The 57,671-nt window shown below is 45.0% G+C and carries 49 protein-coding genes and 2 tRNA genes (1 of these 51 running past the window's edge); 34 read left to right on the top strand and 17 right to left on the bottom strand.

Translation table 11 applies throughout. The features are described from left to right. The 5 genes from KDM92_RS16355 to KDM92_RS16335 all read left to right on the top strand — a co-directional run. A protein-coding gene (locus KDM92_RS16355; protein WP_212685493.1) for a bifunctional diguanylate cyclase/phosphodiesterase crosses the window boundary here: on the top strand, positions 1-696 show its 3' portion. It extends 600 nt beyond the left edge of the window; only the last 696 of its 1,296 coding nucleotides appear in the window; its start codon lies beyond the left edge, outside the window; the stop codon is at positions 694-696. 93 nt (positions 697-789) lie between these two features. After that, positions 790-1,698, top strand: a complete 909-nt coding sequence (locus KDM92_RS16350; RefSeq protein WP_212685492.1) for a methylglyoxal synthase — start codon at positions 790-792, stop codon at positions 1,696-1,698. 118 nt (positions 1,699-1,816) lie between these two features. Next, complete coding sequence (locus tag KDM92_RS16345) at positions 1,817-2,302, top strand: phage regulatory CII family protein (RefSeq protein WP_189347566.1); 486 nt, start codon at positions 1,817-1,819, stop codon at positions 2,300-2,302. Between the two features lie 79 nt (positions 2,303-2,381). Continuing rightward, the gene (locus KDM92_RS16340; protein WP_212685491.1) at positions 2,382-2,981 is read left to right on the top strand and encodes a chromate transporter; all 600 of its coding nucleotides are present in this window, start codon (positions 2,382-2,384) and stop codon (positions 2,979-2,981) included. Next, positions 2,978-3,547 carry a chromate transporter gene (locus KDM92_RS16335; RefSeq protein WP_212685490.1) on the top strand — a complete coding sequence of 190 codons (570 nt, stop codon included), beginning with the start codon at positions 2,978-2,980 and terminating at the stop codon, positions 3,545-3,547. Before KDM92_RS16340 ends, KDM92_RS16335 begins: the two co-directional genes overlap by 4 nt. A gap of 22 nt (positions 3,548-3,569) precedes the next feature. Here the strand turns inward: KDM92_RS16335 and KDM92_RS16330 are convergent, their stop codons facing one another. Beyond that, positions 3,570-4,919, bottom strand: a complete 1,350-nt coding sequence (locus tag KDM92_RS16330; protein ID WP_212685489.1) for an ATP-binding protein — start codon at positions 4,917-4,919, stop codon at positions 3,570-3,572. 8 nt (positions 4,920-4,927) lie between these two features. After that, positions 4,928-5,650 carry a response regulator gene (locus KDM92_RS16325; RefSeq protein WP_212685488.1) on the bottom strand — a complete coding sequence of 241 codons (723 nt, stop codon included), beginning with the start codon at positions 5,648-5,650 and terminating at the stop codon, positions 4,928-4,930. 301 nt (positions 5,651-5,951) lie between these two features. Between KDM92_RS16325 and KDM92_RS16320 the strand changes: the two genes are divergently transcribed. Together KDM92_RS16320 and KDM92_RS16315 are read left to right on the top strand one after the other, a co-directional pair. Beyond that, positions 5,952-6,563 (top strand): Spy/CpxP family protein refolding chaperone, encoded by a 612-nt coding sequence (locus KDM92_RS16320; RefSeq protein ID WP_212685487.1) that lies wholly within the window; start codon positions 5,952-5,954, stop codon positions 6,561-6,563. A gap of 132 nt (positions 6,564-6,695) precedes the next feature. Continuing rightward, complete coding sequence (locus KDM92_RS16315) at positions 6,696-7,757, top strand: M29 family metallopeptidase (RefSeq protein WP_212685486.1); 1,062 nt, start codon at positions 6,696-6,698, stop codon at positions 7,755-7,757. Positions 7,758-7,782: 25 nt separating this feature from the next. Here KDM92_RS16315 and KDM92_RS16310 read toward each other — a convergent pair whose 3' ends face one another. Then, entirely contained in the window at positions 7,783-7,995 is a 213-nt protein-coding gene (locus KDM92_RS16310; protein ID WP_189347579.1) for a SlyX family protein, read from the bottom strand. Between the two features lie 152 nt (positions 7,996-8,147). Here KDM92_RS16310 and KDM92_RS16305 point away from each other — a divergent pair, with 152 nt between their 5' ends. From KDM92_RS16305 to KDM92_RS16285, 5 genes are all read left to right on the top strand, one after another. Next, positions 8,148-8,561, top strand: coding sequence for a GtrA family protein (locus tag KDM92_RS16305; protein WP_212685485.1), 414 nt, complete (start codon positions 8,148-8,150; stop codon positions 8,559-8,561). 137 nt (positions 8,562-8,698) lie between these two features. Beyond that, positions 8,699-9,499, top strand: a complete 801-nt coding sequence (locus KDM92_RS16300; protein ID WP_212685484.1) for a hypothetical protein — start codon at positions 8,699-8,701, stop codon at positions 9,497-9,499. 144 nt (positions 9,500-9,643) lie between these two features. Beyond that, positions 9,644-11,701, top strand: coding sequence for a tetratricopeptide repeat-containing diguanylate cyclase (locus tag KDM92_RS16295; protein WP_212685483.1), 2,058 nt, complete (start codon positions 9,644-9,646; stop codon positions 11,699-11,701). 113 nt (positions 11,702-11,814) lie between these two features. Further along, positions 11,815-11,890, top strand: a tRNA-Val gene (locus KDM92_RS16290). A gap of 34 nt (positions 11,891-11,924) precedes the next feature. Next, positions 11,925-12,001 (top strand) — tRNA-Asp (locus KDM92_RS16285). Positions 12,002-12,187: 186 nt separating this feature from the next. Here KDM92_RS16285 and KDM92_RS16280 read toward each other — a convergent pair. Further along, on the bottom strand, positions 12,188-13,096 hold the full coding sequence (locus tag KDM92_RS16280) for a recombination-associated protein RdgC (RefSeq protein WP_189347587.1): 909 nt from the start codon (positions 13,094-13,096) through the stop codon (positions 12,188-12,190). 279 nt (positions 13,097-13,375) lie between these two features. On the opposite strand from KDM92_RS16280, the gene argS reads away from it, so the two are divergent. The 5 genes from argS to KDM92_RS16255 all read left to right on the top strand — a co-directional run bounded on the left by argS (position 13,376) and on the right by KDM92_RS16255 (position 18,319). Further along, positions 13,376-15,088, top strand: a complete 1,713-nt coding sequence (argS, locus tag KDM92_RS16275; protein ID WP_212685482.1) for an arginine--tRNA ligase — start codon at positions 13,376-13,378, stop codon at positions 15,086-15,088. A 74-nt stretch (positions 15,089-15,162) separates the two neighbouring features. Then, positions 15,163-15,786, top strand: coding sequence for an SPOR domain-containing protein (locus KDM92_RS16270; protein ID WP_212685481.1), 624 nt, complete (start codon positions 15,163-15,165; stop codon positions 15,784-15,786). A 40-nt stretch (positions 15,787-15,826) separates the two neighbouring features. Further along, complete coding sequence (locus tag KDM92_RS16265) at positions 15,827-16,516, top strand: thiol:disulfide interchange protein DsbA/DsbL (RefSeq protein WP_212685480.1); 690 nt, start codon at positions 15,827-15,829, stop codon at positions 16,514-16,516. A gap of 175 nt (positions 16,517-16,691) precedes the next feature. Then, positions 16,692-17,480 carry an SDR family oxidoreductase gene (locus KDM92_RS16260; protein WP_212685479.1) on the top strand — a complete coding sequence of 263 codons (789 nt, stop codon included), beginning with the start codon at positions 16,692-16,694 and terminating at the stop codon, positions 17,478-17,480. After that, entirely contained in the window at positions 17,477-18,319 is an 843-nt protein-coding gene (locus tag KDM92_RS16255) for a helical backbone metal receptor (RefSeq protein WP_212685478.1), read from the top strand. The genes KDM92_RS16260 and KDM92_RS16255 overlap by 4 nt, the downstream gene beginning before the upstream one ends. Before the next feature lie 151 nt (positions 18,320-18,470). Here KDM92_RS16255 and KDM92_RS16250 read toward each other — a convergent pair whose 3' ends face one another. Further along, positions 18,471-21,110, bottom strand: a complete 2,640-nt coding sequence (locus tag KDM92_RS16250; RefSeq protein ID WP_230408389.1) for a TonB-dependent receptor plug domain-containing protein — start codon at positions 21,108-21,110, stop codon at positions 18,471-18,473. A gap of 353 nt (positions 21,111-21,463) precedes the next feature. On the opposite strand from KDM92_RS16250, the gene KDM92_RS16245 reads away from it, so the two are divergent. Beyond that, positions 21,464-26,581: an alpha-2-macroglobulin family protein gene (locus KDM92_RS16245; RefSeq protein ID WP_212685477.1), complete on the top strand. Its 5,118-nt coding sequence runs from the start codon at positions 21,464-21,466 to the stop codon at positions 26,579-26,581. A gap of 108 nt (positions 26,582-26,689) precedes the next feature. Here KDM92_RS16245 and KDM92_RS16240 read toward each other — a convergent pair whose 3' ends face one another. Further along, a complete protein-coding gene (locus tag KDM92_RS16240; RefSeq protein ID WP_212685476.1) occupies positions 26,690-27,799 on the bottom strand; it encodes a DJ-1/PfpI family protein in 1,110 nt (369 codons plus the stop codon). A gap of 353 nt (positions 27,800-28,152) precedes the next feature. Between KDM92_RS16240 and KDM92_RS16235 the strand changes: the two genes are divergently transcribed. Then, on the top strand, positions 28,153-28,785 hold the full coding sequence (locus KDM92_RS16235) for a DUF4124 domain-containing protein (RefSeq protein ID WP_212685475.1): 633 nt from the start codon (positions 28,153-28,155) through the stop codon (positions 28,783-28,785). Between the two features lie 73 nt (positions 28,786-28,858). On the opposite strand, the gene KDM92_RS16230 is transcribed toward KDM92_RS16235, so the two are convergent. Next, positions 28,859-29,941, bottom strand: coding sequence for a TFIIB-type zinc ribbon-containing protein (locus KDM92_RS16230; RefSeq protein ID WP_212685474.1), 1,083 nt, complete (start codon positions 29,939-29,941; stop codon positions 28,859-28,861). 104 nt (positions 29,942-30,045) lie between these two features. Continuing rightward, a complete protein-coding gene (locus tag KDM92_RS16225) occupies positions 30,046-31,167 on the bottom strand; it encodes an SPFH domain-containing protein (RefSeq protein WP_212685473.1) in 1,122 nt (373 codons plus the stop codon). 477 nt (positions 31,168-31,644) lie between these two features. Between KDM92_RS16225 and KDM92_RS16220 the strand changes: the two genes are divergently transcribed. Then, positions 31,645-32,874, top strand: a complete 1,230-nt coding sequence (locus KDM92_RS16220) for a nuclear transport factor 2 family protein (RefSeq protein ID WP_212685472.1) — start codon at positions 31,645-31,647, stop codon at positions 32,872-32,874. An 85-nt stretch (positions 32,875-32,959) separates the two neighbouring features. Further along, positions 32,960-34,018, top strand: a complete 1,059-nt coding sequence (locus KDM92_RS16215) for a serine hydrolase domain-containing protein (RefSeq protein WP_212685471.1) — start codon at positions 32,960-32,962, stop codon at positions 34,016-34,018. Positions 34,019-34,113: 95 nt separating this feature from the next. On the opposite strand, the gene KDM92_RS16210 is transcribed toward KDM92_RS16215, so the two are convergent. After that, positions 34,114-34,548 carry a nuclear transport factor 2 family protein gene (locus KDM92_RS16210; RefSeq protein WP_212685470.1) on the bottom strand — a complete coding sequence of 145 codons (435 nt, stop codon included), beginning with the start codon at positions 34,546-34,548 and terminating at the stop codon, positions 34,114-34,116. Positions 34,549-34,839: 291 nt separating this feature from the next. On the opposite strand from KDM92_RS16210, the gene KDM92_RS16205 reads away from it, so the two are divergent. The 8 genes from KDM92_RS16205 (at position 34,840) to KDM92_RS16170 (ending at position 39,342) form a co-directional block, all read left to right on the top strand. After that, entirely contained in the window at positions 34,840-35,247 is a 408-nt protein-coding gene (locus tag KDM92_RS16205; protein WP_212685469.1) for a hypothetical protein, read from the top strand. A gap of 76 nt (positions 35,248-35,323) precedes the next feature. After that, entirely contained in the window at positions 35,324-35,842 is a 519-nt protein-coding gene (locus KDM92_RS16200; RefSeq protein WP_212685468.1) for a GNAT family N-acetyltransferase, read from the top strand. A gap of 80 nt (positions 35,843-35,922) precedes the next feature. After that, positions 35,923-36,255, top strand: coding sequence for a quaternary ammonium compound efflux SMR transporter SugE (gene sugE / locus KDM92_RS16195; protein ID WP_230408388.1), 333 nt, complete (start codon positions 35,923-35,925; stop codon positions 36,253-36,255). A gap of 55 nt (positions 36,256-36,310) precedes the next feature. Continuing rightward, positions 36,311-37,003, top strand: a complete 693-nt coding sequence (locus KDM92_RS16190; RefSeq protein WP_212685467.1) for a hypothetical protein — start codon at positions 36,311-36,313, stop codon at positions 37,001-37,003. A gap of 54 nt (positions 37,004-37,057) precedes the next feature. Beyond that, positions 37,058-37,273: a DUF6500 family protein gene (locus KDM92_RS16185; RefSeq protein ID WP_212685466.1), complete on the top strand. Its 216-nt coding sequence runs from the start codon at positions 37,058-37,060 to the stop codon at positions 37,271-37,273. A 39-nt stretch (positions 37,274-37,312) separates the two neighbouring features. Then, the gene (locus KDM92_RS16180; protein WP_212685465.1) at positions 37,313-37,759 is read left to right on the top strand and encodes a nucleoside triphosphate pyrophosphohydrolase family protein; all 447 of its coding nucleotides are present in this window, start codon (positions 37,313-37,315) and stop codon (positions 37,757-37,759) included. Positions 37,760-37,762: 3 nt separating this feature from the next. Then, on the top strand, positions 37,763-38,368 hold the full coding sequence (locus KDM92_RS16175; protein ID WP_212685464.1) for a DUF2306 domain-containing protein: 606 nt from the start codon (positions 37,763-37,765) through the stop codon (positions 38,366-38,368). A gap of 152 nt (positions 38,369-38,520) precedes the next feature. Further along, complete coding sequence (locus KDM92_RS16170; protein ID WP_212685463.1) at positions 38,521-39,342, top strand: SDR family oxidoreductase; 822 nt, start codon at positions 38,521-38,523, stop codon at positions 39,340-39,342. A gap of 72 nt (positions 39,343-39,414) precedes the next feature. Here the strand turns inward: KDM92_RS16170 and KDM92_RS16165 are convergent, their stop codons facing one another. Together KDM92_RS16165 and KDM92_RS16160 are read right to left on the bottom strand one after the other, a co-directional pair. Further along, positions 39,415-39,750 carry a zinc ribbon domain-containing protein YjdM gene (locus KDM92_RS16165; RefSeq protein WP_189347626.1) on the bottom strand — a complete coding sequence of 112 codons (336 nt, stop codon included), beginning with the start codon at positions 39,748-39,750 and terminating at the stop codon, positions 39,415-39,417. Between the two features lie 285 nt (positions 39,751-40,035). Then, on the bottom strand, positions 40,036-41,901 hold the full coding sequence (locus KDM92_RS16160) for a pre-peptidase C-terminal domain-containing protein (RefSeq protein ID WP_230408387.1): 1,866 nt from the start codon (positions 41,899-41,901) through the stop codon (positions 40,036-40,038). Between the two features lie 443 nt (positions 41,902-42,344). Between KDM92_RS16160 and KDM92_RS16155 the strand changes: the two genes are divergently transcribed. Both KDM92_RS16155 and KDM92_RS16150 read left to right on the top strand, forming a co-directional pair. Beyond that, the gene (locus KDM92_RS16155) at positions 42,345-42,644 is read left to right on the top strand and encodes a hypothetical protein (protein ID WP_212685462.1); all 300 of its coding nucleotides are present in this window, start codon (positions 42,345-42,347) and stop codon (positions 42,642-42,644) included. Positions 42,645-42,795: 151 nt separating this feature from the next. Continuing rightward, positions 42,796-45,786: a tetratricopeptide repeat protein gene (locus tag KDM92_RS16150; protein WP_212685461.1), complete on the top strand. Its 2,991-nt coding sequence runs from the start codon at positions 42,796-42,798 to the stop codon at positions 45,784-45,786. Between the two features lie 344 nt (positions 45,787-46,130). Here the strand turns inward: KDM92_RS16150 and KDM92_RS18665 are convergent, their stop codons facing one another. From KDM92_RS18665 to hmgA, 3 genes are all read right to left on the bottom strand, one after another. Beyond that, a complete protein-coding gene (locus KDM92_RS18665; protein WP_329603172.1) occupies positions 46,131-46,913 on the bottom strand; it encodes a DUF2846 domain-containing protein in 783 nt (260 codons plus the stop codon). 239 nt (positions 46,914-47,152) lie between these two features. After that, on the bottom strand, positions 47,153-48,481 hold the full coding sequence (fahA, locus tag KDM92_RS16140) for a fumarylacetoacetase (RefSeq protein WP_212685460.1): 1,329 nt from the start codon (positions 48,479-48,481) through the stop codon (positions 47,153-47,155). 75 nt (positions 48,482-48,556) lie between these two features. Further along, positions 48,557-49,852 (bottom strand): homogentisate 1,2-dioxygenase, encoded by a 1,296-nt coding sequence (gene hmgA, locus KDM92_RS16135; RefSeq protein ID WP_212685459.1) that lies wholly within the window; start codon positions 49,850-49,852, stop codon positions 48,557-48,559. Positions 49,853-50,033: 181 nt separating this feature from the next. Here hmgA and KDM92_RS16130 point away from each other — a divergent pair, with 181 nt between their 5' ends. Further along, positions 50,034-50,945, top strand: a complete 912-nt coding sequence (locus KDM92_RS16130; RefSeq protein WP_212685458.1) for a LysR family transcriptional regulator — start codon at positions 50,034-50,036, stop codon at positions 50,943-50,945. Between the two features lie 94 nt (positions 50,946-51,039). Here KDM92_RS16130 and KDM92_RS16125 read toward each other — a convergent pair whose 3' ends face one another. From KDM92_RS16125 to KDM92_RS16115, 3 genes are all read right to left on the bottom strand, one after another. Continuing rightward, positions 51,040-53,049 (bottom strand): S41 family peptidase, encoded by a 2,010-nt coding sequence (locus KDM92_RS16125; protein ID WP_212685457.1) that lies wholly within the window; start codon positions 53,047-53,049, stop codon positions 51,040-51,042. A gap of 473 nt (positions 53,050-53,522) precedes the next feature. Further along, positions 53,523-54,923 (bottom strand): M64 family metallopeptidase, encoded by a 1,401-nt coding sequence (locus tag KDM92_RS16120; RefSeq protein WP_212685456.1) that lies wholly within the window; start codon positions 54,921-54,923, stop codon positions 53,523-53,525. 162 nt (positions 54,924-55,085) lie between these two features. Next, positions 55,086-55,559 carry an Hsp20 family protein gene (locus tag KDM92_RS16115; RefSeq protein WP_212685455.1) on the bottom strand — a complete coding sequence of 158 codons (474 nt, stop codon included), beginning with the start codon at positions 55,557-55,559 and terminating at the stop codon, positions 55,086-55,088. A 463-nt stretch (positions 55,560-56,022) separates the two neighbouring features. On the opposite strand from KDM92_RS16115, the gene KDM92_RS16110 reads away from it, so the two are divergent. Further along, positions 56,023-56,430, top strand: coding sequence for a hypothetical protein (locus KDM92_RS16110; protein WP_212685454.1), 408 nt, complete (start codon positions 56,023-56,025; stop codon positions 56,428-56,430). Positions 56,431-56,790: 360 nt separating this feature from the next. Continuing rightward, positions 56,791-57,423 carry a head GIN domain-containing protein gene (locus KDM92_RS16105; protein ID WP_212685453.1) on the top strand — a complete coding sequence of 211 codons (633 nt, stop codon included), beginning with the start codon at positions 56,791-56,793 and terminating at the stop codon, positions 57,421-57,423. The last annotated feature ends 248 nt before the right edge of the window (positions 57,424-57,671 follow it).

Below are 57,671 nucleotides of genomic sequence, written 5' to 3'. Positions count from 1 at the left end.
AGCATCAAGTCGGTTGAGGCTTTGGTGCGATGGCCATCTGACCATTCGCAACGTGTCGCGACCAATTTATTAATTGATACAGCAGAACAATTTGGTTTGATTGAGCAATTGACCATCCAAGTTTTTAATAAGGTTTTGCAAGAAGCTGCTGATTGGCAAGTACAGGGTTTGCAAGCGGTGGTTTGGATTAATTTGTCGGCACGCTTACTGGCAATGGAACAGTTGCCGCGCGTATTAGAGCGACTGTTACAGGTCTGGAATATGCCTGCAACGTCGGTCGGACTTGAGGTTACAGAGAGTGCGTTTATTCACGATATCGAGCATACGACTGCGCTTTTGTTTGAGTTAAAAAATTTAGGTTTTCGTTTATCGATTGATGATTTTGGTACCGGGTATTCATCGCTCGCCTATCTGCGTCGCTTCCCCATTGATGAGTTAAAAGTCGATCGTGTTTTTGTGCAGGGAATGTTTAGTTCGCAAGCGGACAAGCAAATCGTTCAAAGTATTATTGGCTTAGCACATAACTTTGGCTTATCGGTAGTCGCCGAGGGTGTGGAGCAAGAGTCGACTTTAAACGCGCTGCGCTCAATGGGCTGTGATGAGATTCAAGGATTCTATTTTGCACAGCCAATGCCCGCGCAAGAGTTGATTACTTGGTGTGACGAATTTAGGTGTCAAGGGGCAGCAAGATTGTAAGTTGTTGGGTGACTGTGCAGCACATCATTATTGAGCTTTTTTTAGAGAAATTCTTAGAAAATTAGTCGTAAAGTAAATTAGAGAATGATCACCATGGATACTGCCTTAGGTTCAACCAGACCACGTTTGCGGATAGGCTTAATCGCCAATCGGGCACATCAAGACGCGCCTGATTCGGCGTTGGTTCAGCTGTTTCAACGCGCCAAAAAATCGATACAAGCCTTGGATATTGAATGGGTCGTGGTCGGGCGGACTTTGGACGCAATCCAAACTCACGGATTAACGACGCTTTGTCAACCGCATGTGCGATTTCCGTATGGTCGTGAAGGCGGCTTGATGAAGTTAGTTGCACACGTGGTTAACAGCGATCCGCATAATTCGATTGATGCCGTCATCTATCTGATTGATCCGGTCGATCACTCTTCTATTTTTCCAGAAGCATTGGCGTTAAAAAGGCAGTGTGTTATCCATCGAAAGCCATTTTTATCGACGCTTGCTGCTGCATGTGAGTGGTTGGAGTTAGAGGCGCTTGCGCAGGGTGATCGTGATCATGTTGGCGACGGCGTAGGATTGAATTTGTCACAAGAGAGTATCGCGCTCATCGCCCACGATGCGCTCAAACAAAATATGTTGCAGATCGCAGAAAAACATTTTTCTTTGTTGGATCAATTTGCGCATCGCTATGCAACTGGAACAACGGGCTCCCTGCTCAATCAATTGGCGCAAAAAATCAAGGGTGAGCAGGCTGGACGTAATTGGGTGAAACCCTTTTTATCGGGGCCTATGGGCGGCGATGCGCAAATCGCAGAACTAGTTTTAGATCAGCAAATACGACGAATTTTGTTTTTGGAAGATCCGCATGTTGCACGTCAACACGAGGCGGATATTCAGCTGCTCGAGCGTGCTGCGCGAACTGTCACCGACTTTGCTTTAGTGATCAGCGATGGTGAGGGCAGTGATCGTTGGTTACGTTTGTTGAATGAACGCCTAAAACTAGTCTAGATTGCAAGACTTGGTTATTTGGATATTCATTCGGTACAATGCAAGATCTGCTCGCCTTGGTGCGAGCGATTTTGTTTTTAGATAATTTATACATTACTGTATTTCGAAAGAAAAGATTATGACACGCCGCTATTCGGATATGAATCAACATGACGCTTTGTACAAGGTTGCCCGCGCTTATCCGGGCGGCTTGGATGCCTTGGCTGCGCGTATGCAAATGTCGGTGAATGTGTTGCGAAATAAATTGGCGCCAGGGATAGAAACACACTATCCATCTTTTGAAGAGACGTCCGTCATTATTAGTTTGTGTCATGAAGCTGGTGTTAAGGATGCATTGTTGCCTTTGCACGCGATGTTGGCACGTCATGGCATGGCTGGATTTATCGTGCCAGAACCGCAAGAATTTACCGATGATGATTTATCGCAAACCGTCTGTCGCGTGATGAGTCAAGTGGGTAATGCTGCTGAAGCGGTATCGGAAGCGATGATGGATAGAGTGATTACTAGCATGGAAGCGGATTTGATTGAACGTGAGTTTCAATCTGCCTTGACCGCAATTGGCGAGTGGCGCGCAAGAATTCGTCAGCACCACAAGACTAGCTAATACAGCATATTTAATCCCCACATTTTTGTCAGTCGTTTTGTGCAATTTCGGTGACTCCGCCCGAGCACCAATGTAAACCATGTCGGAACAGCCATCACATACAGCAGCAAATCTGCCGCGTTCGCGTGCTGATTTATTTTGGTCGTTCACAATGCTTGCGATGCAAGGATTCGGTGGTGTGGTGGCGATTGTGCAACGTGAATTAGTCGATAAAAAACGTTGGATGACCCGAGAGGAGTTCGTCGAGGAATGGGCCGTTGCGCAGGTGATGCCGGGGCCAAATGTCGTGAACTTGGCAATGATTATCGGCAATCGTTTTTTCGGTCTCGCCGGCGCTTTATGTGCGCTAGCTGGGATGTTGTGTTTTCCTTTGATGCTATTGCTACTGGTCGTCATTTTGTATGGCCAAGTGGCACACCATCCGGCAGTCGCCGGAGCCTTGCGCGGCATGAGTGCGGTTGCCGCTGGAATGATTATCGCGAGTGGCTTGCGCTTGTTACCTGTATTGAAAACCCATCCACTTGGGGTATTTGGTGCTGGCTTGATTGCCTGTCTGAGTTTTATTGCAATTGCATTTTTGCGTATTCCTCTGTTTTTTGTTCTACTGACGTTCGGTAGTATTTCTATGGGGCTGGTGTATCGCCACTTACAACGCCTATTGAGGCCGCCTTCGCCATGACACAGTTGACCTACTTAGACTGGTTACAATTCTTCTCACATTTTTTAATGTTGTCCTTGTTGTCGGTTGGCGGTGCGGTATCGACTCTACCGGAAATGCATCGCTACCTCGTCACGCAACAGGCGTGGATGAGTGAGGCGCAATTCAATGCCTCGGTCGCATTAGCGCAAGCGGCACCGGGCCCGAATGTATTGTTTGTTGCTTTAATGGGATGGCATGTCGGAGCCAATACTGGAAGTAATTGGGTGGCATTATTGGGAGTGCTGATTGCTATGGTGGGAATTATTTTGCCTAGTGCCACATTGACCTTTAGTTTTGCTAATTGGAGCCACAAAAATCGTGATTTGATTTTGGTGCGTAGTTTTAAATTGGGCATGGCACCGATCGTGATTGGTCTATTGATCGCAACAGGATGGATTATGGCAAGTGTGCCACACGAAAATATCCAGCCATGGGCGGTGTATCTTTTGACTGCGGTGGCAGCAATCGTTGTGTGGCGCACGCAAATTCATCTACTGTGGCTGTTGAGTGCGGGTGCTTTACTGGGATGGTTTGGGTTAGTTTAGTTGAGTCTTGATTGCGCCTGAATTAAGCCTTGATGGGCAAACTTAAGCGAACTTCTAAACCACCTTCAGGTAAATTGGATAGACTGATTTTACCGTTATGTTGTCTAGCAATATTCATGGCGATAGTTAATCCCAGCCCCGTTCCCCCTGTCTCACGCGAACGCGAAGTTTCGATCCGATAAAATGGTTCAAATACACGATTTTGCTGATCTGGCGGAATCCCATTTCCGCTATCTCTGACGCAGATATGCAACCACTTTTGCCGAGCTTCTGTACTTTGCAATAAGTGGATTTGCGCACGATGACCATATTTGATTGCATTGTCGATCAAATTATTTAGACAACGACGTAATGCTTGCGGCCTCGCCATGACAGTGACTTTCGACTTGTCAATTAAATTGACCTCATGTCCAGCATCATTCGCATCAGTGCAAATGCTATCCAACAAGGAATCAATATCTAAGGCTTGTAAGCTTTCATTGCTATCCATGCTGCGTGCCAAGTCTAGACCTTCCTTTACCATCATCTGCATATTCGAAAGATCACCAACTAACTTATCGTGTAGCTCATGATCGTTGACTTTTTCTAAGCGTAAACGTAGGCGTGTTAGCGGGGTTTGCAAATCATGCGTAATCGCTGCCAGCATTTGTGTTCTTTGCTGGATGTGATCACGAATGCGTAGCTGCATGAAATTAAATGCACTGATCGCCTGACGAATCTCTCTTGCGCCAGTCTCGATCAAAGCAGGGCGATTGATGTCTTGCCCCAAATCAGTCGCTGCTTGGGCTAGCTGTTGCAAGGGGCGAATCGTCATGCGAGACACCAATAAAGCAAGAGCCGCGATACACGCCAAAAATAGCGCTAAGTAGTAATAAGTTTCGGCCTGAATCGGTGTTGATGGTGGCTTGGCTGGAAAGATGGTTTGATGTAAGCCTGAGCCATCACTTAAAACAAAAATTAAAGCTTCGCAAGAATCAACTGGGCCACGGTCATCTGGACGAATTAGACAATTTTCCGGTGCAGGGGGCAGCGGAATAATTTTGAATGATTTACTCAAGCGCTCACTGAGTGCAATTCCATAAGGTGTACTGGCTTGATATGCCGGCACATTGGTTGGAACAGGAACGACTCTTAATCCAAAACGATGAATCGCTTTGAGTAAGCCCTCGCGATTCGCCGCGGGCAAATCATCAATCGCATGGATTAATTGCTCGGCATGTTTAGCACGATCGGCGCGATACGAGCTACGTTCATTACTAATACTATTTTGGCGTTCACCAAAAGCCAACCACCAGGTTAGTGCGGCGGAACATAGGATACCCAGTAACAGAACTGAAAATATGCGAACCGAAATCGTGTCAAAGCGTTTCATGTGTTGGCTTACACTTCAGAGTTAACGTTGACTGTCAGAACGTAGCCACCATTGCGCACTGTTTTGATGATTTGTGGAGAGCGCGCATCTTCGCCTAACTTTTGTCGCAAGCGACTAATTTGAATATCAATTGAACGATCAAACGGATCTGCATCGCGTCCTTGTGTCATGTTCAACAATTGGTCACGATTGAGCACCGTATTAGGTTGATCCAGAAAGATGTTTAATAATCGATATTCTGAGCCGGATAAGGCAATCACGCGATTGTCGGGACTGATTAAGTGTCTTGCGATTAAATCTAGAGTCCATTCGCCAAATTTCAATTTTTGTGGTTTGTTAATATCGCCATGTTCGCCGTTCGCTTGTGTGCGACGTAATACGCTGCGGATACGGGCTAATAATTCTCGAGGTTCAAATGGTTTGGGCAAATAATCGTCCGCCCCCATTTCTAATCCTAAAATGCGATCGAGCGGTTCGCTACGCGCGGTCAGCATCACTACCGGGATAGCTGATTTTGCGCGTAAATTGCGACATAAGGTTAAGCCATCCTCACCAGGTAGATTGAGATCCAAGACGATCAGATCAACCGTTTGTTTTTCTAAGTTCGCCCACATACCCACGCCATCTCCCGCAGTGAGGGTGGTATAGCCATGCGTTTCTAAGTAATCCGCCAGCAAGCTGCGGATTTCACGATCATCATCAACGATCAAAAGTGTATTTTGCGTATCCATAGCCATATTATTGATCAAGCTTTCTTGCTGTGCATAGAATTCGATAGAGAGATTTGTATCGACTTGTTATTGCGCGCAAAAATTGAAACAAACTGAAACATGCGGATCGAGAATCGCTAGGTTAGTTACATCGAGAAACACTGTTTGTACACAGCGACATTTACTTCTTACAAATGTAGCGCACTATGTGATTCATGAGCTCGGCGTAGTGAATTGAACCACATAAAATTTTTAACCGTCGATGCCATTGAGTAACACCAAAAATTTTAAGTGAAATTTCATTCAAAAAGGATAGATCATCATGAAACTTTTAAAAAATACAATCGCACTTAGTCTCGCTGCTGCGACTTTATTGCTTGGAGCGGGAGTCTATGCACAGCAAGAAAATGATACGACGAATGCCGCATCGACTGCGAGTGCGCCAAATCGTTTTGAGGAACAGGGTAAGCGCATGCACCAACGACATCAAGCAATGCAAGCAGGTATGGAAAAACATCGCGCTCGCTTGCATGAGCAATTAAAGTTGACCCCACAACAAGAAGGCGCTTGGGCCACATTTATGGAAGCAACTAAACCACGACAAGCACCTATGTCGGATGCCGCTAAAGCTGAGCGACAAGCAATGGTGTCGATGAACGCGCCGGAACGTATGGAAAAAATGTTAGGACATGCAAAAGATCGATTGGCACGCATGCAGCAACATCTGGATGCGTTAAAGACTTTTTATGCCGTATTGACACCAGAACAGCAAAAGATTTTTGATGCTAATCACCAACGTATGCACCAACGCATGCAGCATCGTATGAAAATGCGTATGCACGAAAGCAAGCAACATCGTATGCAAGGACGAATGCGCGACGCTGGACATATGCCAAGTCAAGCAGAACCTATGCCAGCAAAGACTTCGAAATAATCAAACTTGTGTGAAATAGTTGCGTAATCTCGCGGTAGGTAGATGACTATCCGATAAAATGGAGGCTTAGCTGAACTAGCCTCCATTTTTCTTAGCCCTGCTCTGTTTTAGCGCAGAACGGGTCGTGATGACATGACTATCCTTAATTTAAATTGCAGTGAGAATCCGATTGTGAGTTTGCCAGCATCTGCTGTTGCGGAGGCGGCACGACATGTAAAACAAATTGTGCAGACTTGTTTTTCTCATTCATCGCAGCATAAAGCGGTGGTCGTTTATGATTTGCGTAGTGATTTAGCCATCGCGTTGACGGACGCCTATCGACAAGCCCTACCAGAAGCTGAATTCATCCATTTTGATACGCACAGTGCTGAGCAGGTGATGGCATGTTTAAACGCCCTCGCGGCGGGCGATCTGGTGATATTAGTTCAAACGACAAATTTCCGTATGGATGCTTACCGAGTTCGGGTCGAACTCTTCAAGCGTGATTTGAAAGTGATTGAACATCCGCACTTGGGACGCATGCCAGCAGAGCAAGCATTAATTTATATTGATTCCTTGGCTTATGATGCGCAGTATTACCGTGGAGTTGGACGTGGTCTCAAGCAGTTAATTGACCAGGCGCCGTTTGCTGTCATCGATAGCGGTGAGGGCGCAGAGTTGGTGTATGCGAGTCCATTTGAGGATGCCAAACTCAACATCGGTGACTATACTGATATGAAGAACTGGGGCGGACAATTTCCCATAGGTGAGGTATTTACCGAGGCGAAAGATTTAGCTGCCGTCAGCGGTAAAGTCCGTATTTTTGTCTTTGGTGATACCTCGTTTTCGGTCAATAAACCGGATAGGCCGATTACCTTGATAGTCGAGCGCGGTCAAGTTGTCGAGGTACTTGATTCAACGCCTGAATTTGACGAAGTGATCGCAAAAATCAAGCACGATGAACATGTGGTGTGGGTGCGTGAGTTGGGATTCGGTTTAAATCGCAGTTTTAATCGCGAGCGCACGGTGAGTGATATTGGCACCTATGAACGGATGTGTGGGGTTCATTTATCCTTGGGTGCTAAGCATGGTATTTACGGCAAGCCGAATTTTAAGCGTGGCGATGGTAAATACCATGTCGATGTGTTTGCTGTCACAGAGTCTGTTCGTCTTGGTGAGCAGATTGTATTTAAAGACGGCGCATGGGTGGTTTAGTCTTGTGATTGTTGCGTTATTCGCGTCAATAATGAGGCGGACGTTCATCGACTGGCATTTGACGTTGACTCGCAGCGACTGCAACTTCACGCAATCGAGCAGCTAAAGCGTGACAGAGTTTTTCGAGTTCATCGATTTTTTTCTGCTGTTGATAAACTTGGGTATTGAGGGTTTCAACCAAATCATCTTGGCGACTGAGGCGAATTTCTAAGTCTATCAATCTTTCTTCGACGTGCATGCTTTATCCTAATCTGGTGCTGTGATATAAGTGTTCATTCTAGCGCATCCCCGCTTATATCTGCTTTAGATCATCGGTATCTCGAATTTGAGGGCGAACTTTTCTATTAGCCGAATTAGACATTTCTAACCTTGTTTCAATCGTATCTCTTGATGAAAAAGCTCATTCATAGTCCGGCCTTTCAACAATTTCTGCGCTTCGCTTTGGTTGGCTTATCCGGCACTGGCGTGCAGTATTTGAGTATACAAATCGCAGTGGTGACTGAATTTGCGGTGTTGGATAAAGCACCCGCTGTGACTGGCTCGGCGATTGGTTATTTACTCGGCTCGCTGGTCAATTATATTTTGAATTATTTTTTTACTTTTGATAGTGGTAAGTCGCATGTCGAAGCCGCTAGCAAATACTTTGGTGTGCTCGCTGTGGGTTGGGGCATCAATTTTGGCTTGATGAGCTTGCTGGTTGAGCATTTGCATATCTGGCATTGGTACGCACAGATATTTACTACGGGTTTCGTATTGTGTTGGAACTTTGCTGGTAGCAAGTTGTGGGCATTTAAGGATCACTAGGGCTTTACTATTGAAGCCGTCACAAATGCAACGAAATGGCAGTGTCAAATTCGCAGTGGAGTGACTATCAGGTAAAATCAGGTGGCAGGTTTTTCACCATTCATAGAGATACACAACAGTCATGAGCGGGAGCTTACGTGTTTAAAAATATTTTTAGTAAGCTGTTTGCGTCATCAAATCCAGCTGTAGCGGAACCTATTCCTGCCGCAGTTGCGACCACCTCAAGTTCGTCTCAGTCCACCGATGTATCTGAACAAAATCAGCAAAGTCAGCTAGCTCAGCAAGATCCTTTATATGCGGTCAAACGTGGAGGAAAAGAGATTGCCTCGAAATTGTTCATGGCAATGTCGACCGAGCGAGGCATACATCTTGAGTCCTTATTAAGTGCGTTGGGAGCGCTCGCTGGATACGCATGTCAAATTAGTGTGCGCGAGATTTATGTGCAGCAGCAAGGTCGACCAGTTAAAGAGACTTTTATCGTGGTGCATAGCAAGCAAAATGGCTGCACTTATTATTTTGGCGATTTATTGAATCGTCCTTTGGTTGAAAGTCGGTACTCAGTATGGTCATTAGCTTCAGGTGCGACGCAAAAGCTTGGCTTGCAGCAGCTAATTGATTTGCATGATATTTTTAAACATGTTACCGATACTTTAGGTAGTCAACATTTTGGTATCCCTCGAGTCGATGTAGAACATCAAGCCAAGGAAACGCCATGGAATTATGTGAGTTTTTTGTGGCCACAATTATTCCCCCTAGCACAAAGTTTTTGTAAGAATCCGGCAGACTGGCCAATTCTGTTTGGGGTCGCAGTTCAAGAAATTCTGTTTGCAAGTAAAGATCTGATTGCGCCAGAGCTTGCCTTGCGTATCGTGATGGAGAGTGCGATCCCAATGTCTAAAATATACTTGCCGGATCACGTCGGTTTGGTGTCGACTTGAGTACTCGTATGAATTGTTGTGTAGGGTCTTGAGGTGTCTGTACTTTCCGCAAAACAATGTTAAGATAAAGCAATATCAAGTATCTTTAGCTGTCGCCTTCTTTCCTCTTTTTGCTGAATAAATTTTTTAATTTGAGGCATTTCTATGGCATACCAGCGTAATCGCATTCTCGTGAAGCTTGTATTGTTACTCTCGTTGGGCTTAAGTGCTTCTGTGTATGCCGACCTCAAGTCGGATATGGCGCGATTAGAGACACTTCAATTATTAATCGAAAAAGATAATCAAGCCGCACTTCAGCAGCTCAAAGAGTTTTATGCTCAGTTTAATCAACAAACGGATTATCAAGTTCGTATTGATACATTGCGAGAACTTTCTTACGCTTACTATGATGCTGGCGATATTCCTGCCAGTGATCAAAGCCGTGCCGAAATTTTGCGCTTGGCCAAACTACAGAATGATCAAGAAACCGTCGCTTTAATGCAGCTTGATGACGTCTTCAAATTGCGTGACGCGGGGCAATTTGATGCCGCAGTTGCTAAATTAGATGATATCGCCAGAGCGATTAAAGGAAGCACCAAACCAGAAAATCTAATGCGCCTTGAGATTTCGTATGGCGCAATTTATCAATCTGCCAGCAAATTCGAGCAGGCCTTAAGTCATTACTTAGAAGCATTGCGCTTAACTGACCAGTTAAGCCAGCGAAAGTCCTTAACGAAAATACGACGCTTATCAGCTTTGGCTAGTTTGTATTTAACTATGCAAAACCCCGAGCAGACTTTGCTGGTGACCAATGATGCACTCGCTCTATCTGGCGAAGTAGACTCGCCGCGTTTGATTGCTTCATTAAGGCAAAGTCAAGCGATGGCGCTGGGGGATTTAAAGCGTTATCCCGAAGCTTTAGTCGCCTATGAGCGCGCATTGAAGGCGGCGCAGGACGCAAATATTCCAAAGATGGAGGCGCTAATTCTGAGCAATATTGCGGATTTGCATTTGCGCACGCATAGTTTTGTTCAGGCCGAAAATATGGCGCGCAAGGCGCTCAAGAAGGCGGAATTGATTCAAGATGAAACCTCGATTTTCAACGCTAAAGCAAATATCGGTTTTGCACTTGGTGGACAAGGCAAAATTTCACAAGCCATGGAATACCTCACTCCGGTATTGAAGCAATCAAGAGATCAGGGAGATAAAGCAGATCTTGAGGCGACGGTGGGTGAAATTAGTCGCATGTATGAGCAGGCGAAAATGTATAAAGAAGCATTGGAGTACACGCGTGAACAGCAAAAGTTGAGTAATGAGTTATTTCGGGCCGACCGATCCAAAACTGTCGCAGCCTTGCAAGAACAGTTCGATGCCGATCAGCGTAAGAAACAAATTGAACTGTTGGCGCGCGAAAATCAGATTAAAGATGCCGATATAAAAAATAGCCGTTTGCAGCAAATTGTGACTTTGCTGGGTGCGATGTTGACTATCATGGGTGGTATTTTCATCTATATGCTTTACCGAAAAGTGAAGCAAACCAACCAGCGCCTAGAGGAAGTGAATCAGCAACTTGAGTTTCATTCGGTGCGAGATCCATTAACCGGACTTTACAATCGTCGCTCCTTCTTAGAAATGATGAAGACGCGATCAGAAGATGTGTCGCCGGAGCGGCGCGAAGAGGATCACGAAGGTCCAGATTGCTTGATTATTATGGACATTGATCATTTCAAGCATATTAATGACACTTGGGGGCACGCCGCAGGTGATGCTGTTTTGATCGAAGTCGCAAAACGTTTGCGTAGTGCAGTGCGCGATACCGACATGACCTTGCGATGGGGCGGAGAAGAATTTCTTATATATGCACCTAAAACCAAACCAGCTTTATTGGCTTCTTTGGTAGAGCGCGTATTAAAAGTGATTGGTTCGACACCCGTTGTGGTGGGGAATAACACCATTCCGGTGACGGTTAGCGCGGGTTATATTTCTTTGCCGTTCTCCGGCGTGCCGGAGTCTGCATGTAATTGGGAAAAGGCGATGCAGTTAGCGGATATGGCGTTGTACATGGGCAAGGTGAATGGACGAAATCGTGCCTATGGGCTGTTAAGCCTGTTGGTTCCGTATGAACAAGCCTTGCCTGAGCTAGAGCGAGACTTCTCTGCAGCGATTAAACAAGGCATGATAGAAATTGCCATAATCACCGGGCCAGCGACGAATTCAAATTGATTTTGATAAAAATGCAGAGACCCACTAGACATATTCTGAAAATGTGCCTATAATCTTGTTTCTGTCGTTGCTGATGACACAGCAAACAACTATTTGAACTAAGCAGGTTATATGGGTGCTTAGCTCAGTTGGTAGAGCGGCGCCCTTACAAGGCGTAGGTCGGGAGTTCGAGCCTCTCAGCACCCACCATCAAATAGTTAGGAAGCAGATTCGTTTCTAAAACGGAGTGGTAGTTCAGTTGGTTAGAATACCGGCCTGTCACGCCGGGGGTCGCGGGTTCGAGCCCCGTCCGCTCCGCCAAGTTGTAGAAAAAAACGCGCTAAGGCGCGTTTTTTTTCGTCTAAAAAAAGCTGTCGGATCAAAATTGCTTGATAGTGCAGATTAAAGATTCAGGTAGGATGACAGTGTGTCCGATCGGTAGTGCATAAAAACTAAAAGCCAGCTTTCGCTGGCTTTTATGTATCAGTCAATTTATCAAAAAGCTGTTTAGGCTGCTAGAGGATCGGCTAATTGGCCGCCTAAAGAGTAGACGATGTCATCAAGCATCTTGGCGAGTTCAGAAGCCATCAATAAGAAATCAGCATCAAAGCGCTCATTTTCATCTGCTGTGCGCTGGTCTTTGTCTTCATTCAAGATATCTAATGGCTTGATGCGTTTCAGCGCCAAGTTTTCAGTTAAAACGAAAGAGATTTTGTCATCCCACGTCATTGCCAACTTGGTACATTGCTTGCCAGCTGCGATGTGTCGTTGCACATCGTCTGGATCGATAGAGTGTCTTACGTAGCGTACTGTTGCTTTATCTTCGGTGTGAGCGCGCAGCTCGGTATCTTGGTCTATGGTGAAACCTTTTGGTGCTTCATTGCCTGCGAGCCAGTCCGTCATCGCTGTTTGTGGTGATACTTTGGTGCGTAAGCTTTCCATAGGAATTTTGTCGCACTTCAAGAGCAACTTAATTACTTCGTCCGCCTTGCTCGGACTGGAGCTGTCGATTACTAGCCAGCCATTGACGGGATCAATCCAAACCCAAGTCTGACGCGTGATGGAGAAGGCGCGTGGCAATAGCTCGTCTGTTACGCGTTCTTTCAAGTCTTTCATGGCTTTACGGCCTGGCGCGAAGCCTTGTTGTTCTTCAAGTTCTTTCGCGCGCGCTTTAGTGACTTGATTGATGACGGAAGAAGGCAATAATTTCTTCTCAGTTTGCAAAAGCAATAATAATTGTTGATTGACGCTGTGTACCAAGCTGTCATTGTTGCGCGGTGAGGCCCAGCCCTCGCTTTGCATGTCACCAGAGCCAGTATTGGAAAAAGACTGTGATGCTAATTGCATATTTAATTGATCAACATCGACTTTCCATGGCGCTGGAAGGCGGAAAACTTGTAAATTCTTAAACCACATGTGCAGTCCCAAAGGAGAGGAAAAGCGGCTCATTCTACACGTTCGACCGCCTCGTGTAGAAGCTTCTGTGTAGAAAATTCACAGCAAAATTTCAGAAGAGTAGTAGATTGCTATGAATGCTGATTTGGGCGAAATGAAGAAACTGCGGCGTTTTTATTTGGCGTAAGTTGGATTGCCGCAATTTAGCTGGCGTACAAAGGTTATAATGCAGACTAATTTTCTCAAAAATATGGGCGCGTTTTGAGACTTTCGCGCGCCGCAAAAAACTCATCACATATTATGTTAGCTCAGCAAAAACAAGACATCCTCGAAGCAATCAAAAATACGGTCGCACCAATTATTGCTGGTACTGAACTTCAGCCGACAATTGCGCTCGAGCGTCCACGCGATCCTTCACATGGAGACATCGCCTGTAACATCGCGATGCAAATCGCCAAACCTTTAAAGAAAAATCCACGCGAGTTGGCGCAGCAAATTGTCGATGGCTTGTTGGCGCTAAATCATCCTTTGATCGCTAGTGCTGAGTTGGCTGGACCAGGTTTTATTAATTTACGTGTGACGGCTGCTGCGAAACAAGCTGTGGTAAAAACAATTTTGCAGCAACAAGAACAGTTCGGCAAAGGTAGTAAGGGTAGCGGTAAGAAAGTGATCGTTGAATTTGTCTCTGCCAATCCAACCGGTCCGCTACACGTTGGTCATGGACGCCAAGGTGCGCTTGGTGATGCTTTGTCGGCATTGCTTGAGGCGCAAAGTTACGAAGTTACCCGTGAGTTCTACTATAACGATGCTGGTGTACAGATTGGTAATTTGGCGTTATCGGTGCAAGCACGTGCCAAAGGCTTTAAACCAGGTGATGCAGAGTGGCCTGAATCTGCTTATAACGGTGAGTATATCGCCGAGATTGCGCAAGATTTCTTGGCGAAAAAAACCGTTTCCGCCAGTGATGGTGCACCTGTGACAGCCAGTGGCGATGTCAATGATATTGATTCTATCCGCCAATTTAGCGTGACTTATCTGCGTAATGAGCAAGATATTGACTTGCTGGCATTTGGCGTTAAGTTTGATAACTATTATCTGGAATCTTCTTTATACACTGACGGTAAAGTTGAAGCTGCGGTTGCTGCTTTGATCGCTGCGGGCAAGACTTACGAACAAGATGGCGCTCTATGGCTGCGCACCACAGAATATGGCGATGATAAAGATCGCGTCATGAAGAAATCGGATGGCACTTATACCTATTTCGTCCCAGACGTCGCGTATCACGTAGTGAAATGGCAGCGTGGATTTAGTCAAGCGATTAATGTGCAGGGCAGTGACCATCATGGCACCATAGCGCGTGTCCGCGCAGGCTTGCAGGCAGTGAATCAAGGCATACCACAAGGCTACCCTGATTACGTTCTGCACAAAATGGTGACTGTGATGAAGGATGGCGAGGAAGTGAAAATTTCCAAGCGTGCAGGTTCCTACGTCACTGTGCGAGATTTGATTGAATGGTCCGGTGGCGGCGATGTACAAAAAGGACGCGATGCTGTGCGTTTCTTCTTGATCTCACGTAAAGCAGACACTGAGTTTGTGTTCGATGTCGATGTGGCATTAGCGAAATCAGATGAAAATCCTGTGTATTACGTGCATTATGCGCACGCGCGTATTTGTCGGATGTTGGCACAATACAGTGAAGCAGAAGCCGATTTGGCTGCTTTGAAAGAAGTGGATTTGTCGCCATTGACGGCTGCACGCGAGGCTTCTTTATTGCAAAAACTAGCTGAATATCCTGAGATGCTAGAAAAAGCTTTAGAAGAATTGGGCCCACATCAAGTGGCTTTCTATTTGCGTGATTTAGCGGGTGAATTGCATAGTTATTACAATGCTGAACGTGTGTTAGTCGATGACGAGCCAACCAAATTGGCGCGCTTGGCGTTAATCTTGGCAACGCGTCAGGTATTGCGTAACGGCTTGAGTTTAATTGGTGTCTCCGCACCAAACCAAATGTGAGACGTGAAAATTCACGAACACTTGGTTTAATTAGCATCGTTATTCTTCAAAAATAAACGTACAACGAAAATACAATGAAAAGTGCAAATCAATTTGCTCGTCAATCGGGTAACACCTTAACAGGAATCATTATTGGTTTAGTGATTGGATTAAGTATTGCGGTGGTCGTAGCTCTAGTCATCAACAAAGCATCGACACCGTTCACAAACAAAAATGGTAAAAGCGATAAAGCAGATTTGCCAGTGACGCAGATGCAAGATCCAAATAAACCACTCTACGGCAGCAAAGATGCGGTGAGTTTGGCAGCAAAAGAAGTGGCAGCTAGTAAAGCTGCGGAAGCAGCGAAACCAGCCGATGCCTTGGCGGCAGCAGCTAGTGCTGCGACCGCACCAGCGTCAGCTGCTGCAACACCAGCCGTACCAGCACCAACCACTGCGTCAAAGCCAGAGGCCAGCGACGATAAATACATCTATTTTTTACAGATCGGTGCATTTAAAGAAGTGGCGGATGCTGAAAGTGCGCGAGCCAAATTGGCCTTGGTTGGCGTTGAAGCAGCAGTTTCTGAGAAGGCTGGTGAAAACGGCGTATTACATCGCGTGCGCGTCGGTCCTTTTGATAGTTTCGATGCAATGAACAAAATGCGCGCGAAGTTGTCTGAGAATAGTGTAGAGACCGCGATTGTTCGATCTGCTAAGTAAGCTTCCAAGCTATTTTGAATTCAAACCTTAAGAGGAAACCATGCGTTTATTTCGTCAATTACTACTAATTAGTACCGCGTTTTTGTCTTTTTCTGCAGCGGCACAAGAGCCACGCCTTGGTCAAGAATATACGGTTTTAGATCGTCCTCAGCCAACAGATTCAGGTAAGAAAGTAGAAGTGACCGAATTTTTCGGATATTTCTGCCCAGCTTGTAATGCATTCGAACCCTACCTTGAGGCTTGGATTAAAAAGCAAGGTGATCGCATTGTTGTGAAACGCGTTCATGTGAAATTTAGTGATTTGATGGCATCGCAACAAAAGTTGTATTTCACTTTAGAGGCTATGGGTAAAGTGGATGAATATCAATTGAAAACCTTTAATGCTTATCACATTGATCGTAATCGTTTGTCTAGCGATGCAGACGTTTTCAGATATGTCGATAAAGTAGGTCTGGATAAAAAGAAATTTACTGATATCTATAGTTCTTTCTCCATTCAATCGAAAGTCAATCGTGCTGCACAATTGATGAGTGACTACAAGATTAACGGCGTACCGACAGTCGCGATTGATGGACGCTATATTGTTTCTCCAGCAGATTTGTTTGCGAAGTCAAAAGTGCGTGATGGATCCCACGCAGGATTGGTGGTCATGGATTGGTTAGTAGATAAAGCCTACAAAGAAAAAAATCCTGCCAGTGCTGCTGCTCCAGCGGTTACGAAAAAGAAGTAATTGAAGAAACAAAAAAAGCCTGTAAAAAGCTAAGCTGTTAATTTGTTCTATATGGTAAAAAAATCCGTCGATTTGACGGATTTTTTTTGCTTGCTACAGAGTACTTTTAGTTAGTATTTATTTCTAAGCACGATGATTAATTTCAGATGTTAACTTGACTGAAGGACATCCACTTATGCGAGCAGTTTTTATCACCGGTGCATCTTCGGGTTTGGGTCTAGCACTTGCGCAAGAATACGCGGCGCAGGGCGCGCGTCTTGGCTTGCTTGGGCGACGATATGAGGTTTTACAAGCTTTGCGAGATAGTTTGCCAAATGCGGATTTACACCAAGTTTACGCCTTAGACGTGAATGATCATGCAGCCCTGCACGCAGCCGCAGCCGATTTTATACAGCTGTCCGGTCAGGTCGATGTGGTGATCGCCAGTGCCGGAATATCCGTGGGAACATTGACTGAACTTAGCGAAGATCTCGCGGTTTTTCGAAGAGTGATGGATACCAATGTATTAGCGACCGTCGCTACCTTTGCGCCATTTATCGAGCATATGAAGTCAAGTGCCAATGCGCACAATTGTCGTTTAGTCGGGATTGCTAGTGTGGCGGGCATTCGGGGTTTGCCGGGCGCGAGCGCTTATAGTGCGTCGAAGGCTGCGGTCATCAGTTATTGTGAATCTTTGCGGGTTGAATTGCGTTGCAGTGGTGTCAAAGTTGTGACGATTGCACCTGGGTATATTGATACTCCGATGACCCAAATAAATACTTATGCAATGCCATTTTTGATGCCCGCAGCGGATTTTGCAAAACGCGCTGTGTCAGTGATTCAAGCTGGTGATAGTTATCGTGTAATTCCTTGGCAGATGGGTGTGGTGGCAAAGTTGTTGCGTAGCTTGCCGAATTTTTTATATGACGTATTGTTTGCCAATGCCCCTAGAAAATCACGTTCTAAGTCAGAGTCGAGCGAATGAATAGTTCTTCGATACCAGCACATACGTCGATATTAATTGATGCGATTGGGACCGTGCATAGTCCAGTTATTGCGCTCGAACAGCTTCGCATTGCGTGTTTGGTTCCGTCAATTACGGAACTCTTGTGCGAGCTCGGTTTAGCAAAATATATGGTGGCAAGAACAGGATTTTGTATCCACCCTAAAGAGCTAGTGTGTGATATTCCTAAAGTTGGTGGAACTAAAGATGTGAATGTGGAAAAGCTGCGCAAGTTGGCGCCAACGCATTTGATTGTGAATATTGATGAGAACGAAAAACCAACAGTCGATCTCTTAGCGCAATTTATTCCACATGTCGTGGTGACGCATCCTGTTTGTCCTCAAGATAATTTAGCGATGTATCGTTTGCTGGGAGCGATTTTTCAAGTGTCGCAACGTGCAGAACAATTATGCGCAGCGTTTAAAGCGAGTTTATTGCAGATTCAAGCTGATCCAAAAGGTAAGCGAGTCTTGTATTGCATTTGGAAAGATCCTTGGATGACTGTAAGCCGTGATACTTATATCGCACAAATGCTTGCTTTGCGAGGTTGGCGACAATGGCAATTAGTTGAAAGTGGGGTCGCAATGTCGGAAGTGAAGCGTTATCCAACTTTTGAGTGGAATGATGATCTCTTAGATGCCGTCGATATCGTTTTACTGTCCACCGAGCCGTATAGTTTTACGCAAACGCATGCCACAGAGTTGCAACAGCAAATTCGGAAACCAGTGATCTTAGTCGATGGTGAAATGTTGTCTTGGTATGGCAGTCGGGCGATTGCTGGCTTATCGTATTTGGCGCAGCTTAAACTACCAATTGTTTAACTGCAGAGTAACGTTGATGCGCTCAACAATATGTAGAAATATCTGTAGGTAAATTCACAGAGACAGAAAACAAAAAGACCACGAAAGGGTATTCGTGGTCTTTTTTTTGATTGGTACTCAGAATGTACCAATTAGCTTCAGCATACGAGAATTAGAAGCGATAGTTCAAAGACAGATTGTAAATGCGACCCAATTGACTGAAATGAGAGCCATCATACGTTACCATTGAATAGCGTTGGTTAAATGTGATGTTATCGGACTGGATTTGGGCTGGTGTGCGACCAGAATAGTCGACCGTTTTGCTATCAAGAATTGCTTGGCCTTTGGCTTTATCGCCAGCAGCTTCCAATTTCCATGATGGCGTTACGTTAAACATATTGTTAATCGCGAATGCCAAAGTCATGTTTTTGTTGATTTGATAGTTAACAGAAAAGTCGGTCAATGTTTTGGTTTTAAAAACAACCGCTAAGTTCTGATCTAAGTCTGCATTGCGGAACTTGGTCGGACCAAAAACCGTATTGTTGACTGAGAAATTGAAATCGCTGATGTCATAGTCGAAACCGATGATTGACTTGTACTTCGGACGTGAAGTGAACATCAAGGCTTCTTGCGTGATATCTAATACCGATTGACCAGCTTTCGCAATCGCTGCAGGATTATTCACCTCGCCATCACGTTCATTTTTCAATGAGTAATTGCCGGACCAATTGAAGTGCAATTTGCCATCGCCCAATTTCATATTGCGATGATTGAACACGTAGTCGATACCAGATGTTCTGCTGTCTAAAGCATTGGCGAAGAAGCTCAATGAAACGATGTTCGCCGCTTTCAGGATTTTATCGAGCTCAGCGGTTGGGACGCCACTTGGTTTAATTTCCTTGCCTAAAATGATGCGATCTTTGAGCGAGATATTGTAGTAATCCAAGGTCATACTCGTATCTTTGCTTGGTTTGTAGCCTATGCCCAAAGTGATACTTGTAGATTTCTCCGCTTTGAGTTTCGGAACTCCCAATGCGGCAGCTTCTGCAGATACATTGCTAGCCAATCCTGACACTTGAATTGAACCACCTGAGAAAGAATACTGTGCTTTCTGAGTATAAATCTGGTGCAGAGATGGTGCACGGAAGCCAGAAGACAAAGAGCCACGCAGGGTGATCTCATCGTTCACTTTATACTTTGCGCTTAGCTTGCCAATGGTTGCATTTCCGAAGTCGCTGTAATGTTCAAAGCGAGCTGTTGCATCTAACACCAATGCATCCGTAACATCAAACATCGTTCCACCGTACACGCCATAGTTTGAACGAGTGGATGTGAATGAATTTGTCGGGGTATTACCAGCATAGGAATCTGCACCAGAATACAGCCAAGATGCAGGTTCACCTGCAACTAAAGTGTATTGTTCCGCGCGGATCTCGGTACCGAAATAAGCACTTACACCTTTGGTAATCTCTTTGGAGAAATCTGCATTGAAGACGGTGTGATTAAACTTGGAACCACCCGCATCGAAACGTGTTTGTCCATGTGGCGGTAGCGGTGTGATCTTTTTCGCGACTGCATCTAGATAGGCATCTTCCATGCCGCGATTTACCGAGTTCGTCACAGTGTAGGTTTGCTCGTTTCCGCCAAAAGTCAAACTCACGTCTGACGACCAATCAGCGAAGTCAAATTTGACGCCAACTGTGGCGTTGTAGTCTTTGAGTGCGCCTAAGAATCCAGGAACATACCCTTCATATGGAGCGCCGCTTGGGCGCAATAATCCATAATCTGTAGGGCGCCAGTATGGGGTGCGGTAGTTAGCATAGCTGTCAATTTTCTTATCGATGTAAGCAGCGTTTGCATACATGGATGCACCACCAGCAAAATCGTAACGTGTATTGATCAAAAATTTGGCCGCGCGTGTATCTGGTGAGCCATTGATATTACCAGCGTCTGGCTTCTTCGCTAAGAAAGCATTCGCAGCCGCTAAATCAGCCGCAAATGTATCAGGTCCATTACCGAAAGTCGCGGCTTCGCCACGTGCGCTGACAATACCTGAACGGGAAGCTAGACCATTCTTAGAGAAGTCAACGGTCATGTTTACAAAACCACTATCACCTAAGGCTAAACCGTGATTGATACTGATAGCTTGCATTTTGCCATCACCTTCATGGGTGACGCCAGTGCGACCAGTAATCGATGTGCCCTCTGGGTTGTCTTTTAGAATAATGTTGACTACACCAGAAATCGCATCGGAACCATATTGTGCCGATGCACCATCACGCAATACTTCGATACGTTTAATCGCATCTTGCGGAATCGCAGAAATATCCGCGCCACTTTCACCACGTCCTGGTGAGGTTTGCGTGTACACCAAGGAGCTAGCATTTTTGCGTTTGCCGTTAATCAAAATCAATGAGCGACTTGGTCCCATGTTACGGATCTCATACGGATCTAACAGAGAGGTTGCATCGTTGACTGGGGTTTGTACTGTATTGAAGGAGGGAACACGGAAGGCGAGGGCTTTGTCGAGAGAGGCTTGTGCGGTTTTGGTTAATTCTGTTGCTGCTAGCACATCGACTGGTACTGGGGTGTCAATTACGGTTCGATTGGAGCCTCGTGTACCGGTAGAGGTCACCACAACTTGTTGCACTTCTTGGGTTGCGGCCGCCTTTTCATCTGCTTTGGTGGAAGTAGCAGTTTGTGCTGTTGCTATTCCTCCTGTTGCTAGTAATAAGATTGCTGCCTGTACTGCGTTTTTCACAAAAATTTCTTTATTCGGCGAACGGCCGAAATTGGTAGTTTTATTTTTCAATTCTTGCTCCCATTTGTTTGTAGATGTGAATCAATGCCAATCGAGTGGCGATGAGTTTTTGTGTAACTGGTATGCCTTGCGTACATTCAAAAAAATAGGCCAATTCATACTACCTGAGCGAATTGGTACGTGCAATATGATCAAATACCCTGTTGTTTTTTGGGGTCTTTGTTGGGAATTTGGAATTGCATTTTGCCTTTTATTGATGTATTTGCATGATCTTTTTGCGCGTAAATATATTAACCAATATGGGGAATATGGAACGCATAAATACCTGTGTAGGTAGTGGTATTTGAGTGTTTTCTTTTCTTTGAAATGTTATATTGGCATTATTAAAAAATAGGAACCTCAATATGACTCAGTTTTCAAAGAAAAGTATTGGTATCGCTTTAATTAGCGTTGCGCTAGTTGCTGCTGGCGCTGGCATTTGGTGGGCAAAGAAACATAAAGCTAGCTTGCCAGTCAGTGGGGATGCGGTTTTGGTGAATCCTGATGCGCCTTTTAATATGGGTTCATGCCTTGCTCGTCTGCATGACGACAAGCCCGCATTAGCCGTTATGTTTTCGCAAGCGGTGAATCCGGATCAAGCAATCGATAAATTGATTGAAGTGACCGATCTTGGGAGCAGCAAAACAGAGTCGCAAAAGAGCGAGGTCAATGGAACCACTGCCGCTTCCAATCCTGCAGCATCAAAGCCGAGCGACCTAGTCAAAGGCGGTTGGATCGTCTCTGACAATCCGCATGTTTTGTTATTCCCATTCGTCAAAGCGGGTCATAAATATCGGGTCAATCTAAGTGGTATGCTCGCTGCTAGTTCTGGGAAAAAATTAGAAACACCGGTGACTTGTGAAGTTATTAGTGATGAGATGGCGCCGTCATATTTTTTCGCGAGCAAAGGCACGGTGTTGCCAGCGGGTCTAAATGGTGGTCTGCCTGTTGTTACCGTCAATATTCCTGAAGTCGATGTGGAATTTTTGCGCGTCTCACCGGAAAAACTTCCTAAATTTATTGACATGGTCGTCGGCAAAAATCGAAGCAATCAAGGATCTGACGAGGACGAAGTTGAGAGCGAAGATGGTGAAGGTGATTACTACGATTATTACGGCAATCGAAACAAACTTAAAGGCCTGACTTCAGGCTGGCAGCTAAATGCGTTGCAGGGCATTGCAGACAGTGTTTATCAAAATCGCTTTGTTACCAATGAGATTCCAAATAGTCGCAAGGTCAGCTTTTTACCTGTAGAGAAAATAAACGAACTCAAAGAACCTGGAATCTATGTCGCGGTGATGCGTCGACCAGGTCACTATGATTATGATTACCAAGTCACTTACTTCTATGTGAGCGACATAGGTTTGCATGTACGTCGTCAGTTAAAGCAAACTGATGTCTTCACCACTTCATTGAAAGACGGAACTGCCCAAGGTGGTATCGAACTAGAAGCTTTGGGTAATGATGGTAAAGTTTTATTGCGCGGAAAAACCGATGGCGATGGACATGGAATTTTGCCCGGATTACCGAACGGCGCAAAATTGTTGTTAGCAAAGCGTGGCAAAGAAACTTCGATTATCGCCTTGCAAGAACCGGGTTTAGATTTGGCAGAATTTGATATCGGTGGTCACTTGCCGCGTGATGCCAAATTGTTCGCTTGGTCAGGTCGCGATTTATATCGACCTGGAGAGAAATTTGTTGCTTCTTTGATGGCACGTTCAGCCGAAGGCATTGCTTTGCCTGCAGCACCAATCAAAGTTGATTTGAAAAAGCCTAGCGGTGACGTGGTGAGTTCGAGTATTTGGCAACCCAATGCGAAGACACCGGGCTACTTTCAAAACACCATCGACCTGCCACCTGATGCGGCAACCGGGCGTTGGAGCTTGGAGTTCCGAGCCGATCCTTCTGCAAAGCGACCTGATTCGATTTATAGCTTTCAAGTCGAGGAGTTTTTGCCAGAGCGTATGAAACTGAATTTGAAATCAGAGAGTGCTCCCTTGGCTAACACCAGTAGTTTCAGTGTCGAGATCCAAGGCGATTATTTATATGGCGCTCCCGCGGCTGGCAATCGTCTATTGGGTAGCGTTGCGCAGGAACGTTACAAAAATCCTGTTGCGAAAGAATGGCCAGGTTTCATATTTGGTGATTTTGCTGATGACACGAATAAGAATCGTTCTGAGTTAGAAGAAAGCACCTTAGACGATAACGGCAAAACAGAAGTAGAAGTTGCTTTCGCAGCGAATGCAAAATCACCTTTGAAAGTTCGAGCGGCATTTAGTTTATTAGAGTCTGGTGGACGCCCTGTAGTGCGTTCGATTGAGCGCGTTTGGTGGCCAGCGCAGCACATGATAGGGATACGTCCTTTATTTGAAAGAGACGTAGCGCGTGAAGGCAGCATGGCTGAGTTTGAAATTATTCGCGTCAATACAGCAGGTAAATTTTCTGTACTCAAACAAGCGCCATTCAAATTGGTTCGTGAGGAGCGTAAATATTACTGGCGTTATGAAGCAGGTCGTGGTTGGTATTCTGGTTATACAGAAGGTGAAGAAACCATTCACGCTGGTGCTTTAGAGTTGAAGAATCGCGCAAAGTTAACTGTGCCTGTGAAATGGGGACGTTATCGTTTAGAAGTCACCGATCCAGAAACCAATTTGGTTGCTCGTTATTTCTTCTACGCGGGTTGGAATGCACAAGATAGTGAAAGCGTCGGCAACCGCCCTGATCGCGTACGCCTGCAGTTAGAGGGCGCGCCGGCCAAACCAGGCAATGATGTCAAACTCAAGATTGTGCCGCCACATGATGGCGAAGCTTTGGTGTTAGTCGAGGCAGATAAAGTTTTATGGAGCAAACGTGTTTCAGTGAGTACGGATGGTACGACCGTGAACATTCCTATCGATAAAGCATGGAATCGTTCCGACATGTATATTTCGACGGTGGTATTTCGTCCTGGAAGTCAGGGCGATAAAGTTACTCCAGCGCGCGCTGTTGGCTTAACTTGGTTGCCATTAGCACGTGAGGCGCGAAAACTGAAAATCAGCCTCACAACACCAGCACAAGTTGAGCCAGAAAAACGCATGACTGCCAAAGTAAAAGTCGAAAATGCGGCAGGTAAAAAAGCTATGGTAACGGTATCCGCAGTCGATGTCGGTATTCTCAATATAACCAGTTTTAAAACACCTGATCCGTTTGACTTCTTCTTTGGCAAACATCGTTTTAGCGCCGAGTTGACTGATATTTACGGCAAGCTAATAGAACGTATGGATGGTACGCCTGGCAAAATTAAATGGGGTGGTGATGCAGGTAAACGCGACACCAAGAGCATGCCGAAAAAGGTCAAACTTGTCGATATTTTTTCAGGTCCAGTTCAACTCAATGAAAAAGGTGAAGCAGATGTGCCATTGAATATTCCCGACTTCAACGGCAGCTTGCGTGTGATGGTGGTAGCATCGACCGATGATGCATATGGCAGTACCGATAAAGAAGTCGTGGTCAGCGCGCCTATCGTCGCTGAGATCGCAACACCACGTTTCATTGGTCCTGGCGATACTTCCACCTTTGCACTTGATGTCACTAACATGATGCAAAGTGAGCAAAGCATTCAAATCAAACTCTCTGCCGATAAATTATTAAAGATTGCGGATGGTGAACGTAATATCAAACTGGTGCCGAAACAAAGAACGATTCTGCGTTTTAATGTCGAGCCAACGGAACCATTTGGTTTATCGCGCATTAGTCTTGATCTGAAAACTGCGGGCGCCAAACCAGTTGTGATTCATCGTGAATTTGCACTGCAAATTCAACCGCCAGTACCGCGTGAACAAGATGCACGTCGCTTGCGTATAGAACCCGGTGCAATACATAAACTAGATGCGAATATGGTGGAACGTTTCTATCGTGGTTCAGCGACTTTGAGTGTCGCCATGTCGAATCGCCCTCCATTAAATGTGCGTAGTATCGTCAAGGGTTTGCTGGATTATCCTTATGGTTGCTTGGAGCAGACTACCAGTGCCGCGTATCCACATGTTTATATTGATGAGGATAGTGCAAAGGCCGTTGGCCTAGTACCGCATACCCGTGAGCAACGTGCGAAGTTTATTGAAGGTGCCATTAGTCGTATCGCTGGTATGCAAGGTGCAGAAGGTGGTTTCCGTCTATGGAATGGTAACGACGGTGCTTATGAAATGTGGTTGACACCTTATGTCACAAGTTTCTTGGCAGATGCGCGCGAAGCTGGCTTTAATGTGCCGGAAGAAATGACGAAGCGCGCGCAAAAATGGATGACCGATAAATTGAACGGTGCTGCCAATCAGTTCTCTCCATTGCCTGCTGCGGTCAAACCCAACGCCAATGGTCAATATGATTGGCGTGACTATGATTTGATCCGTAACAGTCATCAACGCTTCGCTGAATTAGCGCATATCGGCTATATGTTAGCGCGTGATCAAAAAGCATCCTTAGCGTCTTTACGTTTGCTGCATGATAGTTACCGTGATCGCGCTAAATCACCGCTCGCCTTAGTCCATCTGGGATTGGCACTGCAATTGATGGGCGACCAGAAACGTGCTGATGTCGCTTTCAATGATGCGATGACTAAGCCTTATGGGATTCGCACAGATTGGGACTGGGATTATCTTGGCGACTATGGAACTGCAGTGCGTGACCAAGCAATGTCTTATGCGTTGATGTTGCGTCACAAAGTAGTTCATCCTCAGCGTGAAATGATGTTGACGAACTTGGCAGAACGTCTAGGCAAACCACGCACATATTTTTCTACGCAAGAACGTATCGCTTTGTTCCTGGCAGCACGCGCGGCCGGTGGAACTGTCACCGATCCTTGGGAAGTTGTTTTAAAAACTGCGGAAGGTAGTAGCACCATTAGTTCCAAAAATAGTGAAAGCCGCAGTTTTGATCCAGCCTTGGCGATTAAAGGTATTAGCCTAGAAAATAAAGGATCAAATCCACTCTGGATCGAGTTAGAAGCGAGTGGTTATCCATTGAAATTGCCGATTCCTAGCACCGAGAAAATTAGCTTGGAACGGAAATGGTTCACTGTCGCCGGTAAACCTTGGACTGGAGGCAGTCTTAAAGTTGGCGATATGTTGATTGTTCGTGTCACCGCTAAATCTAAACAAATAGTCGAAGATGCTTTGGTGATCGATCATATCCCTGCAGGCTTGGAGGTCGAGAATCTCAATATTTCTCAAGGTCCGCAAGCCGGAGAATTTAGTATCGATGGCGTCAATTTGGCCGCAGCGATGGCAGATGAACGTATCAAGCATAAGGAATATCGTGATGATCGATTCGTCGCAGCAGTTAGATTAAGCGGCAGCCCGATTAACCTGTTCTATATGTTGCGCGTAGTGACACCCGGACGCTTCCATGTACCAGGAACCTATGCAGAAGATATGTATCGACCAGATATTCGTGCTTACGGCCCATCACCTGAGCCGGTGAATGTGGTTGATCCACGTGCAGGTAAGTGACGATTGGTTATGTCAATAGCAATGGCAAATTGATGTAAGGACTGTGCCTCTGGAGCAGTATGCGATAGAGGCACAGTGCAAATTCGATTTCTGAATGTGACTCGCGTCCTATTTATTTGAATTGGTAGAATGGACTGAATGAGATCGATCGCTTAGTGTGATGGTAGCGCCTGAGCGGTAGGGATATTCCATTTGTAAAGCAACGAAACTAGCAGTTCTCTCATCATACCGTTTGGCAATTTGTTTCAGCACCCAATCTAAACTTTCACCCGCGGCTAAGTCGGCGGGCATGCTCAAGATAGATGCATTTTTGGTTGAATACATATGATCGGGCTCGATCTGTAAACCGCGTAAGCTAGTGATGGCTTCTTTAGACATGCTAAACACTGTTGAGCGATAAGTACGAGAGTAGGCGTCAGCCAGCAGCGCCAGAGATAATTCATCAATGCCCTTGAAGATCGGCATTACGAATTGATCATGACTCCAAAATCGTAGCCAATTGATAGAAGCTGTCCACATGTGTGTTGCGGATAATTTGAAATCCGCGCTACGGTGTTGTGCATCCCAATTAGGTATTCCTAGCGAGTTGGCGAGCGCTTGCGTTTTTGGCTTTCCCACCATTGCTTCGACCAATGCCAGTGAAACCGGAATTGATGCGCTCACGCCAGTGCTAGTCACAATTTTTTCATCAGCGAGATAGCGCTTATCTTTAATAAATTGCGTATTGGGGAATTGTTTCTTTAGATCATCAAAAGAGTACCAATGCCCCACTGCTTTTTTAGATTCCAACAAGCCAGCATGGGCTAGTACCCAGACACCATCGCAGATTCCCACAATGGTCGCGCCCTTTTTTGCTTGCGTTTGAATCCATGCGATCAAATTTGGATCATCGCTGTGATGCACCGCGGGGACAATTACATAGTCTGCGCCAGTTGGATGCATTTGATCAAACTGTGCCGCACTAAATTGCGCTCGAATATGCAAAGCGGGAAACATTTGTATGCTACCTTCTTGCATTCCGAGCGCATAAACTTCACCGAGGTTTGCTTGCTTGAGTATCGAGTACGGAATCACATAGTCGCTCAGTTCAGTAAAACGATTGTCAGCGATGACGGCGACCACCGGATGAGTGCGGCCATCGCGCGCTTTGAAAGGTGGTAATTCAGAAGCCCGTAAGCTTGTCGTGTCAACCAATAACAAGCAACATATACACAGCATAGACATTAGCAAGCGTAGTGTGTTTGTGTTGCAGCTAGAAGGCTTATCTTGAATGAGATATGCGAATTTAAGTGTGTAATTCCACATAGACTAGTACCTTTCATCAAATTTCTTCTTCAAAGGAGCGGATATTTTGTTGACTTGGCGCACTGTAAAACGGCTTGGTGACATCAAAAATGGAAATATGACTAATGGTAGAAAGCTTGCCTTATATGGTGTTTATACGACGACGAACGGAACACTGATTTATTTGAGGGCTTAGATACGTGCTAGAGAACTGCACAAAAGTGTATTCAAAATGTGAGATAAATAAATATTAATCTATAATTAATATTTATTTAATTGGGTTCTTTATGACTGATTCAGTGCACTTTCAAAATTGTCGTTTATCTTTCGTAATCGCATGTTTGATCATGGTGAATATGAGCGGATTCGCCTCAGCCCAAGGGGTTTATAAGTGGGTTGATAAGGATGGAAAGGTGCACTATGGCGATAAGCGTAATGCACCCAATGCCACGAAAGAGAGCGACATCAAAGCATCAAAAATGCCTGGAACGGTTGGTGTCACGCCAGCGATGATCGAGCGCGGAACAGGTCTGGGGCAAAATCAAAACAATGGTTTACCAAATCCATCGATAGGACGCGGCACGCCAAATTTACCCATTAGAGCGCCAGATATTTCGCACCCGCGCAGAACAGAAAAATGGCCAGAATATAAAACACGTATGCCCACAGAAAGTGCAGAAAATAAGCATCTATTAGCGCTCGGTGAAGCCGCTCTACAAAAATGTATTACTTTGGCCGTCAACTCGCATAACTTGAGTTTTACACCAGAAGGATCTGCTGCGCATAAGGTGTACATGGCACATTGTCCTAAAGTTCGAATCGAGTGTAATGCCTTCCGTAGAGAGCCGGAGAACAATCTCTGTGAGCCTAAGCCCACAGATGGAAAAGGACCGGTATCGGTTTTTAATATGAAGAATTGAGTGCAATCGAATAATCGCGATCCACACTCTTCTATACCGCATCGATTATGCGTTTGATCAATTACATTTGAGGCTACTTGTTTGTCATCGCGATCACGATCGTCAATAACAACAACGCCAGCAACACCGCGCCCGCAATTTTCCAATACGAGTAAGGGCGTTCGCCCTGAACTTCACCCGTCTGTCCGTTGACCAAAAAGCGATACGTCTTGTCGCCGTACTTATACGAGGATAGCCAAATCGGTAGCAAGATGTGTTTGAAGCTGATGTTGGAATAGCGTGGCTGCATAGCCGTGATGCGTTGATGATCACCGCCAATGTCGCGGCAGATTGCATCGCGGATGGCGTCTTCCATGATGACTCTCGCATCGACAAAACCGGGTTCTAGTGCGACCTGATATGCCTCGACCGTAAAGCCTGAGACGTAATCGTCGCGATAGGCTTGCAGCTTATTGAGATTCCATGGCGCTAAATTATCGGCATACTGTTTAGGTAGTGTCTTCGATGCGATGACTAAGACATCGTCGAAACTGACATTGACTTCACCAGCTGCAGGATACCAATTGGTTCTCGTTACTTGTCGTGTTCTTGTTTGACCATCTTGTACGTAGGTCTCGGTAACCTGGTAATCAACACCACGCTGTCCTTGATACGTCGTGTCAGAATCGGCGTCATAGGTCCAGTAGGGTGTGTAAATCCCCTTTAATCCGCGTTCGGCGCGATAGGCGCGTTTGAGTGCATTTGGCGCAAACCATAAGCCATGTACCCAGTCGCTGAATTTTTTGCGTGCATCACTTTCTTTGATATCGAAAGGAGCGATGGCTTTAGGTTGTATTTGACGCTTGGCATACGCATTGGCTGCGATCATCGGTGCGGCGCAAAATGGGCAGCGATCCGATACGATATGTGGTCCAAACTGCGATTGTGCGCCGCAGGCGGTACACTTCACCGTTTGTTGCTCGATAGTCGCTTCGTTTCCAGCTTGCTTGCTTAAGTAGGCTTGATAGTCTAACTCTTCATAAGCAATCGCTTGTTCAGTCGCGTCTGCTTCGATTTGATTTTGATTGCCGCAGTAGGGGCATTTAAGCGCGAATTGACCCGGTGCAAATTCTAGTTTTGCGCCGCATTGCGTGCAGGGATAAGTTTTGGTGGTCACTTGCTAGTCCAAAAAACGGTGCTGTTGAGGCAGAAATAGGTGTTGATCTCACATCGGTAGAAATCGGCTTGATGTGAGATCTGATTGAGCAAGCTTGAATCAACTTACTGTGGTGGTAACGGTGGCGGCATCGCTGCAAATAGATCATGCAAATCTGCCTGATCACTGGCCTTTGCCCAAGCAGCCATACCTTGACGCCAAACTAGGCTATCGCGGGTCAAGCTACCGTTCGCAACTTGTGCTAGCAAAGCTGGTCGTTCAAATGGACCTGCTTGCGCACCGTTAATCGCGATGAAATAGGGCGTTGATCCTGGTAGCGGCGGTGGCATTGCGCCAGCAGTTTGTGTTTGCGTCGCATTGGCTTGAAATAAATTACCCATACTTTGGTTGAGCATGCCGCCTACACCGACGCCCATCATCGCGCCAGCCATGCCAGGATTTTGTGCGGCGTCACGCAATGCTTGCGCGCCTTGATACTGGGCGAATTGTTGCATGTTGCCGATCGCGCGCATCGCACCTTGTTGGTCAATCGCTTTTTCTACCTCTTCAGGTAAACCAATATCTTGCACTTGGACTTCGCATAGTTCTAAACCATATTGCTCAAAATCAGCGGCGATTTTTTCTTGTATGCGTTGTCCGACGACGCTGACTTTACTTTCTAAATCAATCACTGGCACGCCAATTTCTGGCATCACTTCTTTGATGCGCAAACCAATTTTGCCGCGTAGATTTTCTTCGATATCTTGTACGGTAAAGTCGGCTTGCGTACCTACCAATTCTAACAACACGGTTTTGGCATCACGAATACGTAAGCCATAAATACCAAATGCTGTTACCCGCACAACGCCAAATTCAGGGTCGCGCATCGTTGCCGGACCTGCGGTTCCCCATTTTAAATTGGTGAATCGAGTTGTCTTGAAGAAGTAGACCTCAGCTTTAAATGGACTATCGAATCCGTATTTCCATCCCTTGATAGTGCTGAGTATCGGCATGTTCGCTGTACTAAGTTCATACATGCCGGGCATAAATACATCGGCGACTTGACCTTTACCCAGTTGGCCCTCATTAACCATGACCGCAACTTGACCCTCGCGCACCGTGAGTTTGGCGCCCATTTTGATTTCGTTCTGATAGCGCTCAAAACGATGCACCATCACATTCGGATTATCGTCTAGCCATTCGACGATATCGATAAACTCATTGCTTAGCTTGTTCCATAATCCCATGCTGTTCTCCGATCGCTTATTCTTAAGAAGAGAAAAATTGTTGTCGTGGATTTTTGTCCTCAGAGGTGAGGCGAATCCTGAAGGTTTGCTGATAAGTTAGTATTGCCGATTTAATACAGTATCACAAGTCTTACTGGATCTTTAATCTGAAAAATTGAGTAACTGATTGCTTAAAAGTGGATTCGAATTTTGTTAACTCATCCCCAAGACACTAAGTACTTAATTAAGCAAATTCTTCTTGCTAGATCTTATTCAATAGAAAAACACTCCGAAATCATGTTTCTGAAGTCCGAAATCGCGGTTTGCCATAGCGAATTTACTGCATTCCAGTAAATTGCCTTAAGCGAATTTGGGCGTTGAGTTGATATTCAAAAGTCGTAACAGGCTTTTGGAAAAGTTTTACAGCTTGCACTTTTAGATAACTTGCTCCTGCATTCGCATCCGTTAACGATTTGATCTTTGAATTAAGGTGCGTGTATGAAGCTAAGTTGTTTTATTTTTCTTTCTCGTGTTTTTCTTGCAGCTTATTTATTGTTTGGTGTATTTGGGGCTACGCAGGCAGCCTCCTCCCTTTCGTTTGGCAGCACAGTACTTGGTACTAATCAATCCGGTTTGAAGGAGCAAGCTGGGATCGCTAAGCAAAGCAATCCACGACGGATTTTGTTTGTTACCTCAAATCAGCATTTTTACGGCAAGTCTGATATTCCTGCCGCGAATCACTTTGAAGAAATTGTGATGGCCTACGACGTCTTTGTGAATCATGGCTATCGCGTGGATATTGTCAGCCCAGAAGGTGGTGCAATTCCGATAGATTATGTAAATACCTCGATCCCAATCCAGAAAAAGTATCTTTACGACGAGAACTTCATGAATAAGCTGGAGCGTACCTATCGACCTGAAGAGCTCAATTTTGCGGATTATGCCGCGGTCTATTACAGCGGTGGCGGTGCGGCGATGTTTGGTGTCGCTGAAAATCGTGCGATTCAGAAATTGGTGGTCAGCATTTATGAGAACAACGGCCTTGTCTCGGCAGTGTGTCACGGAACCGCTGGTTTAGTCTATTTGGCGGGAAATGATGGGAAGTCTTTGCTAGATGGAAAAAATATTACCGGGTTTCCTGATGCCTTCGAGCGTAAGGACCGACCGTACTACGCTACTTTTCCGTTCAAGATGGATCAAGCGGTTCAGGCGGCAGGTGCTCACTTCAAGTATTCCCCCAATTGGGGCGATAAATTTTATATTCGAGATGGTCGTTTGATTACCGGACAAGATCCTTCCTCATCGAGTTTGGTCGCCAAGGAAATCGTGGAATATTTGAAGGCGCATGGACTAGGCTCCGTAGCGCAAGACGAAAAGGCCGAACTTGATCAAATTAGACTTGTATTGACAGACTACATAGATGGTACCGCGAATGGTGAACCTGATCGTGTACGTAAAGCTTTTCATGAAGACCTTAATCTTTATTCGATTAAGAATGACAGTCTAGATGTTTGGAAAGGGAAAACCTATATCGCCAATATTGCGGTTGGCAAGAGTAATACACGTCAAGGAAAAATCGTCACGATCGATTATGAAAAAAATGTCGCCATGGCAAAGATCGAGATATTGGTTCCAGGCTTTCGTGTATTTACTGATTATTTAATGCTGGCAAAAGTAAAAGGTGTTTGGAAAATCATTCACAAGTCATTTACATCAAGACCAGTTTAATTTAACTAGTGCGAATTTAGACTAATAACACGAAGAAGGCCCAATGCCGTTAAGACATTGGGTTTTCTTAAATTAGAGAAAAATGATGTTGATATTGATAACTCGAATTTGTCTTAGTTTTATCTTGATGCTACTGCTGCCTGCGTATAGTTTTGCGGAAGTATCAGCAAAGGTTGCAATTGATCGTTACGTACGAGAGATTCAGCAATCACATCGCATTCCCGGTTTAGCATTGGCGATTGTGCGAGATGGTAAGGTGATCCATCGAGCAAATTATGGAACAGCGAATATTGAATTTGATGTGTCGGTTTCTGATGAAACGGTGTTTCCTCTTTTTTCAACAACTAAGATATTTTCTGTCGTCGCAGTACATCAATTAATAGAACAAAAGAAAATTTCACTTGATAGTAATTTGGCCGATTTATTAGACGATCTTCCGGAAACTTGGCGGGAGGTGAAGATCAAGCATTTATTGAGTCACTCTTCTGGCTTACCTGATATTGTGGTTTACGAAAATCAGGTTGAGAGTGAGGCGCAGCAAGCTGTATACGCACAAGCCATCCTGTTTAAACCCGGTGCAAAGTTTGATTACAACCAAACCAATTATTGGTTACTGAATCGCATTTTCCAGAAAATCACGGGACAAAGCCTAAGCAACTATATTTTGACAACGCAGTTTTTAGGTACGCAAGAGACAGTTTTTTTCGAGGGTAATCATCTCGCTGTTCATCCTCACTTTAGTGTGGGATATAACAACGTTGGAAGTAAATTGATGAAGCGAAACTGGCACTTTCCGCAGTATAACTACGGGGCAGCCGGTTTAAATATGAGTATGAATGCTTTTCTCGAATGGCATAGGAAACTAGAGAGCGGTATCTTGCTATCTGCGACGAGCTTAGCGAATTTGCGACAAGCATTTGTGTATGACCAAGCCAGAAGTTTTGCACATGGCTGGGATTTGATATATGTGGACGGAGTCGCTTCCTATGGCTTTACCGGTGGCATGGCGACGGCATTTCGACAAGTGCCACAGAAAAAAATGACGCTGATATTGTTAGCAAATGCGATGTTCATTCCTTCTGCAAAGCAAACGAGTTTGGATGGCTTTGTGAATCGACTTCTTTTAATGGCGGAAACGCTGTGATGAAGTACCAACGCTATTTTCCTAGAACTTCTTCGATATCAAGCTGGGTCTGAGATTGCTCTTAAGCTCGTCTATTTTATCCATTAATAGCTGAATCACTTCTTGGGTTTGCTATACCAAAGAGCGTTTACAATAATCCATCGGTCACCAAAACGCCCCATGTGAAAATAGTCTACAAACCATGGTGTTTCTAATCGCACCGATGCGGCATTGTCGGTGACATCCAGAATCTTGCACGTTCTGTCCCATTGTTCTTTTGGGGTTTTTAATACACCTTGTTTGGTCAGGCTAACTAACTCTTCTTTTGACATGCGGCGCAAACCTAAGCGTTCATCGGGAGTGTCGCCGATAGCGGCGCGTTTTGCCAGATCAGGGTGGAGGGCGCGCGCAACACGTTGTGGATTGGCCTCTAGTTGACCATCAATATAGTCAAAGCAAGTGGCCTCGATGGCGGCGATAGCTGATTTATCAGTTTCTGCTGGTGCGGTACTCGAGAATGCTAATAGCGCAAAAAGGGCAGTGATACTCATAGCGGTCCTTACTTAATATTGATTGATGGTTGATCTCAGCTTATGACTGAGTGATTTTGATTTAGTTCTTGAGATTTTACATATGTATATGAATGACTAAATTCTCGGCCTCGATATCGTGCCGTAGCTATTGTTTAAACAGCATTGTCTTCTTCATAGCGTGATTCTGGTACTTTAGCTTGTGTCGGGATTAGAGTAATATCAGAGCCGCATAAAAAGTGGTTCAGCGCGTGCAATAATCTGCATCCTTGTGATTCGCTGATATCAGTCGTCGATGGAGAGGGAGCGAGTATGTTTCGGTTTATCTTCTTGCTGGTCAGCTTGTCATTGATGCCGAGTGCGAAAGCTTGCACTTGCCCTTCAACTTTAAGTACGGATCAGCAAGTCGTCGATGGGATGATGCAAGATGCGGCGATGGTGTTTATTGGAAAAGTGACAGCGGCAAATTTGCCCAGCTTGAATTCCGCAAAGCGTAGTTTTCAATTTGTGGTGCATGAAAGCTTTAAAAGCGTAAAGAAAAATGTGGTGACTGTGTATTCTGCTTTGCGTAGCGCAGATTGTGGAACGACGCTGGCGCTTGGTAAGACTTATTTGGTTGCCGCATACGGCAGAGAAAATATGCCTATTATCCGCTCTTGTGATCGACCCGAAGAGATTGAATTTGTCGCGCAACGCATCGCATTATTGCGTGCAAAATAGGATGGTTTTTAATTGGTATTGCGATTAGGCACAAACTGCATTGCTTTTATTTTCGAGAAATAGTTGAGTTCCATTCATGACCGATTTTATCGTACGCCCGATGCAGGTAGAAGACATGGACGAGATTTTACTCGTGCAGGCCGCCTGCTATAGCGATGATATTCCTGAATCTGTCGAGTCTCTGCGAGCGAAATTGTTAGCTTCTCCCTTGAGCTGTTTTGTCGCGATTCGACATGATGAATTGATCGCGTATTTAATTTCTCTTCCTTGGAACTCATCCGCACCGCCAGCACTGAATGCGCCAACTTGCGAGATTCCTGCGCATGTCGATTGTTTGTACTTACATGATTTATCGGTGCATCCATACGCTCGTGGTACAGGCGTTGCTAGAGCACTCATCGATTGCTTTTTCTCGCGATGTGCACAATGGCAGATGCGACGTAGCTGTTTGGTGGCTGTACAAAACTCCACTAGCTATTGGCAACGATTTGGTTTTCTGCCCGCCACAACGACGGCAGAAATGCGTGAGAAGTTATCAAGCTATCCGGGCAACGCTGAATTTCTAATGCGAGAAATTTGGACGCAATCAAGTTGATATAATTCTGTTTGCTAGCGGGACGACCCGTTAGTCTTCCTTGTACTGGGGACGACCCCATCAATTCCGAAGGAATGAAGATGAGCTCTATTACCATCAACTGGTTGATCTTGTTATGTGCAGGTCTGTTTGAAATAGTGTGGGCGATTGGATTGAAATATACCGATGGTTTTTCACGTTTTTGGCCAAGTGTTATTACCGCCGCTGCGATGCTCGCTAGTGTTGTCCTATTGGGCTTTGCGATGAAGTCGCTGCCCGTAGGTACCGCCTACGCAGTTTGGGTTGGTGTTGGTGCTATAGGTACAGCGATTCTTGGCATTATTCTGTTCAATGAACCTGCTAGCTTGGCACGTATTCTTAGCTTGTTTTTGATCTTGTTGGGAATCATAGGATTGAAACTGAGTTCTCCCTAGCAAATTTATTTTGATAAAAATCACCTATCGTTTGACATCTTTATCTTGTGACTTTATGTATTTCTCTTTTCTGACATCCTCTCACTCTGTTGGCGCTAAGTGGCGCGTTGTGATCCGCAATTTGGGTTTATGTTTTGGCGTGTGTTTTTCGCTTATCGCTAGCCAAGCTTATGCTGATAACAAGGCGCAATCAAGTGAATATGGTAAACGCTTAGAGATCGAAATACAGCTGAGTCCAGAGGATGTCACGCGATTGGCGAATTTTCAGGCACCTGAAGAAAACAGAAAACTCTCAGGGCCGATGGCCTCGGTCACCGCTACATCGGAACGTTGGCGCGGTGATCCCATCAATGCAGGAAAAGACACTGGCCCTTACACCATGGTCGTCACTTTAAAAGGTCGTGCTAAGACTGCAGGTGATGTGAGTACGATGTGGAATTCTGGTTGGGATTTTAGCGATGATAGCGCGCGCGTGACGGCGTTTCCAGGCTTGTCGAAGTTGGGTGTCAAGGCTGGTGAGCAAGTGGTGATGGTGAAAGCAACTGCGCCGATACGTTTCAAAGAATCGCGCGCGGTCAGACCTGTGTTGGAATTAGTAAGAGCCGATAATTTTGAGTTTGAATCGATTTCTGTACAGATATGGTCTGGCGTCGGTGGTAGTTCGTGGCAGGATATTTTGATGTCATTTCGTTGGGTACTCGCAGGCTTGATTTTATTCTTTCTCCGATGGTGGTGGGTGAAGCGTTGAGTGTGATCGACACCGTAGTTCGATAGCGAATTTGAGTAAATTAGGAAAATCAAAGTGCAAGAAAAATTGAGGCGAAAAATCATTGCGGTGTGCGAGCAAAAAATTGCGCAAAAGGGGGCTAATGTTGGTTTGTCTTTTTATGCTTTTTTTGCGAATAGAAATGACGATCCTGCATTGTTGATGGAAGCGGCAACTTGGTGGATTCAAACACATCAGTTAGATCATTTTGAAAAAGCTGAAAAGATAAAACAGCTAGTCGAGACGATTTGATTTGCTAGTGACGATAAATAGATAAAAGAGGAGAATTCGATGAGTGCATTTTCAGAAGATATTAAGAAATTTAACGGCATCTACAAGTTACCAGTGAGCCCGACACCGACGCTGGATGTTGGTGTGCCTGCAGCGGAGAGAATGGCGGCTTTCAAAGATATTTTGTTGGAGGAAGTGCACGAAATAGATGAGATCATCGCTGCGCAACAAGCGGGAAAAGATCCACTAGAAGTCTTGACGATGTTGGCGGACTTATTAGGCGATATACAAGTCTACTGCGCTTCTGAAATGGCAAAATTTGGCTTGCCTTTGGATCAAGTATTGTCGATTATCATGCAATCCAATTTTTCAAAACTCGGCGCAGATGGTTTGCCGATTTATGATGAGCGCGGCAAGGTAATGAAAGGCCCGAATTACTGGAAACCAGAACCCAAGTTGCAAGCGATGTTGACAGAAATGACGACCACAAATTCTTCAACCAAATAAGCAATGTCAAAGAAAATATTGTACGGCTTGATGTTGCTGATGAGTTTTGCGGTTGCTGCCTATGCGACGATTGCTTATGCTGCTTTTCCTTTGGGAAGTTTGGTGCATCCCGATATGAGAATCAATTTTGAAAATCATCGTATCGCCGTTTATTTGCACATCTTTGCATCTTGTTTAGCGCTCCTAATCGGGCCGTTGCAGTTTTCTAAGCGTTTGCGCGCGAGTCGCCAGATGTTGCATCGTCACTTAGGCAAAATTTACTTAGGGTTTGGTGTGGTGCTTGGTGGTTTGTCAGGATTGTTGATTGCGGTATTTGCCTATGGCGGACTTGGCTCGAATTTGGGATTCGGTATTTTGGCTGTTTTATGGTTGTTCACTGGTGCGCGTGCGTATTGGGCGATACGGCGCGGTGATGTGATCGATCATCAACGCTGGATGATACGCAATTTCTCTCTGACCTTAGCAGCGGTTAGCTTGCGTATTTATTTACCTTTATCGATGGTTTTTGGCTGGCCATTTGACTTGTGCTATCCCATCATTTCTTGGTTATGTTGGGTGCCGAACTTACTCATCGCCGAATGGATTTTTAATCGTCCTCTATCAGTTTGATTTTTGACCTGAAACTATTCCGAAGGAGAAACTGACATGAACACCGCAATTGAATAAGGAGTTGGAATAAATCTTATCGTTGATTTGTATCGACATCTAACTCCTGATACTGGAAATATCTGATTCTAAAATTCAATTAAGGAGCATGTTTTATGCAACGATTACATCAAAAAATCGCACTGATTACCGGTGCAGCGCGGGGGATTGGCGCAGCTATTGCCAAGGCGTTTGTTGATCAAGGTGCCACCGTTATTGTGACCGATATCGATCATCAGTTAGGATCCGCCTTTGCAGCTTCTTTGGGTGCGCGAGCCCGCTATCTGCCTTTAGATGTGCGTGATGAAACCGCATGGCGATCGGTGATGGCTGAAGTTTTACAAAGTTACGGTGTTTTGCATGTGTTGGTGAATAACGCGGGCATCACTGGATTTGAGCGAGGCGTCGTTGCACATGATCCAGAAAACGCGAGTCTACAAGATTGGCGGGCTGTACTCGCTACTAATTTGGATGGTGTGTTTTTAGGATGTAAATATGCGATCCAAACGATGCGAAAAGCCAGTCAATCTGCCAAATTGCGCGGATCAATTATCAATATCTCGTCGCGCTCAGGTTTAGTCGGTATTCCTGCTGCAGCGGCTTATGCCGCATCAAAAGCTGCAGTACGTAATCACACTAAATCAGTCGCACTGTATTGCGCAGAACAAGGTTTAGCGATACGTTGTAATTCGATTCATCCGGCGGCGATCCTCACACCGATGTGGGAACCGATGCTAGGGCAGGGGGATGATAGAGCAGCTCGTATGCACGACTTGGTGCGCGAATGTCCGATGCAAAGATTTGGTTTGCCAGAAGAAGTGGCAGCGCTTGCTGTATTACTCGCTAGTGATGAAGCTGCGTATATGAATGGGACAGAACTGAATATCGATGGCGGGATGCTTGCCGGTTCTGTGCTGCGCCCAGTACCGAAGTCTTAGATAATTTGGTGGCGTCTGTTTTGCGGTAGTGGTAATCATTCACGTTTGTCACTACCGCTTTTTATTAGCGAACTAGACTTTTTTCAGGTAACATGCTTTCAGCATAAAGTTACCAGTATCCATCTTGCAATCGACTTCATGATCGCCACCGACTAAGCGAATGCTTTTTACTTTGCTACCTTGTTTTAAGGTGATTGATGAGCCTTTTACTTTAAGATCTTTGATCAAGACAACGGCGTCACCATCAGCTAAGACGTTACCGTTGGCATCTTTGACGATACGCTCATCGGACTCTTCTTCGATCGCTTGCATCGGCCACTCATGACCACAATCGGCGCAGACGTAATTGCTGTTATCAGGGTAGGTGTTTTCCATGCCACAAACTGGGCAGGCAGGTAATTGAGACATAATTTCTTTCAGTCGGGAGAAACAGGAGGCGTAAGTATAACCGACAGACGCACTTATTTTGCGCTCACGATGTTTGATGTAGCTCGACAAAGTCGCTTTTTGTCGATAAATAATGCGAAGTTAGTGATTTTTGTAAAACAAGAAGTTCGCTCAGATAGTCTCATGAGGCTTGTTACATGAATAAAACTGGTGAGCGTGTAGTGTATGCTCACCAGTTTTTGTACTTCTTACGAAGCGACCTTCTGGAGATGCTTGCGTAGCAGCTCCAGCAATATCGTCAATGGTTTAATTGACGGTAGCTTTTACTGTCAAGCTATTAAACGCTGAATACGCATATACACCGAGGTAGTAGCGCCCCGCGCTAGGTGCGTTGACCGTGCAGGTTTCAACCGATGTGGAACCATCTGATTTACATTTGTATGAAGACGTAGTTGGTTTAACCGATAGTTGCGAATAAATATCGGCGTCGCCATTTGCACCGTTTACATTAAAGACGATATTCGTTTTACCTGCAGGAACATCAATTGCGTAATACTTCCACGTGCCGGTTGTAGCACTTTGATTGCTGAGTGCGACGCCGCTGGTGAGCATAATGTCGGCAGGTGGTGTGCTGCCAGTGAGTGTCCCCTTCATGCCGTAGTAGCCGAGTGAGGAATAATTAGAGAATCCATTGGATGGTGTGCCCTCAGCACCGCCCGCGATCACTAAGCGATAATTGCCTGCACTTAAATTTAATGCGATGAATTCGGCTGAGCGATTCACTGCTTTGTTACTACTGGCGACCAAAGTGTTTGCAGAGTTATAGATTTTTGCGTCGACGTCTAACATCCCAAAATATTCGATGGGATCGATTTTTAAATCTAGTCTTCCGTTGCCGGTGACCGTGAAGTTAAATGTATCGGTATCACCTGTTCTTTCGATTTGTCCGAAGTTGGTAACAGGGCTGATGTTACCAGCGCTATCAAGGCTGAGATTTTTGCCCGATGGATTATCGTCTGCAACATACGGAATTGATTCATTCACATTCATGATGCGTAAATCATCTTCAAAGTTAGAGGCAGTGCTGTACTCGCCTTTACTCCAAGTCCAACGACTAGCTGCCCATTGCGAGCCCATCCAATAATTGCCCATGATTGGTCCCCATTGATAAGCAGCGATGCCTTCAAAATATTCGCCGCCACTTCCTCCTCTGTCGTGATTCATCCCCATTTGATGACCGATCTCATGTGCTGCGGTCATCCCTATGCCATAGCCGTAGTCAAAACCGCTGGATGGATTGCGATATAGAGTACCAGCAGCAGTGGTGCCAAATGAGCTTAACGGAGCGTTAGATCGACCATCTTGATTTACAAAGTTCAAGACACCTGTACGCAAAATATTGGCAGATTTTGCCGCGTTATAAACTGCTGGATTTGTTGTGATATTGATGTTGTACATCGAGTATTGATCAGCAACAATTTGCCATACGCGATACATGTTTTCTTTTGTCACCCCATTCAATGGGGTAGTACCACTCATCACTGCGGAATGATTTAAATAAAATACCCATGGACTGCCAGGTTTGCTTTCTAGCTTGGTTACATCTTCGTTGTTGTACGGGCCAATATGACGCGCTTGTCTCAGTGCCATTGGGCTGTATACAGGATGGATTGCACCAGCAAGTGTATTAAAGCTGGTTGCCTTTAACCAGTTCTCATCCAAGTCAGGAACGACTTTGCTGATCGCGACTTCAGTTACACTGACTATCCCTTTGGCATCTGTGCTGTACTCGTAAGCTTTTTTCTCATCATGTCGAACTAAATAGCCACGTAGATTTTTTTCTGTCCCTTTCAAATAGAAGTGCGAGTTCGCGCTACCACGTGCTTTACCTGATACAGAGACCAAACCATCTTTCAGTTGGTAATCGGTGATCTCGGTATCCAGATGTTTATTTTTTGCTGTACTCACCTCGCCAGAGCGCATAAAACTAGCATTAGGATTGGCGTGCTGCGCCCCTAAGCTACGAATCAATGCTTGTGCGGTTCCAATTTCTTGGCGTGCTCCATCTGCTGCCGTCACGTTGAATGCACTTAACAACAATGCACAAAGTAGGCCTGTGCTGAAAGTGCGAGGCTTTGCGTTAAAGGTTTTTTTGTTGGTATATTTTTTCATGTGGGTCTCCCAGTTTAAATTACGACAAATGTACGACTAATTCGCGACTAATGTGCTGTCACGCCTTTTTCATTGCATTTGCACCTAGCAAGAGCGCATTTATTGCTGCGAAATTACAGGGTTTGCTGTGTTTGTCGATGGCGCGAACGGGAAGTAGAACAGAAAAAAATGAAATTCAATATACCTTATATATATTGAAAACAAGAGAATTTGTATATACAAATAACATGATTTTTAGATAAATTTTCTTTGCTGCTCTGCGCTAGATATAATCGATGCCAATTCCATCTATTCACCAATGAATAATCATTTTTATTCTATTTTTATCGCAAGTGTATTGATTTATATTTATTTATTTTAATTGCAATTACATTGTGGTTTTTTGCTTAGTCACTAGTAAGGGCTAAGATAATGGCTAAGATTTTTTTCTTATAGAGTGAACTATGACGAACGAGATAATCCACTGTGATCAGCATGGCGATAGAACCGCCGTAATGAGTTGCGCACATATAGGTCATCAACCTTGTCATCATATTTATATCAATCCCGCTGACGATGAATATCCGGAGCAGGCTTGGTGCAATATTTGTGAACAGGCGCGAATTAAAGATCAAGGATGGTTTGATTACGCAGATGCAGTAGCAGACTGGCGTTGGATTTGTCGTTCTTGCTTGTTGAATGCAAGTGCACTGGCGGTCGAGTGTGTGCGTGTGGAGAATCCCGGCGTACCTAATGAGCGATGAGCTTATGTGTTTAAGACGATAGCGTTAAATCGATTACGATGAATGCGCTTACTAGCGTACAGCTGGTGAAAGTATAATTCTGTAGCTTGCCGGGCTTTAGCCCGATTGAGCATATCCCCACGCTTTTCGTTAGCAATTACTTGGCTGTGACATGAATATCGCATGCGACTTTAACTCTATCCTCCAGCAACACCAAGCAGGCCAATTGCAAGAGGCGCTAAGCGCTTACTTGGCCTTACTTGAGTCGTCTCCCAACCATGTGGATGCTTTAGTTTCTCTCGCTACGCTCTACTTACAACTTGGAAAATTAGATGAAAGCGCGCAGTATTTTGAGAAAGCGCTCGCGCTGCAACCAAGCAAGCTACTCGCCTTACATAATTACGGTTTGTGTTTGAAACAGCAGAAACTATTTGATCGCGCCATAGCACAATTTGATTTAGCGATCTCGGTGAATCCACAATATGAGCTCGCTTATAAAAACAAATTTGCATTGCTTGCCAGTATGGGGCGACATGAAGAGCGCATCGTGGGATTGCGGCACGCATTGGTTCATCTGCCAGGCTCGTTGGAATTGACTTTATTATTGGTGGCTAGCCTTCGTGCGCTGAAACAACATGACGAGGCTTTAACTTACATCGAAAACTTGTTACGCATCAAACCAGACTCAGAGATCGCGTACAACTTGCGAGGGAATATTCTCTTGGATTTAGATCGTGCTCAAGAGGCAGTTTTTTCATACCAGCAGGCGATTCAATTGCAGCATACGTATGCGAAAGCACACGGTAATCTTGGAATCGCTTATCTATCTCTTGCAAAATATAATGAAGCGCTTACTAGTTTTGATCGCGCACTAGAGCTGGACCCCAATTTGGTGGGCATGCCGAATAATCGTGCGAATGCACTCCAGAATTTGCACCGTTTCGATGAAGCTATTGCTGCTTATGACGAGATTTTGATACAAGCTCCACATGATTTTGTGGCCGCCGCGAATAAGGGGATGCTGTGTTTGCTGTTGGGAAGATTCGCAGAGGGCTGGCCTCTGTATGAAGCACGTTGGCATAACACTGCAATGTCGATTCATAAGGAATTATCAGCCTACCCTGTCTGGGATGGCACGGAATCGCTAAATGGGAAAACCATCATCCTGCATCCTGAGCAAGGTTATGGCGATACCATACAATTTAGTCGTTACGCTCGTGTGCTCGCGAAGTCCGCTGAGAAAGTCTATTTAGTCGTTAATCAGCCGCTTTTTCGCTTGATGCAAACTAGTGTTTCGCATTGGCCAGAGTGCGAACGGATTGAGGTGATTAGTGCCGGCGATCAGGTACCTGCATTTCATTATCAATTACCCTTGTTGACAGCACCATGCGTGTTGAAAACCGATTTAAACAACATTCCTAATTTTGGCACTTATTTGTATTGTGATGATGAAAGCCGCGCCAAGTGGTCGCAAATTCTGGGGCCAAGACTTCGACCTCGCATCGGTATCGTTTGGTCGGGATCAGACAAGCATAGCAATGATAAAAATCGTAGTCTGAGCCTTGCGGAATTGGCTTCGGTTCTTAGCGCCGAGTTAGCTTGTGATGTCGAATTTCACTCATTACAAAAAGAGATTAAGTCGGCTGATCTATCAACAATGGCAATGCTCTCGATGAGAGGTCATTCCAAAGATTTACAGAACTTCAGCGATACTGCCGCGCTAATTATGCACATGGATTTAGTGGTGAGCGTGGATACGTCGGTCGCACATTTGGCTGCCGGGCTAGGAATGCCGACTTGGATTCTTTTACCGCATGTTCCCGATTTTAGATGGTTGCTAGAGCGTTCCGATAGCCCTTGGTATGACTGTGTACGATTATTCCGTCAAACACAGGCACGAGATTGGTCTCCAGTGCTACAAAAAGTTGTGCGTGCTTGTAACGCGCAATTTCAGACGCATGCTGTCGTCGGCAAAGAGAATTTGCTTAGTCGCATGAATTATGCAAATCAATTGATCTCATCTGGACGATGGCACGAGGCCGAAGCGATTTTTCGGCAAGAGTTCGATGCACAGAGAGTGAGTGCGAAGCTCTACAATAACTGGGGCGTGGTATTGCAGAAATTGCGCAGGTTTGATGAAGCGCTTGCTGCTTTTGATGTATCGATGCAGATGGATTCCGATTATGTCAGTCCACGTCTAAATAAGTCCGTCTGTTTGCTTAGCTTAGGTCGGTTTGACGAGGGATGGCGTTTGTACGAATGGCGCTGGAAAAATGCGCAATGGGACAGCTCTCGAAGAAACTTGGGGCTGCCATTATGGTTGGGGCAAGAATCCTTAGCTGGTAAAAAAATTTTAGTTTATGCAGAACAAGGATTAGGCGACAGTATTCAGTTTTGTCGATTGCTACGCAATTTACTTGATTTAAAAGCGGTAGTGTCGCTTGAGGTGCCCAAAGCCTTGCTCGCATTGTTCCGATGCCTACCTGTTGCAGTTTATGAGAATGGAACAGCGCGACAAGACTACGATTATCAATGTCCATTATTAAGCCTGCCACTGGCCTTAAAACTTGGCACGGATAATATTCCACATGAAGTTCCTTATTTGCGAATTGAGCAGGAATTGCAAACTAGATGGCTCGAAAAAGTTTGCGCATATCAAACACCACTTCAGACAAGGAAAAAAATTGGTGTTGTGTGGGCAGGGTCGTCACGACACCATAATGATGCGCAACGTAGTTTGCCGTTTTCGATGTTTGCCAAAGTCTTGCAGAATGATGCAGATTTTTTCATTCTGCAAAAGGATATCAAGCACGCTGATCGCGTGGGTTTAAGCTTGATGCAAAGCTTTGGTAAGCGCATCTTTATCATGGAAGATGAACTGCAAGATTTAATCGATACAGCAGCGTTGATCAATTGCCTCGACTTGATAGTCTCTGTCGACACATCTGTCGCGCATTTAGCTGGAGCATTAGCCAAACCTTTATGTATATTGCTTCCATACGAGGCGGATTTTCGCTGGTTGCAAGATCGGTCGGACAGCCCATGGTATCCCACTGCGAACTTGTATCGACAGCAAGTTGTAGGTGATTGGAGTACCCCATTAAATTTGGTGAACGCACGTATTCATCGCTTGATTTTTGACGATCAGTCGCAAGTAAGCTGAGTCATTCGCGGTGTGGCTAGCTTACTTAGATTTTTCGTTACCATATAATTTGGTTAATGTGCCATTGATTTTTGCAGCTGGCACATCTTTGCTGTGAACAATGAACAATGAACAATGAACAAATCTAATTCCACAGACATAGTTGATCATGTGGATTCTCTCGCCTAGTGACGGAGATTAATTGATAGGCAGATAATTGTTCAGGCGGCATAAATTGATACTGTATAACTGGTAACAACTTTATCGACGATGACATCAATCATGATGGATACAAAAAAGCGTGCATAGAATGCACGCTTTTTGAGGTTTGATTGCAACGCTATAAAACTAAATTTTTTTCCAGCTTAAGGTGTGAATAGACTGCATTGACGTAATTCACAGCGCGCTTTGATTTCACGACCATCTTTGCAATTTACGCGATAGACTTCAACTGGGCCTTTTTTGTAAAGTAAACCTGCGCCCAAATCGGTTTCGCAACTATTTTGTTTGGCGATACGTTCTACTGTCGCGGATGAGACGCCAATTTCAAAGGGAACTTTTTGAATATTTAGGTTTGCCTCATCGACAGAAGAGCTGGGCTGCGGTGCTGATGACGTAGGGCTTGCCTGTTTGGTGTTCGCGGTTGTAGCGCTAGTATTGCGGTCTGTGGCAAGTGTAGGTGATGCATTTTTGGGTGCCTCCGAGCTAATTTCTAACAGCTTTGATTCTCGCACGCCAGCTTGACCTTGTTCTTGATCGACTAATTGCAATTTCGAACGTGCTGATAAGATGCCCATTTTCACTTCTTGCCAGACAAAATAATTCTTTCCTGCCTCTGTAATTAGATCGAGGCTAGTATCATTTTCCGCTCTTGAAACGATAGTGTGTTTTCCAGGAGGGACGTCAACTGCAAAATAAGTTTTTGATCCGGTTTTCCCGATTTCTTTGCCATTGAGTTCAACTGTCATACGAATGGCTTGTCCCATGAATTCGTTACGATAGATGTAAAGTTTGGCTTGATTAGGATTGGTTGTGAATGTCTTTGCCTTTGCGTCTTCGCTCACGCTAGCCGTTTTGACTGAAGCACATCCAGTTAACAAAGTCGCACCCAGAATCGAGATGATGGCAAATAGTTTATGTAAACGCACCATGGTTTTCCTGTATTAATAATAGCAAATAGGATATTCGTAAAATTCTGCAGCTATTTAAGCAAATTCTTGCTCCGAAGAGAAGAAATAATTGCTGTAAATGTTATGTAATCGGTGCAAGTAGTGGTTTTATGTGAAGCATGTTGAAAGATATTGCAATGAATGTGCTCTTTAATCATCCAAATAAAAAAGGCGCGCAAAATGTGCGCGCCATGTTTTAAGGTTTACTAAACCTTCTTTCAGCTCAAATTACGTGCAGGTAGTAATCGTCCTTCCACTTCGCCAAACCCAATTCGAGGCGTTCCCTCTTTTTGTGCCCAGCCACGCAAAATAACGCTGTCGCCATCTTCTATGAAGATTCTTTGCTCTCCGTTGCTAAGAGCGATTGGCTTTTTGCCGCCCTCGGTTAATTCTAACAAGGACCCGGCTTCTTCAGGTGCGGGACCTGATTGTGTGCCAGAGCCAAGGAAATCACCTGCGCGCAGATTACAGCCATTGACTGTGTGGTGCGTCACCATTTGCGAGACTGTCCAGTACGAATGACTAAAGTTGGAAAGCGACAAGCGTTGCGCAGGCAAGCCATCACGACGCATTTTTTCAGTTTGCAGTAAGACTTCAAGTTGAATATCAAATGCGCCAGTATTGCGCAAATCAGCGCTATCTAAATACGGCATAGGCTGTGGGTCCGCTGCATCACGAGTCCATGCTTTGCGATAAGGTGCTAAGGCTTCAAGTGTGACAACCCAAGGTGAAATCGTCGAAGCAAAGTTCTTTGCTAAGAAGGGACCTAAAGGTTGATATTCCCATGCCTGCACATCGCGCGCGGACCAGTCATTTAATAAACACATGCCAAATACATGTTGTTCTGCATGCTCGATATCTATCGCTTCGCCGAGTGCATTACCCTGACCAATAAAGATACCGACTTCACATTCGTAATCCAAGCGTTTTGCGGGGCCAAATGAGGGCGTCGTCGCATTTGGTGGCATGGTTTGCCCAATTGGACGACGGAATTGTTGTCCTGAGATACCGATCGATGATGAACGACCATGGTAACCAATCGGAACCCATTTGTAGTTAGGCAGTAAAGGATTATCTGGACGGAATAATTTGCCTACGGAAGTGGCGTGATGCACAGATGTATAAAAATCGGTGTAGTCACCAATTTGGGCTGGCAGAGCATATTCCGCATCTGCTTGTGCCACCAACGTACCGACCAATTGCTTTTGTGCGGCCGCGTTTTCACGCAAGGCTTTAGATAAGGCTAAACGAACTTGCGAAGACGTTTGATTCCCTAAATCCATCAAAGCATTCAGATTGCTTGCAGTCAACGCATGCGCTAAAGCGGCGTTACTAATGTCTGCAAAAACGCCAGCGTGCAAGGCAATGCTGAGATCTAAAATTTGATCTCCAATTGCTACACCGAGACGAAATTGTTCATTGCTTGCAGCGCGGCGAAATACGCCAAATGGCAAGTTCTGAATCGGAAAGTCGGTGTTGCCATCGTTGGCGGAAGTGACCCAGCTACGTAGCGCTGGATTATGTGTTTCATTTAGTTGTACGCTCATTCTTGAACTACCTTCTATAGACTTGAATTCGGGGTTTAGCGATTGCACTTATACTCAAACTCTGATATTCGAATATTAAGCTTGATTAGGATTGAAATTTTTCTTAATCCCTTGCCAGCACTGGAAATAATCTGGCTGCAATTGTGGTGAGTTCATCGCCGCGCGTGTTGGTTTGATGATGGTACAGGTTTCTATCATGAAGGCCATGGTGTTATCGACTTTCTGCGGTGTGCTAGTGTCAATATTGCTGGCTTTCTCAAAAGTTGGAGCATCCGGGCCGTGACCGCTCATGCAGTTATGTAAGCTAGCGCCACCTGGACGGAAACCGCCCGATTTTGCATCATATTGGCCATGAATTAAGCCCATAAATTCGCTCGCGATATTGCGGTGGAACCAAGGTGGGCGGAAGGTGTTTTCCGCAGCTAACCAACGTGGCGGGAAAATCACAAAATCAATCGTATCAACACCAGGCGTATTGCTTGGGGATTGCAAAACCAAGAAGATCGATGGATCTGGATGATCGTAGCTGATCGAACCGATGGTGTTGAAGTGGCGCAAATCGTATTTATAAGGCGCCATATTGCCGTGCCAAGCAACCACATCAAGTGGTGAATGCCCAATCGCCGCTTGCCACAGATTGCCACTAAATTTGGCGACCAATTTGAAATCGCCTTCGCGATCTTCATACCACGCTGTCGGCGTTAAAAAATCACGTGGATTGGCTAAACCATTCGAACCAATCACTCCCAAATCCGGCAACTTTAACATGACACCAAAATTCTCACACACATAGCCGCGCGCTTCACCATCCGGCAGCCTTACTTGAAAACGCACACCGCGAGGAATTACTGCGATCTCTTGTGGCTCAATATCGATCAAGCCCATCTCGGTTTTGATATGTAAACGGCCTTGCTGTGGAATGATTAATAGTTCTGCGTCGGCATCGTAAAAAAACTTATCTGTCATATCGCGATTGGCTGCATATAAATGAATCGCGCAGCCAGTTTGCGCATCCGCTGAACCATTGCCTGCCATCGTCAACCAGCCCTCGATAAAGTCGGTCGCTATAGTTGGCATCGGTTGCGGATCCCAACGCAATTGATTTGGCGTACTTGGCACCTGCGCAAAATCATTGGTCATATTGCCGTTATCAATTTGCACGAATGGTTGATGCATTGCGGCGGGACGAATGCGATAAGTCCAAGAACGACGATTTGAATGACGTGGTGCAGTAAATGCGGTGCCAGAAATCTGTTCCGCATATAAACCGTAAGCACATTTTTGTGGTGAATTTTGATTTGCTGGCAAGGCACCAGCTAAAGCTTCGGTCGCAAATTCATTGGCGAAACCACTCATGTATTTTGTTGTCATGATTTTATCCAAAAAGAGTAAAGCGATACGCCAAGAGCTTGCAGCAATCTAAGATCCAAATCACTGCTGCCGCGTATGGTCGCAAAAACACGAGAATTCGCTAATGTAGTGCAATCCACCTATTTTTGCGATATAAATACTAGAATGTAGGTCATTCATAAAATCAATAGTGGGGTAAGGTTTGATCGAAGCCAAAGACATTGATCTGAATCTTCTGGTGGTATTTCAAGAAGTATTTCAGGAACGCCAGATTTCTAGCGTTGCACGAAAATTGAACTTGTCGCAACCTGCGGTCAGTAATGCGCTTGCACGTCTGCGCAAAACCTTGAATGACGAGCTATTTGTGCGTACTTCTCTTGGTATGCAGCCGACACCCTTGGCGCAGCAATTGGCCGATCCAGTCGCTGCCGCTTTAGCTAACATCACAAAAGCGCTAAATCAACACGAAGCGTTCGATGCGCCAAGTAGCCAACGGCACTTCACAATTGCGATGACCGATGTGGGCGAAATGTATTTTATGCCGGTATTGATTGAGCAATGCCGTTTGCATGCGCCGCAGGTAAAAATCTCGACGGTGCGTGCGCATAATCTTGATCTCATGGCAGAAATGGAAACCGGTCGCATCGACCTTGCTTTAGGCGCATTTGACGAGGTATCGGGCGCGCTATATCACCGTCGTTTGTTCCAACAAGATTACGTCTGCATGTATCGTCAGCATCATCCCTTGATGAAGTCTAATATGTCGATGAAAGATTTTCTAAAGGCTGAGCAACTATTGGTCTCCACCACTGAAAGTCCGTACGACAAAATTAGCCAAAGCTTAGCGAAGGCAGGTGTGATCGCGAATGCGAGTTTCACCATTCCACACTTCTCTTCGGTTCCCTACATCATTAGTAGCACAGACTTGGTCGTGATCGTCCCCGAAAAGCTAGCGACCAGTGCAGCTGCTCCATTTCGATTGGCATCGATGAAGCCACCCATCAAACTACCAACACTGCAAACCAACATCTTCTGGCACCGTCGTTTTGCACAAGATGAAGGGAATCAATGGTTGCGTGCATTATTAGTGTCGTGCTTTTCAGATCGTGATTAGTTGATATTTTGATGCGACATTCTTGATGCCTGATCTCAGCTCCTTGAGAGTTTGAATGACTCTCAAGGAGGAAGATGCTTATTGCGGTTGTAGTTTAGTTCGTCACGCTCACCATGCGTTTGGTATTCCACAGTGGTGTGTGACCTGCATCAGTTCCAACGAAGGCGATTTGATATTGGTCGCCAAGTGCTTTTACTGGCAAATTTAAGGTGACAGTACGTGGGTTTCCATACACGCCAACGTAGTGACTCTTCAGTAGTACGTTATTCACATAGACTTTGACGTGCTCAGTGTTCGCTACCTCTAAGTTAAAGCTGCGCGTGCTGGCCGGAATACTCAAGATATTGCCGACAGGTGTTAAAAAACGGTGCAATGATTTAGGCGCAGGCTTTGCCAACAAAGTGTCTGCAATTTTGTCAAATTGGGTTTGGTCGCCATTGCTTAAATCACTTAATTGACGCGGCACTTGAACCGAAGCATTGCAACCGTGATCTTCAATCATCGTGCCATTATTGTAGCCACTACGGATGCTCTGACGCCACGACACACGCATTGAGACGCCACCTGGTAATATTGGGAAGATCGCTGGCGCAAAGGCATTAAAGAATGCGTGCTCCAACACGTTTGCTCCACCAGCGCCTGTTTTGGGATCTTCGCCAAACACAGTTGCAGCACCATTGTCTTGCATAGCGCAAGTGAACAAATCAGTTGCAGAATAACTGCGTGCATTCGCTAATACACCGACTGGTTTGTAGTACATCTGCCCCATGCTGTTCGCATCTGGGGCGGTAGTAAATACTCCCGTTTTGCTATATCGATTATTTGTGTTTCTAGCATCCGTAATTAGTTGGACCCAGTTTGGCCAATATTGCTTAAAGATATCTTGATTTAAGAAGTTAAAGTTCAGTGCGGTATTGAGCAAGCGTGCGGAGTTTGTGGTGGCATTACCCGGCATGAACATTTGTGGCAATTTGTCTGCATACACAATACTACCCCCGCCATTATTGCGGACATCAACAACTAAGGCATCGGTTGCAGCCAATTGATTGCGCAAGAGATTCGCGATAATCGCTAGTGCGCCGTTATCATTGACGCGGCTTGGGACAAATGAGCCGATACTGATATAGCCAAGTTTTTTAGTACCGCGATTGACGATAGCCCATTTAATCGATGGTTCTGTGGTTGCTTGCTTGGCGAATGCACCTTGATCCTGATTGAGATTCTTTTCAAGGAATTGGTTGTAACGTTCTTGAAATGGTTCATTACTCATCGCTAAAGCTTGAATTGCGGAAGCCATGTTCATGGTCTTGCCCGTGTTTGCCGCTGATGTGGTCGGACTTAAATCAGCGTCATCGTACTGGCTCATCCAAGGAATGGTGATGCTATATTCTTCGCCAGTTTGTGCAGATTTTAACTTCAAGCTGATACGATCTTTTGCTGGCGGCAGCGACGATGCTTGTGACGTAAATGTCATGGTTTGCAAGGCGCGCGAGAAGCCTGCATATAAGTTCGCGCCATTCCCGTTGATGACTTCTTTATCGACTGCTTGTTTGATTGGTAGGCCATCGTACTCTAAGACTAAGTCACCGATTTGTGGTTTGCGTTGATCTGGAAAAAATACATCGAAAAATACGCCATAAATACTGCTGATTCGGACTTCATTTTGATTCGTCGGTGAAGCAGTACGCGTAAAGTTAAATGGCAAAAAGCTGATGAACGCAGCATGTGGTAGTGGGAAGTTGTAATTCAAATGTAGATCACGTTGACTGACAAAAATTTGACTCAAATTTTTATGTAAATCAGTCGTGCTCAAGCTATCAATCGAGTTAACGACTGCTTGCACTTTAGCCGCTGGATCAACATGTCCGCTAAAGTTGGGGTTGGTGCCGTAGTACTCATTTTTTTGATAGCGATTGACGTACAAGTCGCGCAAGACGAGTTGAGATTGTTGCGCCAACAAAAGTTTTTCACTGCGAGTGAGTTCGTTAAATTTAATCAGCGGGCGAACGTTCGATAAGTAATTCGTTTTGATTTCTGCTTGCGCAAAACCTGTTGCGATCGACAGACTTAATATTGCTAGTTGGAAGTGATGCTTGACTTGCATAAAGGGGCTCCATTTGTTGGGTGCACAGTCTCGCTGTGCTATTTTTATATTGAGTAAAGACTGCATGCTTGACGATATGACATCAAGTTGGCGCAGTATGTTGCTCTCAATTTAACAAGTCAATTATGCAAATTTTAATTATAAATAACTAAAAAATCCTTTATTTTAGTGATTATCTAGGCTAGATAAAATTACTTGTCTATACCACTTTTGCGTTGAGCGGAATCAAATTAGTTGGATGGCAGTGTAGTTCAATCTAATGTCGATCGGTGCATAAAGGTGATAGCAATACCAGTGCTGAAGTGAAACATAAAATCGACGAAAGTCTTTATGCGATGCGCAAAGACTTCGGTCGATCTCATTTAGAAAAATTAGAGGTGGTGTGTGTTTAGCGTCACACAGAATCGTGCCATGTTTGACTGTCTGTGTCGTGGAGATGTCAAAAAGTTGTGGTTGATAATGCCTTGTTCGCTTTACCGCGAGTACAAATCAATAATCGTCGAAATTCCATCCTGACAAACTCGACAGAATTGCTCGCTACGGTCAAACATTAAGCATTGCATTTGTGAGCGGTAATAACCTTTTGCTTCATAGTTCGCACCTTCGAATGCGCCTATAGTTTGGTAATTTGGATCTTTACTAAATAATTGACTCGATTCGTGCAAATCTTTTTTGAACAAGGCACTCATTTCTGATTCTGGGCGATTGTTTTTTCTTAGTTCAGCACGTACTTTTTGGAATTGGCGCGCGGCATTTTCGTAGATTTCCTTTGGCCATGCAGTAGGTAGCTTTGTATCTGTGCTCAAATACTGTCTCCACTTCAATTGAGTTTTATCTTTTAAAGCGGTGACATTCGGTTCCCAAGGCTCGGTGTGAATTTCATTCCCTGTTTGGTAGGCAACCGGCGAAGTATAGTATTCGTCCGCCAAACCAGCAAAATGGTGACCAAACTCATGTACAAACAAGTAATTTGCCCAGTCACTGCCCGCCGCGGCGGTTGAGAATTGTCCAAAAATACCGCCACCGCCATAGGTGTCGTTATTGACTAGAATTTCAATGAATTCATAAGGTGCATGTTGAGCGATCTCGCGTAAGGCGCGATTGTCTAGGGTGAGTACATAGCGCTCACTGCCAAAAATATCATAGCTCGCCCCCGTTGTTGAAGCATGAAATTTTCCGGTTGATGGACGTGATACGCCCGCTTGTTTTGTGGGAACCGCTAAGCCCCAAACATTAAAGTCTTTTGCGCGCTCCTTGAAAGGCGACACCGTGAATAAAAATTGGCTTAGTCGTTTAGCGTCTGAGACAAATTTTCCCATTTGTTTTTGCGTATAGCCATCACCAATAATGAGTAAATCGACTTTATCCGTTGGCGCGCCGCTCACATGGATAGGAATAGGTTTGAGTTCGGCACCAGCTTGTTTTCTGATGACATCTGGCGCATCGGTATCGATATCCACATTCCATACCAATTGAAACTGGTTTTGCGCATCACGTTTCAAGATCCGTATGTTGACGGGTTTGGTCGGTTTGGGAAAACGCAAAGACTCTTGAAAGCCACGATCAATTTTGCTTGCTTCCGCGGTGCTTTGCCATTCCGCGAAGATGGTAGAGAATCCACGTGAATAAATTAATTCGCCGCTTGCTTTATCTCGCACCTCAAATAAATTCACGCCACGATTTGTTTGATCGATATTCTTATTTAGATTGCCAGGCCAAGGCAGCGGTTCGATTAACACGCGGTCTAAAGCAAAATGCTCGGTCTTTGCATTGCCGCTGTGTAGATAATCAACGCGAACCGTAGCGACTTGGGCAAAGCTGATATTAGCGATCCACAACAAACCAATACCAACTGCTTTGAGTAAAGATTGCATTTATTTCCCCCTTCAATATTTGTGTAAGTATTTTGCAGCGCGGACGCAAAAGCTTAACAGAGGAATAAACCGCGCTATTGAGAATCGCTATAAAAAAAGCGTGACTGTTGCCAGCCACGCTAGGAGGGGAACTTTAAAACTAAGTTGATTACTTGCGGATCATTATGCAGCCTGTAGTTGATCCGGTGCCGCGACATTGTTGACCGTGCGTAGTGGTTCGCCATCGATCAAGATACGACGAGGTTTGTGTGCTTCAGGAATTTCGCGTTGCAATTCAATATTGAGCAAGCCATTATCTAAGCGCGCACCAACGACTTTGACGTGATCCGCCAGACGGAAGCTGTGTTCAAAATCGCGTGAAGCGATGCCACGGTGCAGGTAGGTACCTTGGGTTTCTGGTTTTGCTTTGCGGCCAACTACTTTCAATACATCACGTTCAGTTTCAATTTCGATTTCACTGCGATCAAAACCGGCGACAGCCATACTGATGCGATATTGATCTTCATTGACCAATTCGATGTTGTAAGGTGGATAGCTTGGCGTTGCCTCGGCACGTTGTGCTTCATTGATGAGATGAGCTAAGCGATCAAAACCGATGGCGGAACGATAGAGTGGAGAGAAGTCAAAATTACGCATGATATATATCCTTATAAGTTGAAGCGATATGAATGAATTAAATTTGCAGACCTCACTTGAGCATCTGCTGATTCCGATATGTAGATGCGGAAAAGGCTTTTCAAGAGAAAATAACTTATATTTTTGAGGGACTTGAAAGGCTTATTTTTGCCCCCATTTCCTTTCGCTTTTTTTATGATCCTTAGTGATTTCTTTCGCACTGGAAAGTGAAGATATTTAATTTCCACTTTTTTGGTTTTTCTATATCAGTGGAAAATAACTGTGTGAAAAATGACGTGGTAAAAATGATCTAAATTTTTTAGGCAAAAAAATTTTTAAAAAAATTTGAAATTCGTGTCAACACAAAAAAACTTGAGCCCGTTGTGGATGTACGCAGCAAACACTGCGCAACAGCAAGACAAAATAAAGTTGTACCGGAATACAAAACTCACTTTAATTCATTTGATCTACATAGGAATTCATCATGAAAAAAATCGCATTGACTATCATCGCAACGACATTGTCTATGACTGCTGCATTCGCAAATGCAGAACAAACACCAGCGGCAAGTGCGAGCGCTAAGGCAGCAGTAGCAACGGCAGCAGCACCAGCAGCGTCTGCTGCTATGCAAACCGCTGCGCCAAAAGCAGCCGCAGCAGCGACAGCAGCCTCTAGTGCAGTCGCAAGCGCGGCAACTAAAGCGGCTAGTGTTCCAGCAAGTGCGCCAAGCGCTACTGCAGCAAGCGTACCAGCAGCTGCAAAAGCAGCAGCGAGTGCTGATGTGAAAGGTGCACCAGCAAAGCACGCTGACAAAGCAGTGAAAAAAGTAGAAAAAGCAGTTGAGAAAACAACTGAAAAGGCTGCAGCATCGGTACCAGCTGCAAGTAAATAAGTAAGAGAATTTGTCGCTGAGTAAAACAGTGATTTGGTAAGCAAATTCACTCTATGGCAATATCGTAGATCCGCAGCCTCAAGTACAAATAGGCAGTAAGAAATGTAGTGCAAAAGAACGGAAAAGTGTAATCACAAAACGGCGCATCTTTGCGCCGTTTTGCATTGAATGTGAGATGAAACTTGCGCGTTACGATAGATCAAAATGGTTTTGAAATGCTGCGCAGTTGATCGCGCTTTTTTGCATTCTGCTCCCAAGAACTGACATTTCATCTTTTTTCGCAGACAATTTTAAAAAATACTGGCAGACTCTCATCACTCGATGTAGTTCTTTACTTAATTTTTACTTACGGAGTTCCCCATGCGCAAATTCATCGTCTCTTGTTTCACTGTTGGCTTGGTGCTTGCTAGTTCTTTCGCTGCGGCGGGTGAGCAAGTTCGCAAAGTTTCTCCTTTCAATACGATTCGTACGCAAGGCGCTTTGTCAGTTGAAGTGGTGGTGGGTAGTGCACATTCAATTACTGTCAAAGGCGATGATAAATACATGGATAAAATTATTACCGACATTGCAGGTGATGAGCTATTGATCAGTTACAAAGAAAAGAAGAATATTCGCATTTCTGATGATTTGAAAGTGATCGTGACGATGCCGACCTTGACCAAGTTTAAAATGGAAGGCGCGGGTTTAACCACCGTTAGTAAAATCGCTGGCGAGCGTTTTGAATTAAATTACGAAGGCGTTGGATTATTAAAAATGAGCGGAAAAGTGCGTGACTTTAAATTGCGTGCACAAGGTGTAGGCTTTGTCGATGCGAAAGGCTTGGTAGCAGAAAATGTTGACGCCACAGTAGAAGGAATTGGCTCGGTTGAAGTCACCGCAACTGAAAAACTGAAAGCGAATGTACAAGGCATAGGCTCATTAAATTATTTTGGTAATCCTAAATCTATCAGTAAAACAGTTGATGGTATTGGTGGCGTGAGTGCTGGAAAATAATTCTTCCTTTGATTACTCTTGACGCTAGTAGACGATATTGCCTGATGGAGGTCGAGTGCAAGTTTAATGCAGATTAAATTGGATTAGATGAGGACAAAAAAGCCAGCGAAGAATGATATCTTAAACTGAACCCCAAAAGTTGGACACCAACTTTTGGGGTTTTTTAATGGCTAAACATACAGAAGAGTTTAAATACCGTGTAGTGCAAGAGTATTTAAGTGGCGCACTGGGGTATCTTGCATTAAGTA

This window comes from Affinundibacterium baiyunense, from assembly GCF_018139645.1.
GTDB lineage: Bacteria > Pseudomonadota > Gammaproteobacteria > Burkholderiales > Burkholderiaceae_D > Undibacterium > Undibacterium baiyunense.
Note: the sequence above shows the minus strand (reverse complement) of the source record. Positions and strands in the feature narration are given on the sequence as shown.

Excerpts from the sequence above, each read along its gene's own strand:
- KDM92_RS16350 (WP_212685492.1), top strand. The coding sequence starts at position 790 with ATGGATACTGCCTTAGGTTCAACCAGACCACGTTTGCGGATAGGCTTA.
- KDM92_RS16345 (WP_189347566.1), top strand. The coding sequence starts at position 1,817 with ATGACACGCCGCTATTCGGATATGAATCAACATGACGCTTTGTACAAG.
- KDM92_RS16340 (WP_212685491.1), top strand. The coding sequence starts at position 2,382 with ATGTCGGAACAGCCATCACATACAGCAGCAAATCTGCCGCGTTCGCGT.
- KDM92_RS16335 (WP_212685490.1), top strand. The coding sequence starts at position 2,978 with ATGACACAGTTGACCTACTTAGACTGGTTACAATTCTTCTCACATTTT.
- KDM92_RS16330 (WP_212685489.1), bottom strand. The coding sequence starts at position 4,919 with ATGAAACGCTTTGACACGATTTCGGTTCGCATATTTTCAGTTCTGTTA.
- KDM92_RS16325 (WP_212685488.1), bottom strand. The coding sequence starts at position 5,650 with ATGGATACGCAAAATACACTTTTGATCGTTGATGATGATCGTGAAATC.
- KDM92_RS16320 (WP_212685487.1), top strand. The coding sequence starts at position 5,952 with ATGAAACTTTTAAAAAATACAATCGCACTTAGTCTCGCTGCTGCGACT.
- KDM92_RS16315 (WP_212685486.1), top strand. The coding sequence starts at position 6,696 with ATGACTATCCTTAATTTAAATTGCAGTGAGAATCCGATTGTGAGTTTG.
- KDM92_RS16310 (WP_189347579.1), bottom strand. The coding sequence starts at position 7,995 with ATGCACGTCGAAGAAAGATTGATAGACTTAGAAATTCGCCTCAGTCGC.
- KDM92_RS16305 (WP_212685485.1), top strand. The coding sequence starts at position 8,148 with ATGAAAAAGCTCATTCATAGTCCGGCCTTTCAACAATTTCTGCGCTTC.
- KDM92_RS16295 (WP_212685483.1), top strand. The coding sequence starts at position 9,644 with ATGGCATACCAGCGTAATCGCATTCTCGTGAAGCTTGTATTGTTACTC.
- KDM92_RS16280 (WP_189347587.1), bottom strand. The coding sequence starts at position 13,096 with ATGTGGTTTAAGAATTTACAAGTTTTCCGCCTTCCAGCGCCATGGAAA.
- argS (WP_212685482.1), top strand. The coding sequence starts at position 13,376 with ATGTTAGCTCAGCAAAAACAAGACATCCTCGAAGCAATCAAAAATACG.
- KDM92_RS16270 (WP_212685481.1), top strand. The coding sequence starts at position 15,163 with ATGAAAAGTGCAAATCAATTTGCTCGTCAATCGGGTAACACCTTAACA.
- KDM92_RS16265 (WP_212685480.1), top strand. The coding sequence starts at position 15,827 with ATGCGTTTATTTCGTCAATTACTACTAATTAGTACCGCGTTTTTGTCT.
- KDM92_RS16260 (WP_212685479.1), top strand. The coding sequence starts at position 16,692 with ATGCGAGCAGTTTTTATCACCGGTGCATCTTCGGGTTTGGGTCTAGCA.
- KDM92_RS16255 (WP_212685478.1), top strand. The coding sequence starts at position 17,477 with ATGAATAGTTCTTCGATACCAGCACATACGTCGATATTAATTGATGCG.
- KDM92_RS16245 (WP_212685477.1), top strand. The coding sequence starts at position 21,464 with ATGACTCAGTTTTCAAAGAAAAGTATTGGTATCGCTTTAATTAGCGTT.
- KDM92_RS16240 (WP_212685476.1), bottom strand. The coding sequence starts at position 27,799 with ATGCTGTGTATATGTTGCTTGTTATTGGTTGACACGACAAGCTTACGG.
- KDM92_RS16235 (WP_212685475.1), top strand. The coding sequence starts at position 28,153 with ATGACTGATTCAGTGCACTTTCAAAATTGTCGTTTATCTTTCGTAATC.
- KDM92_RS16225 (WP_212685473.1), bottom strand. The coding sequence starts at position 31,167 with ATGGGATTATGGAACAAGCTAAGCAATGAGTTTATCGATATCGTCGAA.
- KDM92_RS16220 (WP_212685472.1), top strand. The coding sequence starts at position 31,645 with ATGAAGCTAAGTTGTTTTATTTTTCTTTCTCGTGTTTTTCTTGCAGCT.
- KDM92_RS16215 (WP_212685471.1), top strand. The coding sequence starts at position 32,960 with ATGTTGATATTGATAACTCGAATTTGTCTTAGTTTTATCTTGATGCTA.
- KDM92_RS16210 (WP_212685470.1), bottom strand. The coding sequence starts at position 34,548 with ATGAGTATCACTGCCCTTTTTGCGCTATTAGCATTCTCGAGTACCGCA.
- KDM92_RS16205 (WP_212685469.1), top strand. The coding sequence starts at position 34,840 with ATGTTTCGGTTTATCTTCTTGCTGGTCAGCTTGTCATTGATGCCGAGT.
- KDM92_RS16200 (WP_212685468.1), top strand. The coding sequence starts at position 35,324 with ATGACCGATTTTATCGTACGCCCGATGCAGGTAGAAGACATGGACGAG.
- sugE (WP_230408388.1), top strand. The coding sequence starts at position 35,923 with ATGAGCTCTATTACCATCAACTGGTTGATCTTGTTATGTGCAGGTCTG.
- KDM92_RS16190 (WP_212685467.1), top strand. The coding sequence starts at position 36,311 with ATGTATTTCTCTTTTCTGACATCCTCTCACTCTGTTGGCGCTAAGTGG.
- KDM92_RS16180 (WP_212685465.1), top strand. The coding sequence starts at position 37,313 with ATGAGTGCATTTTCAGAAGATATTAAGAAATTTAACGGCATCTACAAG.
- KDM92_RS16175 (WP_212685464.1), top strand. The coding sequence starts at position 37,763 with ATGTCAAAGAAAATATTGTACGGCTTGATGTTGCTGATGAGTTTTGCG.
- KDM92_RS16170 (WP_212685463.1), top strand. The coding sequence starts at position 38,521 with ATGCAACGATTACATCAAAAAATCGCACTGATTACCGGTGCAGCGCGG.
- KDM92_RS16165 (WP_189347626.1), bottom strand. The coding sequence starts at position 39,750 with ATGTCTCAATTACCTGCCTGCCCAGTTTGTGGCATGGAAAACACCTAC.
- KDM92_RS16160 (WP_230408387.1), bottom strand. The coding sequence starts at position 41,901 with ATGAAAAAATATACCAACAAAAAAACCTTTAACGCAAAGCCTCGCACT.
- KDM92_RS16155 (WP_212685462.1), top strand. The coding sequence starts at position 42,345 with ATGACGAACGAGATAATCCACTGTGATCAGCATGGCGATAGAACCGCC.
- KDM92_RS16150 (WP_212685461.1), top strand. The coding sequence starts at position 42,796 with ATGAATATCGCATGCGACTTTAACTCTATCCTCCAGCAACACCAAGCA.
- fahA (WP_212685460.1), bottom strand. The coding sequence starts at position 48,481 with ATGAGCGTACAACTAAATGAAACACATAATCCAGCGCTACGTAGCTGG.
- hmgA (WP_212685459.1), bottom strand. The coding sequence starts at position 49,852 with ATGACAACAAAATACATGAGTGGTTTCGCCAATGAATTTGCGACCGAA.
- KDM92_RS16125 (WP_212685457.1), bottom strand. The coding sequence starts at position 53,049 with ATGCAAGTCAAGCATCACTTCCAACTAGCAATATTAAGTCTGTCGATC.
- KDM92_RS16120 (WP_212685456.1), bottom strand. The coding sequence starts at position 54,923 with ATGCAATCTTTACTCAAAGCAGTTGGTATTGGTTTGTTGTGGATCGCT.
- KDM92_RS16115 (WP_212685455.1), bottom strand. The coding sequence starts at position 55,559 with ATGCGTAATTTTGACTTCTCTCCACTCTATCGTTCCGCCATCGGTTTT.
- KDM92_RS16110 (WP_212685454.1), top strand. The coding sequence starts at position 56,023 with ATGAAAAAAATCGCATTGACTATCATCGCAACGACATTGTCTATGACT.
- KDM92_RS16105 (WP_212685453.1), top strand. The coding sequence starts at position 56,791 with ATGCGCAAATTCATCGTCTCTTGTTTCACTGTTGGCTTGGTGCTTGCT.